We start from the raw sequence: 57269 nt of genomic DNA, 5'->3' as shown, positions 1-57269 counted from the left end.
TGTCAATGCCTCCCCCCCGGCGGCTCGGGCACTGACTGTGACAGTGAAAACGGCATGGCCTTCGCAGGATAGAGAGCCTGCTGCGGCGGTTGAGGGCAGCGATGACGGCAGAACACGGTATCAATCAAAGACAGTGGTTATCCCGGCTTCAGCGGCATGGCGGCAAGGCCATGGTGGTTGCCTGTGCCCTGCCGATGTTATCCGGGATGCTGCTGGTGGGGCAGGCCCTGCTGCTTTCCGAGATCCTCGGTCGGGTCATCGTGTCGCGGCAGTCTGTCACGGAGGTGCTTCCGGCTGTCGGCTTGTTCATCGGCATCTTCATCGCGCGGATCGGGCTGGGGCTCGGCGCCGAGAGCGCCGGTATCGTCGCCGCCGAACGTATCAAGCTGTATCTGCGCCGACTGCTGCATCGCCACATCTTCGATCAGCGGCCGGACTGGATGGCGCTGCGCTCCTCGGGTGCACTCAGTTCCGCAGTCATCGACCAGACGGATGCGCTGGATGGCTATTTCGCCCGATTTGTCCCGGCGATGATCCAGGCGGCTGTGCTGCCCATCGTCTTTGCCATGGCCGTCATGCCGGTCGACTGGATCGTGGCACTGTTGTTCCTGCTGACTGCGCCGCTCATTCCCATCTTCATGGCACTGGTCGGATGGGGCGCGCAGGCAGCCACCGATGCCCAGGCGCAGGCGATGTCCCGCCTGTCCGGCTTCTTCGCCGACCGTTTGCGCGGTATCGTGACGCTCAAACTGTTCGGCCGGGCCGAGAGTGAGACGACGAAGGTGCTGGATGCTAGCCATGACCTGCGGCTGCGGACCTTGCGCGTGCTGCGCATCGCGTTCCTTTCGTCGGCTGTGCTGGAATTCTTTGCGGCGCTCGGCGTCGCAGGCGTCGCCCTCTATGTCGGCCTCAGCTATCTCGGCTTCGTCCATATCAGGGTGTCGCCTTTTACGCTGCAGGCAGGTTTGTTCTGTCTGCTGATGGCGCCCGAGGTCTATCAGCCGCTGCGGCTGCTCGCTGCCCACTATCACGACCGGCAATCCGCCAAGGCGGCCATCGTCGAGATCGCCGCGCTGTTTGGCGATCTCCCGGAAAACGGCGTCGAAACATCCAGCCGGCCGGCCTCGATGCCGCTGACGGGAGGGGCGATCGCTGTTGCCGCTTCCCATCTCGGGCTTGCCACCCCGGACGGCGGGCGGCGGCTGCTTGAAAATGCCACCCTGTCCCTTGCTGCCGGCAGCCATGCGGCGCTCCTCGGCGAGAGCGGCATCGGAAAGTCGACGTTACTGGAAGCCATTGTCGGGCTCAGGGCCTTCGAGGGACGCATCTGTCTTGAAGGACATGAGCTACAGTCTATTGACCCCGCCGGGCTGCGCAATGCGGTGGCCTTCCTTGGCCAGCGGCCTATGCTGTTTGCGGGGACAATCGCCGATAACATTCGTTTCGGCGCGCGACTGGCAAGCGAAAGCGATCTTTCCCGCGCGGCAGAACTCGCGGGCGTCCTTGGATTCACCAACGCCCTGCCCGACGGGCTCAATACGGCAATCGGCGCGGGCGGGCGGGGCGTGTCCGGCGGCGAGGCGCAGCGGATCGCTCTGGCAAGGATTTTCCTGCGCGACCCCGGCCTGATTGTTCTCGACGAGCCGACGGCGCATCTCGACCGCGAAACCGAGAGCCGCGTTCTCGATGCGCTGCAGGTCTTTGCACGCGGTCGAACCCTGCTGGTCGCCACCCATTCGCTCGCCGTGGCCGAGCGCTTCTTCCATGTATTCCGCGTCGCCGGCGGCGATATCGTGCCGGTCGTAAAGCCAAGGCCGAAGGTATTGCTCGCGTTCGAGGAGAATGCCGCATGATAGCCCTCATGTCCTTCCTGCCGCTGTTTCGCACCCGGGCACTGCGGTTCGGCCTCGCCTTCGGCCTTGGTGCGCTGACGCTCGTTGCCGGCATGGCACTGCTTGGCGTTTCCGGATGGTTCCTGACTGCGGCTGCCCTGACGACCGCAGCTGCGAGTTTCAACCTGTTCGGGCCGTCGTCGCTGATCCGCGGCTTTTCATTGATCCGCATCGGCGCCCGCTATGGAGAAAAGCTCGTCGGTCACGATGCAACGCTGTGGCTGCTTGCCGATCTCCGGGGTTGGCTGTTTTCGCGGCTGATACCCCGTATGCCGCTCAAGGACACCGGTATCAGCCACGGCGACCTCGTCAGCCGGCTGACGGCCGACATCGATACGCTCGACACGGCGTTTCTGGTGGCCATTGGCCCGATGCTGACGGCGCTGGTGCTCGGGGCGACGATGAGTGCGATCCTCGGCTGGTACATACCCGCGGGGGCAGTGGTCTATGCGGTGACGCTTGCAACTGCGACCCTGGCGGTGCCCGCCGTCCTCGTTGGAGCGACGCTGGCGCAGGGGCGGTCCGTGATCGCGGCATCGGCTGCAGTCCGCAGCGCCGCCCTGCAAAGCATGGACGGGCTGGCGGACTTCATCGTCTTCGACCAGATCGCCATGGCAGAGAAGCAGTTCGACGATGCCGCGAACGCCGTGGGATCGGCGCGGCGGCGTCTCGCGTTACGGGGAAGCATTGCCAGCGCCATGGTCCAGCTTCTGGCCGGCACGGCGCTGGTCGGCGTGCTGTGGTTCGGCATCCAGAGCTTTCAGCGTGGCGATATCGGCGGCCCGCTGCTGGTCGGTCTGCTGCTGGCGACGCTTGCAAGCTTCGAGGCGACCGGTGCAATCGTTCGCAGCGTCTCGCGCCTGAGCTCCTCTATTGCTGCGGCCGAACAGATACGGGCAGTCGCCGACAGCCCGCCTGCGGTGGTTGATCCCGGGCGACCGGTGGCAATGCCGGAAGGCAACGACATCGCCTTCCACCGCGTGCGTTTCGGGCATCATGCCGACAGGACGATCCTGGTGGATGTCAGTTTTAAGGTCGCCACAGGGTCCCGCGTCGTGATCCTCGGTGCCAGCGGCTCCGGCAAGTCGACGTTGATGGCGCTGCTGCTTCGCCTCTTCGATCCGCAGGCTGGCACGATCACACTCGGCGATGTCGATCTTCGTTGGCTGAGGCAGGACGAACTGCATCGGCGCATCGCGCTTCTGACCCAGGATACGCAAGTCTTCATGGGAAGCCTGCGAGACAATCTGCTGATGGGCGATCCCGGCGCAAGCAGCGAGCGTCTCTGGCACATGCTCGACGCGGTCCGCCTCGGCGACGTCGTCCGGCGGCTGCCAGACCAGCTGGATGGCTATGTCGGCGAAAAGGGCTGGACACTGTCCGCCGGACAGGCGCGTCGCCTGTGTCTTGCGCGCGCGCTTCTCTCGAAAGCTCAAATCCTCGTTTTGGACGAACCGACGTCCAATCTCGATCCGGAGACAGAGCGCGCGTTTTTCGAGGATCTCTGCAATCTGGCGACAGGAAAAACGGTCATCCTTGCCACGCACGCAAAGCCGCCGTCGGGCGTCTTCGACCAGTGCTACGTTATGACGGCCGGAAAGCTGGCGGTATCTGGGGCAACCGCCACAGAGGAGCCGCGAGGGCCAAGTGTTGAGAACGTCCCACTCTGGAGCGTTCCGAAGGACTGTTAATGCTGAGTTCACCATGATCGACTGAAGCGCTCTCAGGTCCATAAGAGAGTGAAACATTAGTAATGCATAACACGTTTACATTGTGACGGATCGATAGCACCCGCTATCAGTCCGTTTCAACAGGAAGCGCGCGCTCCTCGACCTAGTCCCGCCAGTGACATCAGTCACGGGCTAAACCAACGAGGATGATAATCATGCAGAATCTCAGAAAGAGCATTTCGCTTGCCGTTCTTCTATCTGCGGCAACTGTGGTATCCGTACAGGCCCAACAGGGCGGCTCCAACCGCGGAGGCCTTGGCCTCGGCGGCGGGGTATCACTCGGCGGAGGTCGTGGACTGGGCGTCGGCGTGGGCGCTTCCGTCGGCGGCATTAATGCCGGCGTCGGTGCGAACGTCGGCGGCTCCACCGGTGTGAATGCCGGTGTCGGCGCAAATGTAGGCGGTTCCAATGGTGTTAATGCCGGAGCCGGAGCATCGATCGGTGGTGCGCAAGGCGTGAACGCGGGAGCAACTGCCTCGATTGGTGGGTCAAGCGGTGTCAATGCTGGTGTCGGTGCGTCGGTTGGAGGCGGCAATGGCGTCAGCGCGGGTGTCGGAGCGTCAATTGGTGGATCCGGCGGCGGCGGCAATGGATCCACTGGCGGCGGCGGCAACGGATCCACCGGCGGTGGCAGCACCGGATCCATCGGCGGCGGCAACACCAGCGGGACTGGTCTTGGATCTGGCAACAATGCAGGTGTAGGCTCGGGTCTGGGCGGTCGGGCGGCAACCCGACGCGCTGCTATCGCGTACCAGGGGATGTCGCCCACTCAGCAGAAGCTCGTCCTCACCCGCTGCAAGACCTTCGGAGCCGGAAATGCCGATCCCGGTCTGGCTGCTCTCTGCAAGCTCCTGAAGCAAATCGCCGCGCGCTAGGTCTCCCGAGATTACCAACCTAAAACACGATGGCGCCCTGTGTGAAAACATGGCGCCATCTTTTTTGCTGGCAGTCGTATCCCGTCACCATCGACCCAGGTGCGGAGGGTTCCGAGCCTTATCCCCGCCCTATGAACGGCATGCTCGAGGCCATGATGGTGATGAACTGGACGTTGGCGTCGAGGCTCATTTTCGCCATATTGAGGACGGTGGCACCCACGGTTGCGACGTCCATGGTGGGTTCGACAGCAATCGTGCCATCCGCCTGTGGCACGCCCTTGGCCATGCGCGTCGTCATATCCGTGGCGGCGTTGCCGATATCGATCTGCGAGGCAACGATGTTGTGGATGCGCCCGTCGAGGCTGATCGATTTGGTGAGGCCGGTCACAGCGTGCTTGGAGGCCGTATAGGGTGCTGAGCCTGGCCGCGGCGTGTGGGCCGAGATCGAGCCGTTGTTGATGATGCGTCCGCCCCGTGGCGTCTGGTCGCGCATCATGCGGTAGGCCCGGTTGGCACAGAGAAACATTCCGTTGATGTTGACGGAAATGACGGCTTGCCATTGCTCGAACGTCACGTCGCCGAAATTCGTCGTGGGCGCACCCACGCCGGCATTGTTGAACAGCACGTCCAGCCGCCCTGCCTTAGCCTCCAGTTCGGCAAAGAGCGCGTCGACCGACGCCGGGTCGGTGACATCTGTCGGAACGATCAACGGTATGCCCGCCATGGCCAGAGAGGCTGTTTCTTCCAGCGGCTCCGCACGGCGACCGGCGAGCGCAACGACGTAGCCATCCCCCAGGAGCGCCAGCGCTACCGCTCTTCCGATCCCTGAACCTGCGCCCGTGACAACTGCAACCCGGCCATCCATCATGCTTTCATCCTGTAAACGATGCGGTATGTGTCATGTTAGCTCAAAGGCCCGCTGGCGCATAATCGTTTGCGGTAAACAGGTGGTGGTGTACCCGGCCTGTGAACATCTTCAGAAGTTCGCCACTGACCTCGCGGCTTTGGTAGCGGACATCCGAGCGAAGTGCGGCATCAACGGCATCCATGTCGGGGTAGCGAACTGCAAGGGCCATTGCATAGACCGGCGCCCCTTCATCGCGATCGAAGCCATCGAGGACGCGAACTTCCTTGGCGCCCGGGAACTGCGTCCAGAGCGGCACCAGTTTTTCTTTCACGAACGCACGGAATTCGGCCTCCTTGCCGGCATGGATTTCGCCTTCGAACAAAGCATATCGAACGATCATCGACTTTTCCAAATTGGTTGATGTGAGGGCGCGGCTCCGTCTGTGCCCGGAGCGCGGGGCGCAGGCATCGGCCGCGCCCCGCATGGCGACGTTATTTGCCCCAGATTGCCTTGTAGTGATCCCGATAGCCGTTGTCGGGATCGAAGCTGTTCTTCGGGCCTCCGTCGAATTCGACATTGGCTGTCGTGACCACATGCAGCGGCGAAACATAGCCGGACCATGCGACCCCGGCGAAGGCGCGGTTTAGTTCGTCGACCAGTTGCCATCCCTGCAGGGTGAGCGGCTCGGCCACCGTGACTGCCTGGTATTGCTTGGCGCGAATGCGCTGGTAGGCGCTTTCCGAGCCGTCGCCGGCGGCGACATTCACCGGCTTGCCGTCTCCCTCGATGCCGGCCGATGCCAGCGAGGGACCCATGAAGTCGAAATAAAGGTCATTGATCGCCAGCGAATGCGTCCACTTCTCCCCGTATTTCTGCAGCAGCGATGTCGTCAGCTGCGGCATGCGTTGCGAGGTTTCGGCGATCGGCGTATCGACATATTCGAGCACGGTGCCGCCGAGGCTCTCGATTTCCTTCTTCATCCGGTCGGCCTTGGCGATGGCAATCGCATAGGTGCTGTCCGTGAAGATGACGACGCCGGGCTTGCCGCCTGCATCGACGAATGCCCAGTCGGCCGCAGCCTTGGAGACCTCCATGGCGTCGGTGGTGACATTGGCGAACACGCCGACTTCCGGGACGGGACCGACATTCGATGCCGCATGCCAGGAAACCATCGGAATGCCGGCAGCCTTTGCCTGCTCCATCGCCGGCTTCTGCTCGATAGCGTCGAAACCGTCGATGATGATGCCATCCGGCTTCAGCGCCATCGCCTGGCCGAAGGCTGCCGTCCGGCCGCCGATCGAGCCGGCGCCGTCGAGCGCGGTCACTTTCCAGCCGAGCGATCCTGCCGCCTCCTGGACGCCGTTGACGACGCCGAGAATGCCGCCGTTCTTCATGTCGCCGGCAAGGATGACGATCGACTTGCCGGCTGCGCCCTTGGGCCCGGTGGTCGGGCCATCCCATGCACTCGCCTTGGATGCATATTTGTCGACGACCGCTTTCGCATCGGACATAGGGTCGGCAAGCGCCGGCAGGCTGGTCATCAGGGCAAGCGCTGCGACCGTCGCCTGCAACATCGTTCTACGCTTCATGTTCACTCCTCCATTTTGGTTTTGATGTACCGGTGTTGATCCCGGCGTAGTCTACTTGGGCGCGGGCGTGATCCTCCTCACGGCGCCGCGCTTGCGCTGGGCGTAACCGGCTATGCCGATGGCAATAAGCAGGGTGACCCCGTTGAAGAGCGGCTCGATGAAGAAGGAGCCGCCGAATTGCTGGATGCCGGAAATCCCGACCGCCAGGATGATGACGCCGATGAGCGTCCCCCAGACGTTGACGCGTCCGGGCTTGATCGTCGTCGAGCCGAGGAAGGCGCCGACGAGGGCCGGCAGCAGATATTCGAGCCCGACGCTCGCCTGGCCGATGCGCAGCTTCGAGGCCAGAAGTACGCCGGTGAGCGCCGCCAACAGTCCCGACGTCACGAAGGCACCGATCACGAACTTGCGCACCGGAATGCCATTGAGGGCTGCGGCCTTCGGGTTGGCACCGATTGCGTAGAGATATCGCCCGACCGGCAGGTATTCGAGCACGACCCACATGCAGATGGCGATGCCGAGGACGTAAAAGCCAGTGATCGGCAGGCCGAACAGCATCGTTCCGTTCAGTGCATAAAAGCCGTGCGGCAGGACGCCGACAACCTGGCGGCCGCCGGTGTGCCAAAGCGCCAGCGCGTAGAGGACGGTGCCTGTTCCGAGCGTCGCGATAAAGCTGTCGATCTTGGCGACCTCCACCAGCAGTCCGTTCAGGAAGCCCGTGATGGTGCCGAGCGCCAGCACGATGAGGACGGCCACTGGCCAGGGAAGGCCGTAGGCGGTCTGCAGACTGATGGCAAGGATGTGCCAGAGCACGATGCCGTAACCGACGGTCAGGTCTATGCGGCCCGACGCCATCGGGATCATCGCGGCCAGCGACAGCAGCGCGATGATCGCCTTGTCCGACACGATGGAGCGAACGTTGAGAAGTGTCGGGAAAGTCGCCGGCAGCAGCAGCGAGAACAGCAGGATCAGCACGACGGTCAGGATTACCAGTCCGTAGACGGGGATAAGCCGGCCGATCTTCTGGCTGGTCGACAATCCCGCCATTTCGCCCTTAGTCGGCTCCAGCGCGGTTGATTCAATGGATTGCATGGCTTTCCTCCTGAATGTTCATGCGGCTTCGGACGCGGACGCAGCTGTGATGACCGCTTCCGTCGTCAGCGCATTGCCGGCCAGTTCGCTGACGATCCTGCCGCGCGAAAAGACAAGGGCTCTGTGGCAGATGTGGGCGATTTCCTCGAAATCGGTGGAAACGACGACGACGGCAAGCCCGGCATCCAGCGCCTGGGTGATAAGGCGGTAGATATCGGCACGGGCGCCGACATCGACACCCGCGGTCGGATCCTCGGCAACCAGCAACTTACGCCCGGTCGCCAGCCAGCGGGCGACGACGACCTTCTGCTGATTGCCGCCGGATAGAGCTTCGACAGGCAAGTCGGGATCGTTGGGTCGCAGGCCGACGGAACGACCGATGGCCGAGGCAAGATCGGCTTCGCGTCGGGGGGAGAGAAAGGACCGCAATCCCCGGCCGGATGCACCGGGATTGAGGTAGGTGTTTTCGCGCACCGATAACGGCATGGCGACCGATTCCTCCGTCCGGTCGCGGGCGATCAGGCCGATTCCGGATGCCATGGCGCTTCGGGGGCTCGACAGGTCGGGTGTCTGGTCATGCAGCAGCACGCTGCCGGCAAAACCCTCGCAGCCAAACAGCGCGCGGCCGATCAACTCCTGTCCGGCGCCCCGCAATCCCACCAGCCCGAGCAATTCGCCCTCACGGATATCGAAAGAGACCGGGCTGGTGCCGGCGCAGGCGAGGTCGCGGACCTTGACGATCGCCTTGCCGGCGACGGCCGGCTTTTTGGCAAACAGGTCGTGATTGGCGCGGCCGATGATCATCGTTACGAGCTCGTCGGGCGTCGTGTCGGCGACAGCCTTCTGGCCGACCATCTTGCCATCTCGAAGGACGGCGACGCGGTCGGCAATGCGGAAAATCTCGTCCAGCCGGTGCGAGACGTAGATCATCCCGACGCCGCGCTCCTTGAGGGGCCTGATGGCGTCGAACAGCCGCTCGACCTCGTCTGCCGGCAGGCTTGCCGTGGGTTCGTCGAGCACAAGGACGTCGGCTTCGACGGCAAGGGCGCGGGCAATCGCCACGAGGGACTTCTCCGTCCTGCTGAGGGACGAGACCCGGGTCGTCGGATCGAAGTGGCAGCCCACCAGTTTCAGCGCATCCTCGGCGCGCGCCTGCGTCCGCTTCCAGTCGATCACGCCGCGACGCATGGAGAACCCTTGCGCCAGGCCCATGTTCTCGCCGACCGTCATCCACTCGATCAAGCCGAGATCCTGGTGGATGAAGGCGACCGGCTGGCGTTGGTTGGGCCGCGACGGACGGTGATGATAGCTTTCGCCACGAAAGAGGATGTCGCCGGTATCGGGCTTGTAGATGCCGGCGAGCGTCTTGATCAGCGTCGACTTGCCGGCGCCGTTTTCGCCCAGCAGGGCCAGGATCTCGCCTTCGCGCAAATCGAAGGAGACGTCACAGAGCGCTTGGGTTCCGCCAAACGTCTTGGTGATCGTCTGGAACTCCAGTAGTTTTTTCGCTTCCACCGATGCTCCTCCCAAAGCCACGCGTATGCAGAGTTTTATGTTATCGATAACATCGATAGCCGGTCAAGCGAAAATCCGTTCTCGACGGAAAACGTCCTGCGGCGTGGAAATTTACGGTGCGGCGGAGAAGCCGTCGAGCAGGCGGATCATCTCTGCGGAGTCGCGGCTGCCGAGACCGGCGGCACACAGCAGCCGGTGAATCTCCACCACAGCGCCCGTCATCGGAAGGGGTATTTTCGTCTTCAGTGCGAAGGCCTGCAGCGAATCCAGGTCTTTCAACATATTGTCGATCCGCCCGGTCGGCGAGAAATCCCGCTGGGCAAACTTGCCCATGAATTCCTGCAGAATGCGGCTGTCCGCCCTGCCGCCTGCCAACGCCGCAGGGATTGCCGCCGGATCGACTCCGCCGGCTTCGGCGAGCTTCACAGCCTCCGCGACGGCCTGGAAAAGCACTGCGCAGAAGAGCTGGTTAATGAGCTTCGTTGTCTGGCCGGCTCCTGATCCGCCCATCAGCGTATAGTTGGCAGCCAGATGCTGCATGACGACGCGGGCCCGCTCGAAATCGGTCTCGCTGCCGCCCGCCATGATCGTCAGCCGTCCCGATAGCGCGCCCGGCACCCCCCCGGACAGCGGGCAGTCCACCCAGCCCATGCCTGTCTCATCTCGCAGTCGGGTTGCTATCGAGGTCGTCTCGGCGGGGTCGATGGACGACATGTCGATCACCAGTTTGTCGGCACTGGCGGCAGCAGCCACGCCGTCCTCGCCGAACACGACGGACCGCACGATGTCGGCGTGGTTGAGGCTGAGAATGCAGAATGCGCTCGTCTCGACGGCGGCCCGGACAGACTTTGCGGGAGTTGCGCCCTTGTCTGCGAGGGCCGCGACTTTATCAGGATTGAGATCGAAAGCAGATGTCGCATGGCCCGTCTCGAGCAGGCGGGTGGCGATCGCCGTTCCCATGATGCCGGCGCCGATCACTGCAACGCTTGCCCTGTCACTATCCATCATGTCCTCCTTTGCAATCCAACGTCGTTGCCTCTACAGGCGATACCTCACCTCAAAGGCAAGTGGTGATGCCGCCATCGACATAGAGCGTGTGGCCGTTGACGAAGGAAGAGCTTTTGCCGGACAGGAACACGGCAGCGCCGATCAGTTCCTCGACATCGCCCCAGCGTCCGGCCGGCGTGCGCTTTTCGAGCCACGATGTGAACTCCGGATTGTCGACCAGCGCCTGGTTCAGCGGTGTCTTGAAGTAGCCGGGGGCAATGGCGTTGATCTGCAGGCCGTGCTTTGCCCAGTCGGCGCACATCCCTCTCGTCAGGTTGCGCACGGCGCCCTTGGTTGCGGTGTAGGGCGCGATATCGGGCCTTGCCAGCTCGCTCTGGACCGAAGCGATGTTGATGATCTTGCCCTCTTTGCGCGCGATCATGCCCTTGGCGACCGCCTGGCCCACGTAGAAGACGCTGGAAATGTTTGTTGCCAGCAAAAGCTCCCACTTGTCGGCCGGAAACTCTTCCAGTGGCGAGCGAAACTGCATCCCGGCGTTGTTGATGAGGATGTCGATGGCGCCGATGCCCGCCTCGATTTCCGCAACGCCCTGATCCGTCGCATCCTTTTTGGTGACGTCGAAGACGGATGCATGGGCAACAAAGCCCTTTGCCCTCAGAGTTTCGACGGCGGCAGCCACTGCCGATGAAGTCCGGCCGTTGATCACCACCTCCGCGCCATAGCTCGCGAGGCCCTCGGCCAGGGCGTATCCGATGCCTTGGCTGGACCCGGTAATCAGCGCGCGCCGGCCGGTCAGATCGAACAGGTTCCTCATCTCGTCTCCTTCAATTCTTGCGGTCATCTGGAAATGTTTAGCATCGACAGGGCAGAAATCATCCCTTGACATGACCAACCGAACTATATGTTATCGATAACATAATCAATCGACAATTCACGGGAGACAAGACATGCCGAAGGCAGATATCCTGATGACCGGCGTGTATCCGGATTGGGACATGACGGCGCTGGAGGAAAATTATGTCGTCCATCGGCTGTGGGAGGCCGAAGACAGGCAGGCCCTGCTGAAGGCTGTCGGCAAGGACATTCGTGCCATCGCCACCAAGGGCGAGCTTGGCGCCTCCGCCGAACTCATGGCGGCGTTGCCGAACCTCGAGATCGTGTCGTGCTACGGCGTCGGCACCGACGCCATCGATCTTTCCTATGCCCGCGACCGCGGCATTCGCGTCACCAATACGCCCGATGTTCTCACCGATGACGTCGCCGATATTGCCATTGGATTGCTGCTGGCCGCAGCCAGGCGCATCGCGCAAGCAGATGTGTTCGTGCGCGCCGGAGACTGGCGCAACGGCGCGATGCCTTTGGTGACGCGGGTGTCGGGCAAGAAGCTCGGTCTCGTCGGCATGGGGCGCATCGGCCAGGCCATCGCCCGGCGCGGCGCGGCCTTCGGCTGCGATATCGCATACTTTTCCCGCAACCAGCGCCCGGACGTTGCCTTCGCGTTCGAACCGGACCTGATCGCGCTGGCGAAATGGGCCGATTTCCTGGTGGTCATCGTTCCCGGTGGGGAGGCTACCCGAAATCTGGTCGATGGCGCGGTGCTGGCAGCCCTCGGAGCTCAAGGGATACTTGTTAATGTCTCAAGGGGTTCCACCGTCGATGAGGCGGCCTTGATTGCTGCCTTGCAGGAAAAAACCATCCAGGCCGCGGGCCTCGATGTGTTCTGGAACGAGCCCAACATCGACGCGCGTTTCATGACGCTCGACAATATCGTCCTGCATCCGCATCATGGGTCCGGGACGGTGGAAACGCGGCAGGCGATGGGCCAACTCGTTCGCGACAATCTCGCGGCGCATTTCTCCGGCGCAACACTGCTCACCCCGGTTGTTTGAGGCCTACTCCATTGTTTGAGGTAAGACGATGAAAGCACTTGTCATTCACGCCGCCAAGGATCTTCGGATCGAGGAAGTACAGGCGGGATTGCCGGGGCCGGGACAGGTGGGCATTGCCATTCAGGCCGGCGGCATCTGTGGTTCCGACCTGCACTATTACAATCACGGTGGCTTCGGCACCGTGCGGCTGCGCGAACCGATGATCCTCGGGCATGAGATTGCCGGCACCATCAACGCCATCGGCGAAGGAGTGACTGGCCTCTCTGTCGGCGACCGCGTCGCCGTTTCGCCCAGCAGACCTTGCAATCATTGCCGGTATTGCCTCAAGGGGCAGCAGAACCAATGCCTCAACATGCAGTTCTACGGCAGCGCGATGCCGATGCCGCATATCCAGGGCGGCTTTCGCCAGCAACTGGTGGCGGAAGGCTGGCAGTGCCACAAGGTCAAGGACGACGTTTCCATCGAGGAAGCGGCCTTCGCCGAACCGTTCGCGGTCGTCCTGCATGCGGTCAACCGCGCAGGCTCGCTGCTCGGCAAGCGGGTGCTGGTGACCGGCTGCGGACCGATCGGCGCGCTCGCAATCATTGCGGCACGGGCACACGGCGCCCGCGAAATCGTCGTCACCGATGTCGTCGACAATGTTCTCAATCTGGCGCGGACCATCGGTGCTGACCGGACGATCAATGTCGCTTCCAACCCGCAAGATCTGTCCGCCTATGGTGCCGACAAGGGTTATTTCGATGTGATGTTCGAAGCGTCCGGCAATGAACGGGCGGTCAGGGCGGGGCTGGAGGCGTTGGCGCCGCGCGCCGTGCTGGTTCAGCTCGGCCTCGGCGGCGACATCTCGCTGCCACAGAACATGATCGTCGCCAAGGAAATCGAGATACGCGGGACCTTCCGGTTCCACGAGGAGTTCGCTCTGGCGGTCGATCTGATCAACAGCGGGCGCGTCGATCTGAAGCCGCTGCTGACGGCGGTTTTCCCGATCGAGGATGCGGTGGCAGCCTTCGAGGCGGCGAACGATCGAAGCAAGGCCATGAAGGTGCAGATCGCCTTCTAGATTTGCCTCAGGCGCTTTCGCGCAACACGACGCGGCAGCTGGTGAGAGTGATCTCGTCGCCCTTCGGCTCTCCGCCCTGGATGGCTTCGAGCAGCTTTGCCGCCGCCTGGCTGCCGATGCCATAGCAATCGGCATTGATCGTTGTGATGCGCGGGTGGCAGATCGACGAGATCTCGTAGTCACCGAAGCCGGCGATGGCAATGTCTTCCGGTACGCGCATGCCGCGGCGCTGGCATTCCATCATCGCACCGAAGGCCGACAGGTCGGAAACGCACAGTACGACTTCCGTGTCGGGCCAGCTTTCGAGCATGCTGACGATGGCCTGCGCGCCCTGCTGCATGGTGATCGGCGGGACGCCGAAGGAGATGACGCGGCCAGGTCCTAGCCCGAGTTCCTCGACCGTCTTCAGGAATCCGCTGCGCCGCTGGCTGCCGCGCGTGTCGCGCGCCGTGGTGCCGCCGATATAGCCGAACTTGCGGTAACCCTTGTCGGCGAGCGCGCGCACAAGCATCGACATGGCCTCGCCATTCGAGAAACCGACGACATGGCCGAGCGGCTTCTCCGGGATTTCCCAGGTCTCGACAACCGGGATATTGGCATTTTCCAGCATGCGCCTCGCGCGCATCGTGTGCGATCCACCGGTCAGGATGATGCCTTCCGGGCGCCGGCGCAGCATCGCCTCGATAAGCTTTTCTTCCTTGTCCGCCGCGTAGTCGGTGTAGCCGAGAAGCAGCTGCAGGCCGGTATTTTCGAGCGCGTCGGTGATGCCCCGCGCGGTGTCGGAAAAGTTGGAATTGTTGATCGATGGCACCAGCGCCGCAATGAAGCCGGTGCGCCGGGACGACAGGCTGCCGGCCGACTGGTCAAGCACGTAGCCGAGTGCATCGACGGCATCCATGATCCGCTTGCGCGTTTCCTCCGAGACGCTGGCATCCTGCCGAAAAGCCCGCGAGACTGTCATCGCGGATACGCCGACATATTTGGCGACCTCGGCCATCGTCAGCTTCTGGATGTCTCGCGGCGCGCCGTTCGGCCTGCCCCCGGCTGGTTTTTTCACTGTGTCCCCATACGTATCGGTTGCCCCAAACACCGCGCGGCTTCGAGCAAGGTTCACCAATAAAGTTATCGCTACCATCGCACAATCGCAAAGTTGCGCACTCTCGCGCTGCGCGCATTGCCAAAAGGGCTATCTCTGAGGGTCGTGTGTTATCTGTCTCAAACTAATTTGACGCCAACAACGTCAGGGTCTTGGCTGAACGGGAGAAAATGATATCGATAACCGAAATGCAGATGGAGGTGACGATGTTTGGTGAAATCGAAGGCAGCGGCTTTGAAGTTATCGATCCTCGTTTCGAGGCCTGCTTTGTCGGCCATGCGCGGGTTGAGCGGCTCTGGACAGGAGGCCGCTGGTTGGAGGGGCCTGCCTGGTTTGCCCCCGGACGTTACCTGGTGTTCTCCGACATTCCGAACAATCGGATGATGCGCTACGATGAAGCCAGCGGTCAGACCTCCGTATTTCGGTCGCCATCGAACAATTCCAACGGCAATACCGTCGACAACGAAGGTCGGCTCGTGACCTGCGAGCATCTGACGCGACGGGTCACCCGGACGGATTTCGACGGCAAGATTACTGTCATCGCCGATCAGGTCGACGGCAAGCGTCTGAATTCTCCGAACGATGTGACCGTGAAGTCGGATGGCACGATCTGGTTCACCGATCCGACCTACGGCATCCTGACCGATTACGAAGGTGATTATGGCGAGGAGGAGATCGGCGGTTGCCACGTCTATTGCCATGATCCGCAGACCGGAACGCGTCGTGTCGCCGCCGATTTCGTCAAGCCGAACGGGCTGGCATTCTCGCCGGACGAATCCATTCTCTACGTTTCCGACACCGGCGTTTCGCATCTCAGCGGCGGACCGCGTCATATCCGTAAACTTGCCGTATCCGCCGATGGCAAGCTCGAAAATATCGGCGTCTTTGCAGAGTGCACGTCAGGTCTGTTCGACGGCTTCAGGGTCGATCGCAGGGGCCGTATCTGGGCCAGTGCGAGTGACGGCGTTCACGTCTACGATTCCGACGGCAACCTGATCGGCAAGGTCCGGATCCCCGAAGGCGTGTCCAACCTCACCTTCGGCGGTCCGAAAGGCAATCGGCTGTTCATCACCGGAACAACATCGCTATACGCGGTCTACGTGACGGCGAACGGAGTGAAACTGGGCTGACGCAAGGCCTGCCATCGTCAGGCGCCGAGATGGTGGTAGGCACGCTTGTAGTAGACCAGCGCCTTTTCCGCAGCGCTTTCGCGGATAGCCTTTACCGAGCAGAACAGCACCCGGTGGGTGCCGACATCGACCATGTCGGTGAGCACGCATTCGAACGATACCATGGCATCCTCCAGCACCGGAGCGCCCGTAACCCCATAGTGCCAGTTGGCTGCGGCAAAGCGCTGTTCGACGGGGGTCTTGCCGCCAAACAGGCCTGAAAGCCCTTCGTGCCCGGCGGTCAGGACATTGACGCAGAGCGCCTTGTTGCCCATGACCGCATTGAATACCGACGCCGTCCGGTTGAGACAGATGAGCAAGGTGGCGGGGCTGTCGGTGACGCTGCAGACAGCGGTCGCTGCAAAGCCTGCCTTGCCGGCCGGACCATCCGTCGTGATGATGTTCACGGCCGCGCCCATCTTCGCCATTGCGTCGCGAAAGACCTGCGGGCTTACGTCTTCAATGGTTTCGATCTGGGTCGTGGCGTCCATCGGTATGATCCTTCATGGGGTGTCCGCCCGTTCCGGCGGGTTGCATGTTTTGCTCAGGCGGCCGGCCGCGCAAGCGATGGGTCGGTGAAGGCCGTCAGGCCAACTGCTCGTTCGAGCCTCAGGGCGACGCTGGCGGCCAGATCCTCGCGCCATGGACGCGCGACGATCTGCAGCGCAATGGGTAGCCCGCCAGCGGACATCGAAACCGGCACGGTGACCACCGGCAGGCCGAGATAGCTGAACGGTCTCGTGAACGCGGTCATCGCGCTGACGACAGCGTTCATCGTCGGGCTCGTCCCGACGTCGACCTCGCTGGACAGCGGTGGAATGAACGGCATTGTCGGCGCAATCAGGACATCGATGCCGGCAAAGGTTGTCTCGAGAAACTCTCTCAGCATCACCGACCTCATCTGCAGGGCACGCAGATAGATCGGCGCCGGGATCGCCAGCGACTGCGAAAGTCGCATGCGGATCTGCGGGCCGTAATCTTCCGGACGCTCGCGCATCCAGTCGAAATGCACCGTACCCGCTTCTGCCATGGCCACTGCATTGGCGAGTTTAGCGATGGCGGAGAGATCGGGCAGGGGTGCAGCAGCGATGCCGGCTACATCTGGCGACAAAGCCCTGATTGCCGTCTCCATCCCGCCTGCAACGTCGCTTTCCAGTCCGTCGGCAAACGGACCGCCGGCAATTCCGATCCGCAGCGATGACAGGTCGGAAAGCAGCGCACCGGGCTTGTCTGCATCCATGCAGGTCGTGTCGTGTCCGTCCGGGCCGGCGATCAGCTGCAACAGCAGGTAGGCGTCTGCGACGGAGCGCGCCAGAGGGCCGACGCAATCCTGCGAGAATGACAGCGGCATCGCCCCATGACGGCTGACGCGTCCCTGTGTCGGCTTGATCCCGACCGTGCCACAACAGGCGGCCGGCAGACGGATGGAGCCGCCCGTGTCTGAGCCGAGAGCCGCCAGCACCACCCCGCCGCCAACGGCAGATCCGGACCCGGAGGAAGAGCCGCCGGTGATCCGCGCAGCATCGATCGGGTTCAGCGCCCTGCCGTGGTGAAAATTGTGCCCCGTCGGTCCCATGGCGAATTCGCTCATGTTGAGCCGGCCGATGGAGAGCGCACCCGCTGCTTGCAGACGCTGCATGACTGTGGACGTCGAGGTCGCCACATGACCCTTGCGGATCTTCGAGCCGCAACCGGTCACGAAGCCGGCGCGGTCATACATATCCTTGTGGGCGAGTGGCACACCATGCAGCGGCCCTACCGTCCGGCCGGCGGCAAGCGCAACATCGGCGGCACGGGCTGCCTCGAGCACGGGGCCTTCCTCGATCTTGATAAAGGCGTTCAGCCGCTCGTGGCTGGACTTTGCGCGGGCGAGTGCGGCGGTTGTCATCTCGACGGAAGTAATCCGGCCGGCGAGGATCGCCTCCGCAGCCTCCTTGAGCGTGGTCGGGTTATCGAGGCTCATCGTCCGGCCTCAACGCGCAAGACAGCTTCGAAATGGGCTGGTTCGGTGTTGAACAACGCGCCTGCCTTATCGGTAAGTGGCTTGGCGATGCTGGTCTTGTCGCGCATGGCTTCACCGGCCATGGCCACAAGCTCCGCCTCGTCGGCCGGGCGATCCCAATAGGTCTCGGCAAGGGCAGCCATGATCTTCATCAGGTCCATCAGCTGAAATCCTGTGGCTGGCGATTGCGCACGAGCTGGCTGAGCGACACGGCGATGACCAGGGCGCCTCCGTAGAACAGGTTCTGCACATAGGCATCCGCCCCGAGCATGGTCAGGCCGGTGATGCCGGTCACGAGGAAATAAACGCTGATCACCGCGCCGAAGGCATTGAAGCGGCCGGGCGAGATTGTCGTTGCGCCGAGGAATGCTGCGGCGAACGCCGGAAGCAGAAGGTTGAGGCCGGACAGCGGATCGGCTGATCCTGTCATGCCGGCATAGAGCATGCCGGCAAAGGCGGAGATCAGCCCGGAGAGCACGAAGGAGGTGGCGCGCACCCTGTCGACATTGATGCCGTTCAGCCGGGACACTTCGCGCCCGCGGCCGACGAACAGCAGCTTGCGGCCGGCAATGGTGAATTCCAGCGCATACCAAAGAATGACGGCGATGATTAGGGCATAGAAGAAGGCGAGGGGAATGCCGAACAGCCGGTTGATGATGACCCATTTAACCAGGCCCATGGAGACGCCTGATATCGTCTGCGAATTGCTGACCCAGAGGATCAGCCCGTTCACGAACGTACCGACACCGAGCGTGACGATCAGCGAATGGATGCGGAAATAGAGGACGAAGAATGCATTGACCGCGCCGATGACGATACCGCTCATTAGCGCGATGACGATCACGGGGACGATCGGCCAGCCGAATTTGACGTTGAGCACGGCGATCAGCATGGTGCTCATCGTCAGGGTCGAGGCCCCAGACAGGTCGAAATCGCCCGATGTCAGCGGAATGATGATGGCAAGCGTCAGCACCACGAGCACGGCCTGTGAGCCGAACAGGGTGGAGAAGCTTCGCCAGCTCAGGAACGAATCCGGCATCAGCGTTCCGAAAATCACGATGAGCAGCAACCATGCGCCCACAAGGGCGAAGCGCTCGCCCTCGGTTTTTATCGTGAAGCGGCTCCTTGCCGGCATCGAGGTCTTGGTCGTCGGCATATCCAGCGTCGTCATTCTGCGGCCTCCGCATCATGGCTGTGGAAACAGGCTTCGGTGATTGCCTTGCGGCTGATCTCGGCGCCCTTGAGTTCGATCACCGGGCGACCGCGCGAAAAGACGATGATGCGGTCGCAGATCTGTTCGAGTTGTTCATTGTCGGTCGAGGCGCAAAGTATCGCCGTGCCATCCGCCGCCGCCCGGTCCAGCGCCCTGAAAATCTGCTGGCGAGCGCCGAAATCGACGCCCTGCGTCGGTTCGTCGAGCATCAGAAGCTTCGGCTTAGTCTGCAGCCATTTGGCCAGCAGCACCTTTTGCTGATTACCTCCGGACAGCGAGCCGAGCGGGAGATGCGGATTGGCTGGCCTGACGTCGTAACTCTGGACGAGCGCTGCCGCTGCACGCGTCATTCCGGGACGATCGAGTCCGTAAGGCCTGGTGAGGCCATCCAGCATGGGGAGCGTGATATTGTCTGTCACCGACAGTGTGCCGATGCCGGCAGCACCCAGGCGATCTCCGGGCAGGAAGGCGATGCCCAGCTTCTGCGCAGCAAGCGGCGTCACCGCGCTGACCTTCGCCGATTTGCCCCCGATGGTGATTTCACCGCTGCCCCGTCTCGCACCATAGAGCAGGTAGGGGAGGGCTGCAAAGCCGGAGCCGATCAGGCCAGTCACACCCAGCGTCTCGCCCTCCCTGATCTCGAAATCGAAAGGTGCGGTGGTGCCATTGGAAATAGCGCGCACGCTGACCGCCGCCGGCACGCCTGTCCTGGCCATGCGCTTCTTTTCGAACGCGTCGATCCGCGAGCCGACGATGGTGTCGAGGATAGACTGCCGCTGTGATGTACGGGTATCGAGGATATCGACCAGCTCTCCGTCGCGCAGCACCGCGACACGGTCGGTGATATCTCGGACCTCGTCGATATCATGCGTGACGATGACGACGGAGGCGCCGGTCTTGACGATGGAACGGATCAGCGCAAAAAGTCGCAGCACGTCGTCGGCCGGCAGGAATGGCGTCGGTTCGTCGAGGACCAGGATGCCTTCGCCGCCGTAGCCGGCATCGGACGCCCTGAGGTCCTCGAACGCACGGATGATGGCGACAAAGGCCCGCTCCACCGGCGCAAGGTTCGCCACCGTCTGGAACGGATCGATCGACAGGTCGAATTCGGAAAACAGCCTGGAGATGGCGGCTGCTTCCTTCTTCCAGTTGACGAACCAAGGCGTCTTCTGGCCAAGCGCTGTGACCCGCATATTCTCGAGCACCGTCAGGGATGGCACGAGACCGAGGTGCTGGTGGACGAAAGCTACTCCTCGCTTCTTGATCTCCATCGGATCGAGCGGCAGAGACATTTTCTGCCCCCAGAGGATGACCTCGCTGCCCTCTTCCGGCTGGTGAAAGCCGGCCAGCACCTTGATCATGGTGGATTTGCCGGAGCCGTTCTGGCCGAGAAGGCCGAATACCTCGCCCCGCCGTATCGACAGCGAAACACCCTTGAGCGCATAGTAGCTGCCGAAGCGCATACGGATGTTGTTCATGGTGAGGACGGCATTTTCGACCATGAGGCGCTCCTACTGCGTTCGCGTTGACCTACTTCATCATCCAGAGTTTGCGGAAGCCGTCGAGGTGGGCGTCGCCATAGCCGTCGTTGAAATTGGCAGGTGTGCCGGCGGTCTGGATATTGGTGTCGTCGAAGACCAGCAGCGGCACGTTGAGCTTGGCGACTTCAGGCTTGCCGCACAGCATCCGCATGATGTTGTCGATCGCCGCATAGCCGGCCCAGCCGAGGCTTTCGCCAACATCCATCTGCACCTGGCCTCCGCGCACCATGTCGAGAACGAATGGCGTGCCATTGAAACTGGCAAGCTTGACGCTGCCTTCCGAGCCGGTGATGCGGAGCGCCGGGATGACGAACTGCGACATGGAGTCGTAGATCGGCAGGATGTAGTTGATCGAGGGATCGGCCAGCAGAGCGGATTGCGTGCCCGACTGGATCTTCGTTGCCCATTCGGAAACGGGCACGTCCAGATGCTTCATCTTGCAGCTCGGGCAAAGCGTTTTGAGTTCATCCTGGATCGACTTGACGAAGGGGATCGAGGGGAGGACGTCGGAGGAGCCGATGATCAGTACATTTGGTTTACCTTCGGTCTGGACATAGGCCCAGGCTGCCAGCAGCTTGCCGGCGCCGCTAAAGTCGATCTTGCCGGAATAGTCGACGGTGTCGATTGCCGGCTGGGTCACGTCGTAGAAATGCGTCGTCGATATCTTCAGGCCGGCGGCGCGCGCTTCGCCCAGTTGCGGACCGAGAACTTGTGGGTTCAGGCCGCCCGCCAGGTCGAGAGCGTCATATTTCTGGCTGATCGCCTGCGAGATACCCTGCACCCACTGGTCGATCTTCAACTGGTTGTCCCAGGTGGTGTAGGTGAAGCCCACTTCGGCTGCAGCCGATGCCATTGCCTTCTGCAATTCGACATTGAACGGGATGGTCATCGAGATCGGGATCGACAAAACCTTCTTGCCGGCCATGCACTGCTTGGCGTTGAACGGTTCGCCCGGGGGCGTGAATACCGGCATGGCGCGGTGCTGCGTGATGATCGCCTTGGCATCCTCCATGGGGTCGGCCATCGCGGTTGTGGACAGGCTGGCGAAGGCGGAGACCGCCAGCATTGTACTCACGAAAAGCAGGCGCATGATCAACATTCCCCTCTGTGATCCCGGTTTGACCGGGGTCTTACAACGTAGCTTTCGATCAACTATCTGAACTTAAAGTACGTACATACACAAGGAAACGTCAACCGGATTTTGCCTATTTTTTTGCACTGCACATTTATGCGGCGATTGCTAAAAACCATGCCAGATAGGCGCTTGAATCGTGTTCAATTGCACATTAAAGCCAATCACCGGCCTATAGCAGAGCGTCTGCAGCAGAGTTGCGCCGCATGCGTTTGCCTTCAGTATGTCAGTACATATCGACAGATTTTCAGGTCAGTGGCTTGAGCGATGGGCTCGCCATGCGATGATCATGCCGCCGAAACCGAACAGGGAAAAGACCATGAAGCTCGCACCATAGTGGCCGGTCAAAGCATAAAGACTGGCAAAGGACGACGGACCGACGATGACCCCGATGAAGGTGTAGACCAGAACGCCCCCGGTGATCGCGCCGACTCTGCCTTCCGGAGCATTGTGGGCCACCTCTGCGAGCAGCACGCCGTTCCATCCAATCGTCACGCCGCCCATGCAGACGAAAAGAGCGACCTGCGCGACCGGTGGCAGGCCGGGCAGCCAGTAGAGCAAGGCATAGCCGGCGCCGCCGAGCAGGCCAAGCAGTGACAGGGTGATGAAGCCGCCGCCGATGCGATCGGCGACCACGCCCCAGAAGATGCGACCGAAGGCGCCAGCGAACTGCATGGCCGCGGCAACGGACCCTGCGGCCAGCAAGGACCATCCGGCGTCGTGCACAAGCGTAACCACAGCGAAGGCGGAAACCGACAGTTGCATGGCGGAATAGGCAAAGCCCAGGCCGCTCAGCGCCAGCAGACGCGGGTCGCGCCAGATCGTCGATTGTTCCTCGATCAACCCGCGCAACAGGGATCGGCGCTTGCTGACTACGACGGGTTCAGCCGCGTGCGTCATCGCCAGCAACCCCATCGTCAACAGCGGTGCGGCCGCCCCGATCAGCAGTGCGATATTCCAGTCGACATAGCGGGAGAGATAGGGGAAGGCGAAGCTTGCGAGGATGCCGCCCAGCGGGACGCCGGATTGCTTCAGCGAAAATACGATGTTCCGCTTGTTCTGCGGGGTGACTCGGCTCAGCATTTCGGAAGATGCCGGATTGTTCAGGCCGTAGCCGATGCCGATAAAAAGCGACGCAATGACGATCAGTGGAATACTGGCGGTGGCAATGCCGGCAAAACCGATCACGCAGCAGACAAGAGCAGCCTGTTCAATTCGGATCGGCCCGAAGCGCTGGACCAGCGTGCCGGCGATTGCAGAGGAGAACATGCCAGAGGCATAGATCAGGCTGATCTGATAGCCGATCCAGTAGGCGCCGATATCGAGATCTGCTGCCACCGTCGGCGCAATGGCCGTGAGTGCAAGGACGCTCGCGGTCGCCACGATCTGGATCAGCGTTGCCGCCACAAGGGTTTGCATCAGCGAAGAAGCTCGGCGCGTTTGCGTGGCCTCTCCGGCAATCAGGTCCGACATGCGTCTCAATATCCTGGGAAATTATAGCTGGGATATGTACGTACTAATAGATTTGCTTTGCTGGCACAAGCGGGTCAGGATGCGTTTGCGGACATGCTGAAATTCGATTGCCTTTCGCCGGGAAAGACGATTGAAACCTTTACAACGGAGATGTGCCGGTGATTTTAGCTGGCAAGGGGTGGGGTGCTTGGATCAGAAAAGCAATCATTGGAAGCCGGAGCTGGATACGGCGCCGCTCTATCTGCAGGTCGCCCATCACCTGGAGTCTCGCATCAGCAATGGCGACTACCCGGTCGGCACCCTTTTGCCGACAGAGAACGAGATTGCCGCAGCGCTGGGCGTCAGTCGCCAGACCGTACGTCAGGCAATCGGGACCCTGCGCAACAAGGGGCGTCTTTCGGCGCGCAAGGGCGTAGGCACGCGTGTTGAGGCCGGCTTCGACCCGGAACGCAAACGCTTCATCGCCCACTCGCGCTCCGAACTTTTTGAAATCGCCGCCGAGACCGAATTTGTGATCGACACGAAGGAGGAGGTCTCGGCGCAGGGGAAACTTGCGATCGAGCTGGGTTGCCGGCCTGGCCGAAAGTTCTTCCACATGGCCGGTATCCGTTATCCCGGAAATCGCAGCAGGCCGTTTTCGTGGAACGAGGTCTACGTCGATTCCAGGCTTGCCGGCGCCGTGAAGGACATCACGGTCGCCAGAAGTGCTATTTTTCACTACATCGAACAGTTTACCGGCGAAAAAATCCAGGAAATCCAGCAGGAAATCAAGCCTATCGCGCTCGATGGGGTGATCGCCGGCAAGCTTGGCGTCAGCACGGGCGATCTCGCGCTCGTCGTCACGCGCCGCTACTACGGCTCCGGTCGCCGCCTGCTGGAATATGCTTTCCAGGTTCTGCCGGCAGAGCGCTTTACCTTCACCACGACACTGCGCGCCGAGAGCTGAGGCTGACAGCCGCGTGAATGGTTCCCGCCTTTGCCGGCGCCATGATTCGTCTGCCCATTCCGCCTGTAATTGCCTTTCTGATTGGCTTTTTGCCTCGTCATTCGCCGTTTGAATAATTTCCCGGCGCCAAACTTCTGCGTGCAAATCAGCCGTTTGATTAATAAATAGGCGCGCCTAAAGATGCGTCATTTTTGGCTTTACAGGCCCGAAAAATTTTGCATTAGTTCGTACATACTGCCTTGCATGTCCATCAGATAAAAGGGGAACCACATGGATATCGGTGTTTTCATTCCCATCGGAAACAATGGCTGGCTGATCTCCACTACCTCGCCGCATTACATGCCGAGCTTCGAGCTCAACAAGCAGATCGTCCAGAAAGCAGAGGGATACGGGCTCGAGTTTGCTCTCTCGATGATCAAGCTGAGAGGCTTCGGCGGCAAGGCCGAGTTCTGGGATTACAATCTTGAGAGCTTCACGCTTATGGCCAGCCTGGCGGCTGTCACCAAGCGCATCAAGCTGTTTGCCTCGACTGCCGTGCTGACTCTGCCGCCGGCCATTGTCGCGCGCATGGCGACGACGATCGACAGCGTGGCGCCCGGCCGTTTCGGTGTCAATATCGTGTCGGGCTGGCAGATGGCGGAATATGACCAGATGGGCATGTGGCCGGGAAATGACTATTTCGGCTACCGCTACGATTATTCGACCGAATACGTCCACATCATGAAAGAGCTCTGGGCCAAGGGCGAATGCTCCTTCGAAGGCAAGCACTTCACCATGAAGGATTGCATGATGAAGCCGATGCCGGCGAACAAGATCGAGATCGTTGCAGCAGGTCAGAGTCCGCGCGGGATGGAATTCGCAGCGGAATACGCCGACTACAACTTCGTCATGGGCTCGGGCATCAACACGCCGACCGCCTATGCGCCGAACAATGCAAAGCTGGTTGAAGCCGCTGCCAAGACCGGCCGCGATGTCGGCGCCTACGTGCTGTTCATGGTGATCGCCGAAGAGACCGACGAGCTGGCGAAGGCAAAGTGGGAGAGCTACCGCGAAGGGGCGGATGTCGACGCCCTCGCATGGATGGCGGACCAGGGCAGCAAGGATGCGACTGCCGACAGCAACTCGACCGCCAAGCACATCAACCTGCCGGAAGGCGCAGTCAATTTCAACATGGGGACCCTGGTAGGCTCTTATGCCAGCGTCGCCCGGATGCTGGAGGAAGCTGGCAGCGTTCCCGGGACAAAGGGCATCATGCTGACCTTCGACGACTTCCTGGTCGGTCTCGACAAGTTTGGCGAGCGCATCCAGCCGCTGATGGCGTCGCGCATGCCGAGCCAGATTGCGGCCGAATAAGGTGCATCTCCTTCTGCCAGATGCCGGGGCCGCAGCACCGCTTGTCGGCCCCCGCGACCTCCTGGATCCACTGACGCTGGTCGACCCCGGCCTTGCAGATCGCCCCTACGCCCGCTTTGCACCCCCAGGCAAGCCGTTGCCAAGCCTGGATGTCGAGCCCGCGATCGAAGATTTGCAAATAAGGACCGCCGGCGTAGACGCGCTTCTTTCAGCGTATGCCGGAGGGAGACTGTTGCCTTCGCACGCCCTGCGCTCGCTTATCAGTGCGTCGCGATCCTGCACCGCAGGTGGCGAGGCTATCCTTCGCTTCGTACCGCAGGCTGAAAAGGCCGCCTGTGAAAGCGACGAGCGTTGGCGCAATGGAACGGCGCGGCCGCTGGAAGGCATTCCGTTCAGCGTCAAGGACATCATCGATGTCGCGGATACCATCACCACATCCGGCTCCCATTTTACCGGCGATCGCGTCGCACCGGCCGATGCCGATGTCGTGGCCGCCTTGCGTGGCGCCGGCGCCATTCCCTTTGCCATGACGGCGACCACCGAGTTCGCCACCGGTTCACCGCACAACCCGCGCTTCGGTACGGTGCGCAATCCGTGGGATCAAAGCCGCTGGACGGGTGGATCGTCGACGGGATCCGCTGCAGCACTGGCCGCGCGTCTGATGCCGCTGGCGCTCGGCACGGACACCGGTGGATCAATCCGGGTCCCATCCTGCTGGTGTGGCACGACGGGCCTGAAGCCGAGCCGGGACCGCGTGTCCCGAAAAGGTGTCGCGCCCCTGTCCTGGACACTCGACCATGTCGGTCCGATGGCCCGCTCCGCAAGGGACATCGCCCGCGTATTGCCTTTCATCACCGCCCAGCCGGAGCCAGCCCTGGCTGCGCAATGTGCTGCCATTCTGGCGGAAGAGACTTTCGAGGGCCTTCGCATCGGCGTGCCCGTCAACTGGTTCACGGATGTTGTCGACGACGCCGTTCTTGCCAATTGGGAGGCTGCGCTGGCGACGATGGAGAGGCTCGGATGCATTTGCATTCCGCTGCCTGCCATCGATATCGCCCCCTGGAATGAGGCCGGCTGGGTCATCCTCCAGAGCGAACTGGCAACGCTGCATTTTCCCCGTCTCGATCGGGCGGAGATGTTCGATGCCGGCCTCGTCCACAGGCTGAAGAACGGCCTTGCCTATTCTGCGGTCGATTACGGGCGGGCGCTCCAGACGCGCGCCGAGGCACAAAGCGGCTTCCTCGACGCCATGGCCGACGTCGATCTGGTCGTTACGCCCGGCATCGGTGGCGAGGCTGGCGTGCTCGATGGGCTGACCGTCGATGTGAACGGGATCTCCCATACCTTCCAGTCGATGATTTCGCGAAACACGATGATTTTCGACGTCACCGGCCTGCCGGCCCTGATGCTGCCATCCGGCCTCGGTCGCACCGGTCTGCCGAGCGGTATACAGATCGTCGGCAGGCCCCAGGCCGATGCGATGTGCCTTTCCCTTGGGGCCGCTTTTCAGCGCGCGACCGAGTTCCACGACATGATGCCGCCGGGACTGGCGATATGAGCGCTGAAACGCCGTCTGTGCCCCTGCCGAACCAGCTGACTGCCACGGATTTGCTGGCGATGCTGGCCGATGACAAGTTGAGCGCTAGCGATGTGGTGGAAGCGTGCCTTGAGCGCATCCGCCTGCGGGATGGCGATGTGCAGGCCTGGCTCGCCGTCAATCCGCAGGCACTGGCCGAGGCCGCCCGTCTGGATGCCTTGCCGAGGGAAAAGCGTGGCCGGCTGCATGGCCTGCCGATTGCTGTCAAGGATGTGTTCGACACCCACGACCTGCCGACGACCTACAACTCGCCGCTTTATGGTGGTTTCCAGCCTGCGGCGGATGCTGCGGCCGTCGATCTGCTGCGCGCGGAAGGTGCAATCGTGCTCGGCAAGACCGACACGACGGAATTTGCCGCCGCCGGGCAGGATGCCAAAACCGGCAATCCGTACGATCTCGCACGCACCTCCGGCGGTTCGTCTGCCGGTTCTGCGGCAGCCGTCGCCGACTTCCACGTGCCGTTGGCGCTTGCCACGCAGACCGGCGGCTCGACCATTCGCCCGGCTTCCTTCTGCGGCGTCTACGCCTTCAAGCCGAGCTACGGTCGTGTCAGCCGGGAGGGTGTGAGGCTCTATTCCATCAGCTTTGACACTGTGGGCTGGTATGGCCGTTCGGTTGCGGACCTCGCATTGCTGGCGAATGTCTTCGGTCTGGACGAACCTCTCGGGCCGGAAAGTCGCCCGGATGCGTTGAGGATGGCCGTGACCACCGGCCCCTACCATGACCGCCTGCAGGACAAAAGCCTGCGGGCAATGACATCGGCCGCCGACAGCCTGCGACAGGCCGGTCATCAGGTCCATGAGCTCGAACTTCCGCCGGCCTTCGAAGCGCTCGATCGCTATCACCGGGTCATTCTGCATCGCGAAGGCCAGGCGGCGTTTCGCAATCTTGCCCGTCGACATGGCGCCGCCCTGCATGACGATTTCCACCACCGGGTGGAAAATCGCGATGGAACGACGCTTGCCGAACTGAGAGACGCCTATGACGGCATGGGGCTGGCGCGGATCGCGTTCGACGAGATCGCAGCCAACTACGATGTGGTGATCGCGCCGAGCGCTGCCGGGTTTGCACCCGTCGGCCGCAAACCCGGCGATCCCGTGTTCAATGCCTCGTGGACGCTGCTCGGCGTGCCCTGCGTGAATATTCCAGTGCCGCCGCCGGCATCTCCCGGCGGGCTGTCGCTGCCGATCGGGGTGACAGTGATCGCGCCGCGTTTTGCCGACAGCCATCTTCTCGCCCATGCCGACCGGATTGCCGCAGTCCTGAGTCCGAAAGCCCCTGTCGTCGAGACCGTCCATGAATTTCGAGGGAGCCGTCCGTGAGCGAAGCCGACCTGCGTGCGAACTATGCCAAAGCCTATGACAACCGCATCGGCTTCGGCAGGAAGCCTGCCCTGGTGCTGGTCGATTTCGTCCAGGCCTATTTCGAGCCTGACAGCCCGCTATTCGCAGGTGTCGATGCGGCGCTGGAAAGTGCCCTGCGCATCCGTGCCGCAGCGCATGAGAAGAACCTTCCCGTCATCCTGACCGGCGTCGTCCTGCATTCGAGCGGTCTGGATGGCGGCCGGTTTTTCCAGAAGGCCAAGCCGCTGGCGAGCTTTACCGCAGGCAACCCTCTCGGCGCCTGGCCGAAGGGGCTTGAGCCACGGGCTGACGAGTTTGTTGTGACGAAGCAGTATCCGAGCGCGTTCTTCGGCACGTCTCTGGCGCCGATGCTGACCGCGATGGGGGTCGACAACGTCATCCTCACCGGGCTGACCACCAGCGGCTGCGTGCGCGCTTCCTGCGTGGATGCCATGTCGCATGGCTTCATCACGACGGTGGTGCGCGACGCCTGTGGCGACCGTCATCCGGCTCCGCACGAGGCCAATCTTTTCGATATGAACGCAAAATATGCCGACGTCGTCTCCGAGGCGGAGATCCTGGCGTTTATCGATGGCCTCGACTAACCCCGTCGTCGCCAGCAAGTGCCCGGCGACCACACGGCCGCCGAAGCATTGTCATTTCAGGCTTAGCTGGCGCCGTTTGCCTTGGCTATGAAGTCGGTGAGGTGCGGAACGTAGTCTTCTGCTCCGGCACCGCCATTCGCCATCGCCACGGCGAATGAGTTCTTCACCGCGCTCGACATTGTGGTGGTGACTGTCGCCGCATTTGCCATCGATTCCACGTAGCGCATGTCTTTGTAGGCATTGCTGAGGGTGAACTTGTGGGCTTCGCGGTTGCCTTCCAGAGCATAGCCCATGAAAGTCTGATAGAAGCCGCAATCCATGCGTCCGCCGCGGATCACCTGGTCGAATGTTTCTATGGAGATGCCAACTTTTTTCGACAGCGCCAGGGCCTCGGAATAGAGCGCGGCATAGCCGAGCGAGATGAAATTGTTCAGGAGCTTCATCCGATGGCCGTCGGCGACGCCGCCGATGTGGACGATCTTGCCCGCCCATGTCGAGATCACCGGCTTGATGCGCTCAAAAACCGCCGCATCGGCGCCGACCATGCAATCGAGAGTACCCGCCCACGCTTCTTTCGGCGTGCGGCTCAAGGGGGCGTCGGCGTAGAGAACGCCGATCTCGGCCATCTCTGCGGCCAGCGTCTGTGTCACCGTGGGCTCGCCGGTCGAGCAATCGACGATAACGGTCCCTGCGGCAAGGCCCGGTTTCATGGCCGCGACGGCAGCGGCAACTTCCGGCGAGCCGGTCAGGCAAAGAAAGACGATGGTGGAGTGACGGGCCAGTTCATCGAGAGACTTTGCCTCGGTGGCTCCCCTTGAAACCAGATCGTCGACCGGCACCCGGTTTCGATGGGCGACGACCTGCAGCGCGTAGCCCTTTTCAACGATATTCTTTGCCATGCCATGGCCCATCAGCCCGGTGCCGACAAACCCGATGGTCTCAGTGGTATTGCTCATTTTACTCTCTCCCTGAACGTAAATGGTCGGCGATCATGACAAATTGAATTTGCTGCGCAGCTCGTCTATCTGCTGCGGCGTCAGCGCGCGCAACACGTGGTTTTGCAGCATCAGGAACAGCTTGGCTGTTTCCTCAAGCTCCTCGGTGGCATACTGGGCGTTGGCAAGCGAAGTTCCGGCGACGACAGGACCGTGATTTGCCAGAAGCACCGCGTGATGCTTGCCGGCCAGCGCCTTTACGGCGTGCGCCAATTCCGGATCTCCCGGCGCGAAATAGGGCACCAGCGGCAAGCGGCCGATGCGCATCACATAATATGCCGTCAGCGCTGGAAGCACATCGTTGGGATCGACGTCGGCAAGGATGCTGACGGCTGTGGCATGGCTCGAATGCAGGTGGACGACGGCTGCCGCTTCTGACCGTTCATCATACATTGAAAAATGCAAGAAGGCCTCCTTGGTCGGCTTGTCTCCCGACAAGAGCTGGCCGGATGCGTCGAAATGTGAAAGCCGATCTGGCTCGAGGTTTCCCAGCGAGGCGTTCGTCGGCGTCATCAACCATCCGCCATCGGCAAGGCGCACCGAGATGTTTCCGCTTGAGCCGGCTGTCAGGCCGCGATTGAACAGCGAGGCGCCGACGCGGCAGATTTCGTCGCGCGCTTTGTTGATCTCACGCATTCCCGTGCTCCGCTCGTAACAGATGCCAAGCCTTCAGAAAGAAATCCTCGGCACCGAAGTTTCCCGATTTCAGCGCCAATGCCAAGTCCGGGCCGTTGATGCTGCGGGTCCAGGGGACGCCGGGATCGATCTCCGGCCCGATCTCGAGCATCGCCACCTGCAGCCCAGCAACGATAGCACCGGATGTTTCGCCACCGGCAACCAGAAACTTCGTAAATCCTCTGTTCTTCAAATGGTTTGCGACTTCGGCCAGCGTCGTTTCGACCAATGCGCCGGACTGGTGCCTGCCCATCGATGCCTGAATGTCTGCAAGGGCGGCCGGATCTGCGCTCGAATAGATAAGCACCGGCGCAGAGCTGTCCTGCGCAAGAGCCCAGTCTGCTATCTCCGAAGCCGTCTGCCTCCCGTCCGAAATTGCGTTTACATCGAGCGCTAGCGTCGGCATGCCGCTGTGTCGCGCCGCCTCGATCTGGCCGCGGGTTGCGACCGAGCAGGATCCTGCCAGAATGGCTGCCCGACCCGCTGGCGCCGCCATTTGCACTTGTTCCTGCCGGCGTGCGACGCGGCCCTTGGTAACGAGATCTTCCGCAAGGCCCAAGCCGATGCCTGAGCCGCCTGTTACAAGCCGCATCTCCGCACACGCTTGTCCGATGGCATGCAGATCGGTGTCTGCAAGGGTGTCCACGATCACGATCCGGCGCCCGGCTGCTTTTTCTGCTGCGAAGGCCCCTGATATCGCGTCCTGTCCGGACCTTACGATATTGATATCGACCAGTCCTACGGCCAGCGACGTCTGACGGCCCAACACCCGCACGATATTTGCATCGGTCATCGGGTTCAGCGGATGATCTTTCAGGGGGCTGTCCGACAGCAGCTGATCTCCGACGAACAGGTGGCCTTTGTAAACGGTCCGGCCCGCTGCCGGAAAAGATGGACAGGCGATTGTGAAATCGACATCGAGGAGCGTCATCAGCGCTTCGGTGACCGGCCCGATATTACCCTCGTCCGTGCTGTCGAAGGTCGAGCAGTATTTGAATAGAAACTTTTCCGCCCCCGCAGCAAGCAGGGCCCGGGCTGCGGCGCAAGACATATCAACCGCCTCATCGGCTGGAATCGATCGTGACTTCAGGGCAACAACGACAGCATCGGCATCGGCGAACTTTTCACCCGGCGCGGGTACGCCGATGCGCTGCACCGTTCGCAGACCCGCGCGCGAAAGCATCAGGCAGAGATCGGTAGCGCCGGTAATGTCGTCCGCAATTGCGCCTATCAGCACGTTCGTTCCTCATTTTTCCAGCCGGTATGCTGCCCCCAGGGTGTAAGCGAGGATACATCCGACGGTAGCATCGAATTTCCTCCGCGCCGTCCCTTTCGCGCTCGACCCTGTTGTTGCTTCAGCGCAAAAAGCCCTTGCATTGCTTTTCCGACGCGCGCTAACTGTGTTTATGGCAACGCTATCATTTGAATTTGACGAGCACAAGCGCGTGTTTAATCCTGCGGTATCGGCCGCACTCCATTCGGCAAGGAAGCTCAGATGACGACAAAACCTCAACAGACTGCCTGCGTGATCGGGTTGGGATCCATGGGGTTCGGGATAGCGGCCTCTCTTCTTCGCGGCGGCTTCGATGTCGTCGGCTGCGATGTCAGTGTGGACGCGATGGCGCGGTTCGAGGCGCTCGGCGGCAGGGTTGCAGGACTGCCGATCGATGCCGGGCGGGACGCGCAGATCGTGATTTCGGTCGTGGTCAACGCGGCGCAGACCGATGCCGTCCTATTCGGTGAGAATGGCGCGGTGACCGAAATGGGCAAGCGCGGCACCGTTTTGTCTTGTGCCACCATGTCGCCGGAGGCTGCGCGGGATTTTGAGCGTCGCGCCCAAGCTCTTGATTTACTTTACATCGATGCCCCGATCAGCGGCGGCGCCATGCGTGCTGCCGCTGGTGAGCTGACGATCATGGCATCCGGTGCGCCAGAGGCCTTCGCCTCGGCACGTGCTGCCCTCGATTGCATTGCCACCAAGGTCTACGAACTCGGCGAGGCCGCAGGGGTCGGTGCAGCATTCAAGATCGTCAACCAGTTGCTGGCCGGCGTGCATATCGCCGCTGCCTGCGAGGCCGTGACCTTCGCGAAGGCCATGGACCTGGATATTGCCAAGGTTTACGAGGTGATCTCGGCCTCCGCCGGCAATTCCTGGATGTTCGAGAACAGGGTTCCGCATATCCTGGAGGGCGATTACCGTCCGCGCAGTGCTGTCGATATCTTCACCAAGGATCTCGGCATCGTCTCGGATATCGCCCGCAATCTCAAATTTCCCACGCCCATAGCATCGACTGCCCTGCAGATGTTCGTCATGACGGCTGCCGCCGGCATGGGGCGCGACGACGATGCATCGATCGCGCGTATGATCGCGAACCTAACGGGGCTCGATCTTCCAGGGCTGGAGGCCTGATATGCCACGTTTTGCGGCCAATTTGACCATGATGTTCACAGAAGTCGGCTTCCTCGACAGGTTCGCTGCTGCTGCTGCGGCCGGATTCGATGCGGTGGAGTATCTGTTCCCATACGATTTCGACCCAGCCGATGTCGCCGAGCGATTGCATCGACTCAAGCTCTCGCAAGCGCTTTTCAATTTGCCGCCGGGCGATTGGGCATCGGGCGAGAGAGGTCTCGCAGCGCTGCCAGAGCGGAAAGATGAATTCCGCGCGTCTGTCGAGACAGCGCTCAGATATGCTGCGGCAACAGGCGTGAAGCGGTTGCACGTGATGAGCGGTCTGGCCGAGCGGTCGGACCCGGCCGCCGTCGCCGCGTATCGCCAGTCAATCGCCTACGCATGCGACAAGGCGGGCGAGACCGGGCTGGATATTGTTCTGGAGCCGATCAATGGGCGCGACATGCCCGGATATTTCCTCAATAATTTCAATTTCGCAGCGGATTTGATCGCAGATCTTGGCTATCCAAACCTGAAATTACAGTTCGATATCTACCATCGCCAGATCATCCATGGCGATGTGCTCTCTGGGCTGCGAACGATGATGCCCATCATAGGCCACGTTCAGATCGCATCGGTACCCCTCCGCCACGAGCCTGGAACGGGAGAGCTCGATGACTTTACCGTCCTGCGTGAACTCGATCGGCTGGGATATGACGGTTTTGTCGGCTGCGAGTACCGTCCGGCACGCGGCACGATCGAAGGCCTCGGATGGCTGGCGACCTTTCGCCAGTAGGGATGCAGTCAGTTAATAGCCGACATGCTGATTAACAGCGCTGCCATTCAACAGAGAAATTCTGTGCGTTTAATGCACTTGCAGACGCGGGGAATGACTGAGCACACTTCCATCTTGACCGCATAACACTGATAAATTCGTTCCATCTTACATAAAATCGAAAACGAGCTTGACAGATGGCGGAATTGGCAGAAGTTATGGCAGCGCTGCCATAACATTTCAAGGTAGTCTTTGAATAGCTGGCCTTGCGTACCCCATCACCGCCGAAAGCATCTGGAGGTTGCGATCTGTGGTGACGATAGACAACGGATATGCTGACAGCTCACGCGAGCAGCGGCGATAGGGAGGAGATTTCATGTCCGGACTCGTCAATGACGAACCGTCGCCCCGTAACTCGTCATCGGGCTTTCTTGCCCAGTTGGCAAAATTGCGTCATGTGCGAGAGGTCAACGTGCTCGTCGCCCTCGTGGTCGTCGGCGCGCTCATCAGCCTGTACACGCCGTATTTCCTGACGACCAATAATCTGATGGGCGTATTTCGCGCATTCTCGCTGACGGCGATCATGAGCATCGGCATGGTTATGGTCATCATCACCGGCGGCATCGATCTATCGGTCGGCTCGGCAATGGGTCTCGCCTCGCTGGTGACCGCCCTGTGCTTCGAAGCCGGTTTTTCGACCGGCGGCAGTGTCGCTGCCGGCCTTTCGGTCGGCGTGGCGTTCGGGTTTATCAATGGCGCACTGATCACCATGATCGGGCTGCCGCCATTCATCGCGACGCTTGGAACCCTCAGCATCGGGCGTGGCCTTATGTACATGATCACCCACGGGGTTCCTGTCACGCCGACGCCGCCCGATGCTTTCTCCATTCTCGGCCAGGGCTATCTCGGCCCGGTGCCGGTGCCCGTCGTGATCATGCTGGTCCTCATGGCAATATTCGCGCTGATCATGCGCCGCACGCGCTTCGGTCGGCATATCTACGCGACAGGTGGAAACGAAAATGCGGCGCGCCTGAGCGGTGTGAAGGTAGATCGGGTGAAACTGGCCGTCTACGTGCTGTCTTCAACCATCGCGGCGGCAGCCGGCGTCATTGCATTTTCCAGATACCTGTCCGCCGAACCTGCGTCCGGCTTTGGATCGGAGCTCGATGTGATCGCTGCTGCCGCAATCGGCGGAGCCAGCCTTGCCGGTGGGGTTGGCAGCGTCTCCGGGGCCGTCATCGGCGCAGCGCTTGTCGGCGTCATCGCCAATGGCGTTGTGCTGCTCAACATCAATACCTATGCCCAGCAGGCCATCACGGGCGGGGTGATCCTCATTGCCGTGAGCCTGGACGTTTTGAGAAATCGGCTCTCGGGAGGTCGCGGATAACGCGGAGGCTGCAAGTTTCAATGGAGATCCCCGGCGGAGGACGTACGGGTGAGGAGGAGAAGGAAAGATGAACGAGTTCAAAAAAGCAGTGTTTGCAGCATTGTTATCGATGACGGCGGTCGGCGGCGCGGTGGCTCAGGACATTACCATCGCTGTGGTGCCAAAAGTGGCGGTGCCGTTTTTCGACGACTGTAACAAGGGCGCGCAGGAAGCGGCCAAGGCTGCAGGAGTCGATTATCAGTGGGTTGTTCCGCAGAACACCCAAGGGTCGACACAGGTCAAAATCATAGAGGATCTCATTGCTCGCCACGTCAGCGGTATCGCCGTCTCGGTCAACGAACCGAAGTCGGTGGAGGGGATCATCAAGCAGGCCATGGCGGCCGGCATCAAGGTCCTGACCTTCGATAGCGACAGCGCCAAGAGCGGCCGCAGCATGTATATCGGCACGATCAACAAGCAGGCGGGCGTCACCATGGGCAAATCCATGGGCGAAGCGCTCGGCGGCAAGGGCGAGGTTGCCATCGTCACCGGCCAGCTCGGCGCCTCCAATCTCAACGAGCGGATCGACGGCGTCAAGGAAGCGCTGAAGGCGTTTCCCGAGATCAAGGTTGTCGCTACCGAGGGCACCGAAGACGACCTCGCAAAGGCCGTCTCGGTGACGGAGGCGTTGCTGCGCGGAAACCCCAAGCTGGCCGGCATTATCGGCGTCAGCCAAGTCGGCGGCCCCGCCGCTGCCAAGGTCCTGGCAGAGCAGGAATTCTCCGATCGCAAGGCGGGCGTTAAGGTCTACGCCTTCGACGACCTGCCCGACACGATCAAGGGTGTCAAAAACGGCTACATTGCCGGCATCATGGTCCAGCGTCCTGTCACCATGGGCAAGCTTGCCGTCGAGCACCTGGTCGCCCAGATCAAGGGTACGGAGACTGAAAGCAAGGATATCGACACCGGCGTGACTGTTGTCAACGCCTCCAATCTCGGCAGCTACACGAAGTAGGCGTCAAGGCCGACGGCGCCGGAACCGGCGCCGTCGGCAGCATCCTGATGTGGAGATTATCATGACGCCTTTTCTCGAAATGCGCGGCATCTCGAAGACTTTTCCCGGTGTCCACGCACTCAAAAACGTCGATCTCTCGCTGAGCAGCGGCGAGGTCCATGTGCTCGCCGGAGAAAACGGCGCGGGAAAAAGTACCCTGATGAAGATCATGACGGGTGTCTACCGCGCCGATCCGGGCGGCTCGATCCGCGTCGAGGGGCATGAGGTGACGATCAGCGATCCGGTCCACGCACGGTCGCTGGGCATCAGCATCATCTATCAGGAGCTTGCGGTGGTGAATAATCTCACCGTGGCCGAAAACATTTTTCTGGCCCGCGAGCCTCTCGGCCCCGGCGGTCTCATCGATACGCGCAGGATGAATGCCGAAACACGGGCCGTCCTCGCCGAACTGGAGATGACCATCGAGCCGACGACGCGTGTCGGCAATCTCAGCATCGGCCAGAAACAGATGGTCGAGATCGCGCGGGCGATCTCGTATCGCTCGAAATTGATCATCATGGACGAGCCGACCGCATCGCTCAGCCATCACGAAGCGTCCACCCTGATGCGGATCGTCCGCAAGCTCGTCGCGCAGCAGATCGGTATCGTCTACATCTCGCATCGCATGGACGAGATTTTCGAGATTGCCGACCGGGTCACGGTCTTGCGCGACGGCCAGACGGTCGATACGCGGCCGATTGCCGAAATGACCCGTGAGTTGCTGGTGCGCAAGATGGTCGATCGCGACCTGTCGCAACTGTTCGGCGAGCATCAGTCCTACGCCACATCCGACATCCTGCTTTCCGTCCGCGGACTGGGCCTGAAGAGCAGGACCGCGCATGGTGCCAAGGTGGAGGATATTTCTTTCGACCTGCACAAAGGCGAGATTTTGGGCTTCTTCGGGCTCGTCGGGTCCGGTCGTACGGAAATCATGGAGATGATCTTTGGCTGGCGTCCGCGCGTCGGCGATGTGATAATAGAAGGCGCGACAGTGACGATACGAGATCCCGCTGATGCCATCGATCTCGGTATCGGCTTCGTTTCTGAAGACCGAAAGGAACTTGGGCTCGTGCTCGGCATGTCGGTACGTGAAAATTTCAGTCTCACGCATCTGTCCGACTATTGTACGCTGGATGTCGTCAACCAGAAGCGGGAGACCAGTGCCTGCGCTGCGTTCATCCGCTCTCTCGGTATCAAGACGCCGTCGACGGAGCAGAAGGTGCTGAATCTTTCCGGGGGAAACCAGCAGAAGGTGGTCATCGCCAAATGGGTGGCGCGACATCCTCGTATCCTGATTGTCGACGAGCCAACGCGCGGCATCGACATCGGTGCGAAATCCGAGGTTCACACGCTTCTCAACAGCCTTGCAAAGCAGGGGATTGCAATCATCGTCGTCTCCTCCGACTTGCCAGAGATCCTGGCCATCAGCGACCGAATCGTCGTGCTGAAGGAGGGCCGCATCACCGGCAAGATCGAGCGCAGCGAGGCGACGCAGGAGCGCATCATGCTCGCCGCGACAGCTTGACGAATTGGTTTCGGCGCACATTTTTCAACGAAAAGGAGATCTACAAAATGACCAAACGCATTGTGTTTACAGGCGGTACGGGGAAGGCCGGTCGTCACGCCGTTCCCCATCTGCTGGAAAAGGGATATTCCATTCTCAATGTCGACCTGAAGCCTCTCGACCTGCCGGGCGTTAATACGCTGATTACCGACATCACCGATAGCGGCCAGGTCTTCAACGCGTTGACCACGCACTTCGGGTTTGACGGCTACGACGATGGCGCCCCACCGTCTGCCCCCGATGCTGTCGTTCATTTTGCCGCCATTCCCCGCGTCATGATCGAGCCGGACAACAAGACGTTTTCGGCCAATGTCGTTGGAACCTACAACGTCATCGAGGCGGCCATGAAGCTGGGTGTCCGCAAGGTCATCATCGCATCGAGCGAGACCACTTACGGCGTCTGCTTTGCCGAAGGCGACAAGGATTTTCACAGTTTCCCGCTGGAAGAAGACTACGACAGCGACCCGATGGACAGCTACGGCCTGTCGAAGGTCGTCAACGAAAAGACGGCACGGGCATTTTCGATGCGCTACAACGCCGACATTTACGCCCTGCGCATCGGCAACGTCATCGAGCCGCATGAGTATTCCAATTTCCCGGCCTACCTCGACAACCCAATGTCGCGCAAACGTAACGCCTGGAGCTACATCGATGCCCGCGATCTCGGCGAGATTGTCCATCTTTGCATCGAGAAGGACGGCCTCGGCTATCAGGTCTTCAATGCGGTCAACGACACCATTACCGCAGACCTGCCGACTTCGGAGTTCCTTGCCAAATACTGCCCGCAAACTCCTGTAAAGCGTGAGATGGGAAGAGACGAAGCGCCGATTTCCAACCGCAAGGCTCGCGATGTCCTCGGTTTCCGGGAAGCGCACCCGTGGAAGAATTATGTGAAGCGCTGAATTAATCCGGCCGGGGCTGATTTGCATTTTTAGCCTCGGCCAAATACCGTGCGAACAAGGAGCTTGATGGTCGCTCGATTGGCCAATCCTGACCATGGCCGAAACGGGAATCCGCATAATGACAACACGGCGCCGCCTTCCCGACAGGAAGTCCAAGATCACCCTGCGTGAAGTTGCGCTGCGGGCCGATGTGAGCGAATCGACCGTATCCCGCATCATGCGCAACCAGTCGCTGGTCGCCGACGCGACACGCGAAAAGGTCATGGAAACCGTACGGGCGCTTGGATATGTGCCGAACCGGATCGCAGGTTCGCTTGCGTCGCTTAACTCCCATCTGATTGGCGTGGTCATTCCCTCGCTGTCGAATATCGTCTTTCCGGAAGTCATCCAGGGCGTGCACGAGGCTCTGAAATCCTCGGATTTCCAGGCCGTCATCAGCACCACGGAATATGACATCGACCGGGAAGAGGTGATGGTGCGTGGCCTTCTGGCCTGGAAGCCTGCTGCGATCCTTATTGCAGGATTCGATCACACCATGGCGACGCGACGGATGCTGGATCAGAGCGGCGTGCGCGTTGTCGAATTGATGGATATCGACAGTGCGCCGATCGACATCGCAGTTGGCATGTCGCACCGCCGGGCGGGTTACGCGATAGGGCAGCATCTGATCGCGCGAGGCTACCGTCATTTCGGCTATGTGGGCCATGACTGGGCGGCGGACCGCCGCGCGCGGCTTCGCTACGATGGGCTAAGGGAAGCCTTGGCTGAGGCTGGCCTGTCGATCGAGGCGCATGCGATTGCGGATGGTCCGAGCTCGGTCGGCACCGGTCGCGAGCAGACCAGGCATCTTTGTGCGGCGTCTGCCGAAATCGACGTGACGGTTTATTCCAATGACGACATGGCCGTGGGGGGCGTTTTTCATTGCCTGAGCGCCGGCATTTCCCTGCCCGACGACATGGCGATCTTCGGCTTCAACGGTCTCGAAATCGGCCGCGAACTGCCGCAGCCACTCTCGACGCTGCGCTCGAACCGTTTCATGATCGGCAAGAAGGCGATCGAGGCTATCCTGGAATCGCCGGAGCGATGCACCCGTCCGGTTGTCATCGACACAGGCTTTGAGATCTTCCCTGGCGCCACGGCCTGAAGCGTGTAATCGCCTCGCGTTGGCCGGCGGTCTCATCACACGCGACATTCGTGGCGCACTCAACCTCAAAATCAAGTTAACTCGATGTAAATCATGATATTTTACCGCTTTTTGGCGGTCCGGTGAGCCATGATGCCCTGCTTCTAGTGTTTCAGTTTGCTCAAATGCATGAGGGACTGCCGTGTGAGTCTGTCCATGTCCCTCCTCGCCATGGATCGGTGCGGCAAACGCTTTTCAGCGGCGACTTCCAGGGCTTGCACGGAGCTGCAGGTCTATCTGTCTTGCAGCGTCATCGAGTGCCACCCTGTCGGGTTTGACCCCCGACAGGGCGTTGTGGATCTCTTCGCCGAGGATCCGCTCTATCGCCGTATACTGAGGGATATTTGGTCGCTGCCAGGTGTGCAGAAGGTTCTTTTTTGCCAGCTGGTCGACGAACCTGACGATTGGCGAGCTCGCCGCCGCCTCGGGGTCGGCGCTGACGGAAAAACGCGGCGCGATGGGAAAGCCGTTCTTGACGTGAGCCTTCATCGCCTCGCGCGATGCCATCCAGGCGATGGCGTCGGCGGCAAGCTCAACCCGCTCTTCCGGCAGGTTGGTTGGAATGCAGAATAGAAACCCGCCGATGGGCGAGGCGCGCGTGCCGCCGGGACCAGCGGGCTGGGGCAGATATTCGACCCGTCTCTTGACCACGGAATGGACATCGTATTCGAAACGCGCGGTGCGCATCGTCCAGAAATAACCGAGACTGGCCTTGCCGGTCATGAACACGTCGAGCGTCCGATCCCAAGCCATGTTGAGGATATCCGGCGGTGAAATCTCGATCAGCCGGCGCATGAAATCCAGGGCCGCCAAACCGGAATCGGAGGAAATCGTGCAGTGCAACTGTTCGAGATCGACACCTTCCAGGGTAAAGCCGGCACGGGTCTTTCTAAGCGAGATTGTCGGCTGGCCGCAGGCGCCGAGGAAAAACATGAAGCTTGAAGCGATCGGCATGCCGCGCGCACCGTCCCACACTGCACCGTACATGCCGTGGTTCGGCGCGTGAAAATGGCGCCCGGCCGCGATGACGTCCTCGAAATTGCGCGGGAAATCTAGGCCTGCATCGGCAAACAGGTCCTTGCGCGCCGCCAGAATCTCGACCGTGCAGTAGCCGGGAACGCCATAATCCTGCCCGTCCCATCTCGCCGTCGACCAGATGGACGGGTGAAAATCGAGGGGATTGATGCCGGTCTTCTGGACCAGTGCGTCGATTGGGCGAATGATATCCTTTTCGACGAACTCGCCGAGCCATGGCATGTTGATGGCGATCACATCGTATTCGGAGACTCTCTTCTTCCGGTTTTCCAGGGCCCTGTTGTACAGATCCGGAAGCGACAGGAGATCGAAGCTCTTCCGGGAGGCAAGGTTATTGCGGAAATCGGCCCACATGTTGCGCATCGCAGAGAAATAATTGTCATTGTTGAGCAGGAAACGCAGTTCGATTTGGGATTCGGCACGTTTCTGCATGAGCCGCATCGGTGGAATGATGTGTGAGCCGAGAGGGGTGCCGCCAAAATAGTAGTCGTCCTCCTGCTCGCCGCTTCTGAGGCCGAGCGTCTGCGCAAGCAGGGACTTGGTCTTGCCGGCATAGACCTGGAACGCTTTCAGCAAGCTGTCGCTCGGCTGCAGCGCAAAGCTCTTGCCCGTCGTTCCCTTGGCGACCTTGAGAATATATCCGCTGTCGACGAGCCGGTTTATCAGACGCATGGACGTGGCATAGGGCAGTCCGGATTCCTGGCCCAGCGTCGAGATCGACACCGTCTGGCTGTGGATGTGGGACTTGATGAGATACATGACGATCCTCCAGACAGGATCTTCGTCAAAACCGACGACGACGTCCTGGAAAGGCCTGCGGGTCCTTTCCAGAAATTCGATCACGCGCAGCATTTCGTATTCGTTCACGTCGGCCCTCCCGCCCGTCGCGTCATGACATATGGTCGTAGCTCTACCTGATCCTTTTGGCTAGGATCGGTGCAGTTCGGAACCAATGCCGGATGGCTATTTTTCGGAAGGGGGAGCAAGTCCGGCGAGGCGTTCCGATTGCTCGAACAGCACGAAGAAGTCCTTGTCGGCCTGGCCGCCGGCGTAGGCCGCCTCGTATTGCTGGCGGATCATCGATGCCAGATACATCGGAGTGTGATCGGCTCTTGCCGCATCCAGGATGAGGTCGAAATCCTTCATCATCTGGGATACGGAAAACGCCGGGTCGAAATTGCGGTTGACCAGCAAGTCCCGCTTGTAGGCGATCAGCGGTGAGGCGACGGCGCTCTCGCAAATCACCGAAAGCATTGTCTCGACCGTGAGATTTCCCTTCAACCCGAGGGTGAGGGCCTCCCCGAGCAGCGCTGACGTTGCGCCGACGAGAGCATTGAGCACGAGTTTGAGGTAGCGTGCCTCCTCGGCCTCGCCGACATAAAAGCGGCGGGACGCAAAGCACTCGAACATCGGCTCCACGCGTTTGTAGGCCTCCTCAGGCCCCGAGGCCATGACTGACAGAGTTCCGGACGATGCGGTCGCGGTGCTGCCGGAAACGGGTGCGCGCAGGTAGGAAACGCCAAGCGCCGACATTGCCTCGTTGACTTCCGTAGAAATTGCCGGCGACACCGTGCTCATTTCGACCAGGATCTGTCCGGTCTTCATCGTGGTGGCCAGGCCACCCGGCGAGAAAACGAGCTCCCGCAGAACGGCATCGTTCGGGATTGTCAGGACGATGACGTCGGAAGCGGCTGCCAGATCTTCAAGCGAATGCGCCACATTGGCGCCCTCGGCAACGATGGTGGCGCGGTTTTCGGGCAAGGGCTCGTAGACGTGCAAGGCATAGCCGGCATCGAGAACGCGGCGGCTCATCGGGGCACCCATTTTACCTATGCCTGCCCAGCCTACTGTAAATCTCTCGCTCATCGACCTCTCCCTTATTCCCGACGACCAGCAGCGCCGGTTTGCCGATCCCTTGCCTGCGGGGGGAACGTGCGTGTCGACCGATGCTCGGCATTCGACCGCATAAACTGTCTCCGTCCTCCCGGAGAAATTAATAGGACGAAGTCGGGATGGAATGCTTGGCAGAAAATATCCAATCCGGACAAATATAGGTTTGTCGGACATCGTGTTTATCCACTAGCTTCGTGACAGGATGGTCAGCCGTTCCCGGGAGGAACACGAACCGACAATTTTGCAAATTGGCGCGCTTTACTTCGGTAATGCGGCACCGTTGCCTGTCGTCGATATTCGGGACTGGAGGAGGAGGATTGGATGACTGAATCGCTAGAGGGCAGGGTCGTTATCGTCACGGGTTCCGGCAGGGGCATCGGCGCCGGTATTGCCGGCGACCTGGCATCCAAGGGCGCGAAAGTCGTCATTGCAGACCTTGTGGCAGCCACCGCTGATGCCGTTGCTGCCACTATCAGGTCCGAAGGCGGCGATGCGCTCGGTGTTGCCGTGGACGTTTCGGACCGCTCGAGTGTCAAGGAATTGATTGCCCGGACCGTATCGCATTTCGGCCGGCTGGACGTGATGTTCAACAATGCCGGCATCAGCCAGACATGCCCCTTCCTCGATGTCACCGAAGACGATTTCAACCGCATCATGAAGGTCAATGGTCTCGGTGTTCTGATCGGCACGCAAGAGGCTGCCAAGACGATGATAGCCCAAGGTACAGGCGGTAAAATCATCAACACAGCCTCTATCGCAGGTAAGCAGGGCTATCCCTTGTTTGCGCATTATTGCGCATCGAAGTTCGCGGTGGTGGCCATCACGCAGGCCGCAGCAAGGGCACTTGCAGAGCACAAAATCACGGTCAACTGTTTTGGTCCGGGCGTTGTTGCGACGGAACTCTGGCAGCAGCTGGACCGGGAGTTCATGGAGCATGGCCTGACATCCCAGCCGGATCAGGCCATCAACGAATTCTCGCAGTCGATCTTGCTTGGGCGTGTGTCCGTGCCGAAGGATATCGCCGGCGTTACCACATTCCTGGCTTCGGCCGGATCCGACTACATCACCGGGCAGACGGTGATGGTGGACGGAGGAATGGTTCTGATCTGATGATATCGGGAGGTGCGGCCGCCACCCGCTGCTCCCACCTGAATGCTGGCAGCGAGAGCTCCTCGAGAGATTACCTCAACGCCGCCCCCACTGGAAAGGATTTCCGTATGAAAGCCGTTCGATACTATTCGAAGAAAGACATTCGCGTCGAAGACGTACCCGCTCCGTCCGGGCCGCTGGGCGATGACATGGTTCTCATCGAGCCGCTGGTTTGCGGCATCTGTGGAACCGATCTGCATGAATATATTGCCGGACCGATCGTCACGCCGAGCACGCCGCACGTCTATTCCGGCGCGGTCCTGCCGCAGATCCTCGGGCACGAACTGTCTGCCCGGGTCCTGGCTGTCGGCAAGAACGTGACGCACGTCGCGCCGGGATCGCGCGTCTCGATCCAGCCGCTGATCTCGCCCCGCGACGACTATTACGGTCGCCGGGGACTGTATCATCTCAGCGAGAAAATGGCCTGCTTCGGCCTGTCCTGGGAATGGGGCGGCATGGGGGAACAGGCGGTCGTCAACAGCTACAATGTCTTTCCGGTGCCGGACAGCGTCAGCGATGTGCAGGCAGCCATGATCGAGCCTGCAGCGGTTGCTCTCTACGGCGTCGATCGTGGCGGCGTGGAGGCAGGCAGCACTGTGCTGGTCTCCGGCGTCGGCCCGATTGGTGCGCTGGTGCTGCTTGCGACGCGGGCAGCCGGTGCGACGACCATTTTCGTTTCCGAACTAAACCCGAACCGCCGCGCCCTTGCCAAGAAGCTGGTGCCGGAAGCGATCGTCTTCGATCCGCGCGAAGTGGATGCCGAGGCGCTGTTCCGCGAGCACACCGAGGAAGGCGTCGGCGTCGACGTGGCGCTCGAATGTGTCGGGGCGGAGGCTTCGCTTAACCTCTGTGCCAGGGCCGTCAAGCGTCAGGGTACGGTCGTGCAGGTTGGTCTGCACGTCAAGCCGGCGGCTATCGATGCGATGCTTTGGGCCCTGAAGGACATCACCGTCGAGGCGACCTGGTGCTACCCAGTGACGATCTGGCCAAGGATCGCGCAGATGATTGGTTCCGGCATCTTTCCGGTCGAGCAGATCGTCACCGCGCAGATTTCTCCGGACGACGTCGTCGAAAAGGGCTTCGAGGCGCTGCTCGATCCCAATGCGTCCCACATGAAGATACTCGTCAACATGAAGGCTTGACCGGAGCACTGACCATTGGATTTCGGCGGCCGCATTTAGGAGGCGGTCGCATTGGTAACTGCCGAAGCCATCGGCCGCGTTATGGGTCAATTTCCGATGATAGACGGCGGCTATTCGATCGCCTGAACAACGAAGAGGTTTTGTCATGCACTATATCGTTCACTGCCTGGACCATCCGGGCGCCGTGGAAAAGCGGCTTGCCAACTATGAAGCGCACAAGGCCTATCTCGGGGCCGCAAAGACCAAGACAATCATTTCGGGGCCTCTCCTCGCCGATGACAACGAAACGATGATCGGTTCGCTGTTCCTGTTTGAGGCAGACACCATCGAAGAGATCGTGGCTTTCAACAAGGCCGATCCGTTCACGGCAGCCGGCGTCTGGAAGTCGGTGAATATCCATCCCTTCAGCAAGCGGGTGGACAACAGATGACAATGATCGAAAACAAGCCGGTGCTTGCGGCCATCGTCGGCCTCGGCTGGTGGGGCAAGAAGATGGCGACACTGGTCAATGCCGGGGGTGCGGAAATGCACTTCGTTCGTGCTGTCGATCCGAGCCCGGAGGCAGAAAGCTTCGCCGGCGAAATGGGCCTGCAATTCTCCCCGGATCTCGCCGATGCGCTGGCTGATCCCGACATCGAGGCTGTTGTCCTCGCAACGCCCCACTCCCTACACCAGAAGCAGATTGCCGAGGCAGTGGCTGCCGGCAAGCACGTGTTCTGCGAAAAGCCGCTGGCGATGACCAGGAAGGATGCCGAAACCTCTGTGGCGTTGTGCCGGGATGCCGGGCTGGTTCTCGGTATGGGCCACGAGCGTCGTTTCGAGCCGCCGATTGCCGAGATCCTCGAGGCGGCAAATAGCGGCAAGCTCGGTCGTCTGCTGCAGATCGAGTCCAATTTCAGCCACGACAAGTTCCTCACGCTCGATCCGTCGAACTGGCGGCTGAACGCGGAGCAGGCGCCTGCCGGTGGCATGACGGCAACCGGCATCCATCTGACCGACCTATCGGTGAAGCTGATGGGGCCCGCAAAAGATGTCCGTGTCATCTGCGAGAACCTCGCTTCGGAGATCCCGCAGGGGGATACGATGAGCGCCCATATCCGCTTCGAAAACGGCGGTTCAGCCTATGTGTCCGCGACGCTGGCCACACCCTTCATCTCGCGGTTCGCGGTGTTCGGGACGTTGGGTTGGATCGAGGTACGCGACAAGGCGCACGTCGAGTCGCCGGACGGCTGGATCGTTACCGAGGGTTGGAAGGGCAAGCCCATCACCGTGCGCGAAGTCGCACCGGCCGAGCCGGTTCGTGACAACCTGCGAGCTTTTGCCCGAGCCGTGCGCGGCACCGATCCATATCCGATCAGCGGCGAGGAGATGATCAACAACATCGCGCTTCTCGAAGCGATTATCCGCTCCGCACGCTCCGGCGTCGTCGAGCAACTTTGACAGGGAGAGTGTCATGAAAGCTTTGGTATTCGAGGCCCCTGACAGGCCGGCAATCGTCGATGTGGCGATGCCGGAGGTTTCTGCCAACGAAGTGCTCGTCCGCACGCGCGCTGTCGGCATTTGTCACTCGGACTACGAGTTGCTCGCAGGACGATACATCATCCCGATCTCCTATCCGGTGACGCCGGGTCACGAGTGGAGTGGCGAGATCGTCGAGGTCGGGCGCAACGTCACCGGCTTCAAGGTCGGCGACCGCGTCGTCGGCGAATGCGTGGTTCGCACGCCGGACCGCCTTCATCACTTTGGATTTTCGATGAGCGGCGCCGATCGCGAATTCTTCAACGTCAATCCGGAATGGCTGCACAAGCTGCCGGAAGCCGTCGATGACAAGAAGGCGGCGCTGATTGAGCCCTTTACATGCGGCTTTTACGCGGTGCTGCGCTCCGGCGGCACCAATGCCAGCGAGACCGTAGTCGTTTCTGGCGGCGGCACTATCGGCCTCGTGTCCGCAGCGGCTGCCATCGGCATGGGCGCACGCGTCATCGTGGTCGACCCGCTGGCTGCCCGCCGCGACGTGGCCCTGAGGCTCGGGGCAGACGCCGCGCTTGATCCGTCCGATGGGGGAGCTGCTGACCGTATCCGCGAAATGACCGGCGGTCACGGCGCCGACCTGGTTGTCGAGGCATCCGGTCACGATGCATCGCTGGCTGCGGCATTCGACTACGCACGGGAAGACGGCCGCATGTCGATGGTCGGGATCAATATCGGGCGCAAGGTGCCGGTCGTCATCGGCCAGATCCAGATGAAGAACCTGACCGTCAGGGGATGCATCGGTTCGCCGGGCGTGTGGCCTGCAGCAATCCGTTTTCTCGAACGCACGGGGATCGATCTTTCGCCGATCCAGACCCACGACTATGCGCTGACGGACGCCGTCGATGCTTTCAGCTTCGGCAAGGACGCAACCAAGAGCATCAAGATCACTCTCCTGAACAACTGACCGCCGCCTCGCGCGGCGGCGATCAGGGAACGGCCAAATCTTCACGGATGCGACCGGATCGTGCCGCGGGGCTCATGGGAAAGGACAACGGAAATGATTGACCAGCAGACGAAACACGACGCCGAGAGCGGATACTTCTCCGAGGAGAGCTCGGTCGAGGTGGTCCTGGCACGGATGGCCGGTAAAACCGATCCGCGTCTGCGCGAGGTCATGAGCGCAGCAATCCGCCACCTGCATGCATTCGTCAAGGAGGTGGAGCCCAATCAGCAGGAATGGGGCATGGCCATCGATTTCCTGACCGAAACCGGCCAGATCTGCAACGAATGGAGGCAGGAGTTTATCCTGCTTTCCGACATTCTTGGCGTTTCCATGCTGGTCGATGCGATCAACAACCGCAAGCCATCCGGGGCGACTGAGACTACAGTGCTCGGTCCGTTTCATGTCATGGACGCACCGCAATACGAGAATGGCGCCAATATCTGTCTGGATGGCAAGGGCGAACCGCTGCTGGTGCGGGGGCGCGTTACCGATACCGACGGAAAGCCGATCGCCGGCGCGATGCTCGATGTCTGGCAAGCCAACGACGAGGGCTTCTATGATGTCCAGCAGAAGGGCCTGCAGCCCGAGATGAATCTGCGCGGCATCTTCAAGACGGATGCCGACGGGTCATACTGGTTCAAGTCGGTGCGGCCAAAATTCTATCCGATCCCCGATGACGGCCCTGTTGGCAAGCTGCTCGGCCAGATGGGGCGCCATCCGTTCAGGCCAGCCCACATCCACTTCATCGTCGGGGCTGCCGGCTTCGAGCCCATCACAACGCATATCTTCACGCCGGATTGCCCCTACCTTCATTCTGATGCGGTTTTCGGGGTGAAGGAAGACCTGATTGCCGATTTCGGCAAGCTGGACGATCCGAAGCGCGCTGCCGAGCTCGGCTTCGACAATCCGTTCGAGGCCGTGACTTGTGACTTCGTGCTGGTCACGCCGCAGCAGAAGCTGGAGGCATAGCGATGCAGGCCTTCACCTATAACGCCAATCCCGGGCGCGTGATCTTCGGGCACGGCACGATCGCAAGGCTTGGAGAAGAGGCGGACCGTCTGTCAGCCGACAAGGTACTCGTTCTGTCGACGCCGGAGCAGGCCGAACAGGCGCGGGCCGTGGCCGATCATCTCGGACCGCGTTTTGCCGGCATCTACACGAAGGCGCAAATGCACACGCCAGTCGACGTGACCGTCGATGCGATGCGTGAAGTTGAGCGGCTGAAGGCCAACGCGGTGCTGGCAATCGGCGGCGGATCGACGACGGGGCTCGGAAAGGCCATCGCCTTTCGCACCGATATTCCGCAGATCGTGGTGCCGACCACCTATGCCGGCTCCGAGGCGACGCCGATCCTTGGCGAAACGGAGAATGGTCGAAAGGTCACCAAGTCAGACCCGCGCATTCTGCCTGAGGTGATCGTCTACGACATCGACCTTACCCTAACACTGCCGGTCTCAATGTCCGTCACTTCAGGCCTCAATGCCGTGGCCCATGCGGTCGAGGCACTGTACGCGCGCGAAACCAATCCGATCATTTCGCTGTTGGCCGAGCAGGGGATCGCGGCATTCTCGCGCGCCCTGCCGGTTATCGCCAAAAACCCGGAAGATGCCGACTCAAGAGCCGATGCGCTATACGGAGCGTGGCTTTGCGGCGTCTGCCTGGGTTCCGTCGGCATGGCGCTCCACCACAAGCTTTGCCACACCCTCGGCGGCATGTTCAACCTACCGCATGCGCCAATGCACACCGCTGTCCTGCCGCACGCCGTCGCCTACAACGCGCCAGCGGTACCGGAAGCGATGGCGCGGATTGCCAGAGCGCTCGGCGCTGACGATGCGGCGACGGGCTTGTTCGATCTCGCCTCTGGTCTCGGTGCGGATATGGCCCTCAAGTCACTGGGCATGCCCGGCGACGGGATCGATGCGGCGCTCGAGCAGGCTATGTCCAATGCCTACTGGAACCCGCGCACATTGGAAAAGGATGGTCTCCATCAGTTGCTGTCTCGCGCCTATGAGGGCGCAAGGCCAGCAGGCGCGTCTGCGTCGTCAAGCTGACCCGGGAAACAGAAACGATGATCAAACATATCGTCATGTGGAACGTCCGCGGTGTCACTGCCGCGGAAAAGCAAGAGGCGGCTTGGAAGGTCAAGCGCAAGTTCGAGGGTCTGGTCGGGAAGGTCCCGGGCTTGCGGACGCTGGAGATCGGCATCGATATCAGCCGGATTTCCTACGCCTGCGACGTGGTGCTGTATTCCGAATTCGAAAGCGAGGCCGATCTGAAGGGATACGCGGAGCATCCGGCCCACCTGCAGGTCAGAAACGAGCTCGAGGGGGTCCGCACGGACCGTTATCAGGTCGACTACATCCCCTGACCCCTGAGACGAGGCTAATGAACTCTCTCACATGCGCTGACGACCGGGCGCGATCATACCCGAAGGAGATACCGCATGAGCTGGGATAAAAAGGGCGGTCCGAGGATCGCGTTTCTGGGTACGGGCGCGCAAGGCGCTTCCATCGGCGCAGATTTCGCGCTTGCGGGCCTGGACGTTACCTTCATCGAACAGTGGCCGGATCACGTGACCGCAATCCGCGAGCATGGCATCACCGTCAACCTGCCGACGCGAACGATCAATGCCAAAGTTCCGGCATTGCATCTTTGCCAGGTAGCGGAAATCAAGGAACCCTTCGATGTCGTCTTCCTGGTGGTCAAGGCCTACGATACGAAGTGGGCCTGCCAGCTCATTGAGCCGGTCCTTGCGCCAGACGGTCTGGTTGTCGGCCTGCAGAATGGCATGACCCATGAGGATATTGCTGCGATCGTCGGCCGGGAGCGGACCATCGGCGCGGTGATCGAGATCGCCTCGAACATGTGGGTGCCCGGTGTCACCAACCGTCAGAACGACCACGACACCTCTTGGTTCGCTCTCGGCGCGCTCGATCCGCAGACGCAGCCAAGGGTCGAGGCCGTTGCCGATCTGCTGCGCAATGCAGGCACGGTCGAGGTCACGGACGATATCCGTTCGGCGAAATGGATGAAGCTCATCGTCAACGCGGCCGAACTTATTCCTTCGGCGATCATCAATCTGCCGCTCGGAGACGCAGCACGAACTCCCGGCATGCTGGAGACGATGCGTGCCGCCGGCTACGAGGCCATGCATGCGGCGCTCGCCGATGGCGCCAGGATCGTGCCCATCATAGGCATGCCGCCGGTCACGACCAACGACCCGGAGCGCTATGTCGACAAAATCTTCGAAGAAGTGCTGACGGTCTTCTCGCAGGCCGACACGTTGACGACGTCGTTGCAGGACTGGCGAAAAGGGCGTCGTGCCGAGATCCAGGAGGTCAACGGCTGGGTCGTGGACATCCTGAAAGCGCACGGCCTGCCGGCTCCGGTGAACCAGCGTGTCATGGAAATCGCCTACGAGATCGAAAACGGCACGCTCGAAGCTAGGCCGGAGAATTCGAAGCTGCTGATCGAGGCTTATGAGGCTGCCGGCAAGAGATGACAGCTGCCGACCAGGGCAAGTCTATTGATGAAACAGTCCAGATGGTCGGGTTTGTGCCGCCTCGATACGCAGGCGGAGATGCACCCAAGTTTTTGATTTCTTTCCATGAAATTCCAGCGATCAAGCTTTGAAAATGCGCCTTATCCAATCCGGACATCTTCGATGTTTTCTCGCGCTTCAAAATGCATAAAGGTGGAGGCGAGGAGTTGGGAGGAGTGCCCTTACCTCAACAAATAGATCGAAGCCGTAGCTTTCTCGAAAGGGAAGGTCTCTTGTTCTGTGACTTTATTTTGCAGTTGCTTGGAGGAGCATGGATATGGACGACCAAATCTACAATTCGCCTGCCTGCAATTGCGCCGGACAATTGAAACTGCAGGTAATGACCGTGCTTTCGAGCGATAGGCACATTTCCGCTCAGGCGCGTGAAGTACAAAATTCAGGATTGGCAGTAAATGCCCACGAGTAACCGCGGGTAGTGTCAGGCGCGTGGGCTCATGCGTGGTCGTTCCGGCATGGCGCATCCGCGTATCCCGGGTGCCCGAGTTTTTCAGCATACGACCAGAGGCCGCCCGGGCAGCAGAGGTGTTTTTCGTGAGCGATTCCAAGAAAGGTGAGCTGAGATGAACTCAAGCTCGATGACATCGACCAGCTTGCAGAAGCAAAGCCTGTTTCGGATCCCGATGGCGCGGAGCTTCATGACGGTCGTCTTTTCGACTGTCCTGCTGCTGGTCGTGTGCAAGGTATTCGCGCCCTCGAGTGTCTCCTGGGGAGCGCTGTCGGGAAGCCTGCCGTTCGCAGCGATTATCGCGGTCGTCGGTCTCGGGCAGCTGCTCGTAGTGCAGCAGGGCGGATTCGACCTTTCACTTCCCGGCTCCGTCTCGCTTGCCGTCGTGGTTGCCACCCACTATCCTCAGCAGAACGATGCGCTGCTCTATCAGGCAGTTCTGATCGCGCTCGGGATGGCCCTCATTGCAGGTTTCGCGAACGGAATCCTCGTCAGCTTCTTCCGGTTGAACTCGATCATTGCGACGATCGGTGTCAATGCGCTGCTTTACGGCGCAGTCTTTGCCACGTCGGGCGGGGTTCCCTCGATCACGACGAACCTCCTTGCGGAGATTGCCGGTGGTGAGACCTTCCGGGTTCCGAATGCGGTGTATTTCGCGCTTGCCGCCACCGTGGTTGTTTCGTTCGTGCTCAAGAAAACACTGGTCGGGCGCCGCTTCGAGGCCATCGGGGCCAGCCCGCCGGCCGGTCGTGCCGCCGGACTTCGCGTTCGTGTCCACCAGATGATGGCCTATGTCTTCGCGCAGCTGCTCTATTGCACGGCCGGCATCCTGATCGCCGGCATCACCCGCGAGCCAACCGCGTTTCAGGGAGACACGCTTCTGCTGCCGTCTGTCGCGGTCGTCGTGCTGGGAGGCACTTCGCTGCTGGGTGGCCGGGGCTTCCCGATCTCGACTGTCATCGCGGCCTTCTTTCTCAATCAATTGAGCCAATTCGCCCTGTCAGTGGGGGTTCCGTATTCGGCTCAGACCATCATCCAGGCGCTGGCCCTGGGTTTTGGCATCGGTGTTTACTCGCTGCGTTGGCGAAGAAACGTAAGAAAAGCGACCTGAACGAAAAACTGTGGAGGAGAAAAACATGAAACATTCGACATTCAAGAAGGGCTTTGCGCTCTCCGTTGCCGCCGCCGTCATGGCGCTTGGCAGCGCGGGTCTTGCCAAGGCCGAGACGCCCTCGTGGTGCGGCCCGAAAAAGGCCTCGTTGGCACTGCTCGACGGCTACGGAGGCAATAGCTGGCGTCAGGTGACGACGGCATCGGGCAAGCAGGTCGTCGATCTCTGCCCGAGCATTACCAAATATGAATATGCAGATGGCCAAGGTGATACGCAAAAGTCGATTTCCGACATCAAGGGCATGGCGGCCAAGGGTATCGACGCACTGGTCGTGTTCGGCGACGCCGGCCCTGCCGTGCTTCCGGCCATCACCAGCGTTTACAAGTCCGGCAAGGTCATCGTGCCGTACCGGGTCGCCGTTGGCGGCAAGGAGGGCGTCAACTATTCGAAGTTCATAGGCTCGTCGTTCGAGAACGATGGCGTGACCTGGGGCAACTGGATCAAGGGTATCCTCCCCAAGGGCGGTAACCTGCTGTTCCTCAGCGGTCCGGCAGGCAACAGCCAGGGTCTCGATGAACTCAAGGGCCTGAAGAGCGTTCTCGGTCCGGAATATGTCTTCGTCAACCCGCAGCCTTTCGCGGTCACCAACTGGGATCCGGCTCTGACCCAGAAGGTTCTGACGGCGGAAATTGCCAAGAATGCCAAGATCGACGTTATCGTGTCGGACTTCGGCCCGTCGCTGGTAGGTGCGCTGCCGACATTCACCAAGCAGGGCAAGTCGATCCCGGCGCTGGCGACATCCGACGGCAATTCGCTGGGTTGCCTGTTCGATGAGAGCAAGGCCAAGAACCCTGATTTCAAGCTGTTCACGGTCGCGACCGGCAACGACAACGTGCGGCTTGCCGTAGAATGGGCCATTGCGCTTGCAACCGGCGGAGAGAAGCCGAAGGACGAAATCTTCAAGGCCCCCGCATTCGAAGACTCGGTCTCCGGCACGCCGAACCCCGTCAAGTGCCGCAAGGACCTGCCTGGCTCAATCTATCTGTCGTCCGCACTTTCGGCAGAAGACCAGGCCAAGGCGGTCACCAAGTAACCGACGAACAGGCATGGATTTCCCCGGAGAGAACACTCTCCGGGGCAAGTTTTCGAGGACGGATAACAGATGTTGCAAACAGGCGTTAAAGCGGTCGAGGCGGAGACAAGAGACGTGATTATCCGTCTCTCCGGTATCTCCAAGTATTTCTCTGCCATCCCCGCACTCAGCGATGTGAACGTCGAGTTCTGCAAGGGCGAAGTTCACGCCATTCTCGGAGAGAACGGCGCCGGCAAATCGACGCTGATGAATATCATCTCCGGCACGTTGCGTCCGACCGACGGCGAAATCAGCTTCGAGGGTCGGCCGCTCCAGCAATTGACACCCGAGATTGCGAAGTCGCTGGGGATCGGTATCTGCTTCCAGCATCCGGCCATTCTCGAAGATCTTTCAATCATGGAAAATCTGCGTGTGGCGCTTCCGTCTTCGGTTTTTGCCGGCCGGTCGCCGCAGGAGGTCGTCCAGGAGGTTCTCGATACGGTCGGGCTTCAAGTGCCGCTTGTCATGCGTGCCGATAGCCTGACGGTGGCGCAGAAGCATCTGCTTGAAATCGCCAAGGCCCTGGCGCTGAAGCCACGGGTTCTCATCCTCGACGAGCCGACGGCTTCCCTCGACCAGGATTCGACCGACATGTTGTTCGGACGTATCCGCGAAATTGCGGGCGCCGGCACAGCGGTCATCTATATCACCCATCGCCTGGCAGAACTTCGGCAGATCGCCCATCGTGTCACGGTATTGCGCGATGGCAAGGTGCGCGGTGCGGAAATGGTGCGGGACATCAGCGACGGTGATCTCGTCAACATGATCGTCGGGCGCACACTGAAATCGGCCTTTCCCCCAAAGTCGCAGCGGGCAGAGGACGAAACCAGCCTTTCCGTTAGCGGCATCAGCTCAAAGGAGCTGACAGACATCAGTTTCAACATGCAGCGCGGCCAGATCATCGGCGTCGCCGGCGTGGCTGGTAACGGCCAGCCGGAACTCATGCGCGTACTTGCAGGGTTGCATGTAGCGGAAGGGACTATCACGCTGCGTGGTCGGCAGCTGACGCAGAGCGAATTGCTGCGCGAAGCAGCCTTCATGCCATCCGACAGGCATGTGGAAGGGGTGGCAAGCAGCCTCACGGTGCGCGAGAACGCAACCTTCTCGGCTCTCGAAAAATTCTCTGTCGGCGGCGTCATGAGCCGCAAAAAGGAACTCGAGCAGGTCAACGCGATTTTCAGCGAGCTTGCGGTGAAGACACCCGGCTTGGAGGCGCCCATCCTGTCGCTTTCCGGTGGCAATCAGCAGAAGGTTGTGATGTCTCGGGCAATGCTATCCGATCCCGGCCTCATCATTGCCGACGAGCCAACGCAAGGCGTGGATGTCGGTGCCCGCTTCGAAATCTACCGTATCCTGCGCGAAGTCTCCGACCGCGGCACACCGGTCATCGTCAACTCCTCGGATGCCGTCGAACTCGAGGGGCTGTGTGACAAGGTCATCGTCATGTCGCGTGGCCATCTCGTTGCGACGTTGACCGGCGACGACGTCACCGAAGGACGCATCGTTGCTGCTGCCGTCAATGCCAGTACCCATGGAGGCGCCAGCGTTTCCAAGGCTGTTGAAAAGACCAGTGCATTCCGTCATTTCCTGCAGTCTGACAACGCACCTGCTGTGCCACTTGCGCTCGTCACAATCCTGCTCGGGCTCTATGTCTACAGCCAGAACGACAACTTCTTTTCGATCTACAACATCTACAATATCTTTCTTCTCGCAACGGCGCTTGGGTTCATCGCCCTCGGGCAGACCGTCGCGCTGCTGATGGGTGGCATCGATCTTTCCGTCGGCCCGCTCGCCGGCTTCCTCGTCGTCGTCGCCTCCTTCTTCATCAATGACGATAAATCCTCCGTCATGATGCTGGCGGGCTTCGTGCTGATGTTTGCCGGTGCTTTCATCACCGGTACAATCAACGGGCTGTTGATCCGCTTTGCCAATTTTACGCCGATCGCAGCCACGTTGGCCATGTATATTGCCATACAGGGGCTGAGCTTCCTGCTGCGCGACAATCCCGATGGCTACATCAGCGCGACCGTCACCGATTGGGTCAATTGGCAGTGGGGGCCTTTCCCGGTCGCCTTCCTCGCATTGGTTGCAATCGCGGTCGGCGGCGAATATGTGCTGCGCCAGACAAAGGCAGGCTGGCGGCTGCGTGCCGTGGGTTCTGACGAGCATTCGGCGCGCAGGGCCGGCATCCGTGTCGACCTGACGTTCATTGCTGGCTATATCGCCTGTTCGCTGCTCACCGGCCTCGGCGCAATCATGCTGATGACGCAAATTGGCGTCGGAGATCCACGCCAGGGGATCAACTATACGCTCTCAAGCATCACGGCTGTGGTCCTTGGCGGCACCAGCCTCACCGGCGGCCGGGGAACGTTTATCGGAACCTTGCTGGGTGCGGTCCTGCTCACCGAGGTTCTGAACGCTGTCACCTTCCTCGGGCTTAGCCAAACGTTCCAGTATTTCTTCCAGGGTCTGCTGGTCGTCGCGGCTGCGCTCATCTATTCCGGTGTTCGCCGACGCGCCGCCAACTGAGATAGCGGATACGCTTTTCGCCGATGGCTACGGCTAGGATCCGGTTTTTGACCCTGCCGGGGGCAACGGCTTCGGTCGGGGCTAGTTGAGGGTGCTCGGCACTAGCGAAGTTTGGCCAGCAGCGCGTCCGCACCTTTTTCAACGCCCACCATCGAAGCTTGCATCGATCCCATGCTAGCGCCGATATTCATTGCTCCCGGAAATTGTTTGCTGACATAGGCAAGCAGCAGGCGGCTCGTTGTTGCATCGTAGACCTCGACCGCATAGTTGACCGATCCCGTCATCGATCCTTCGCCCCCTCGGACTGCCTGAACGCCGTTGTAGACGCCGCCCGCGACGTCGAAATGGGAAAGCGTGCCGAGCACGGGGGTATTTGCTTTCGCGCCCGTGAGCGTTAGGTGCAGCCTGAGTGTGTTCGGCTGCGGAGCCGTCACGATCGAGAACCGCGTTTTCAGCTTGTCGGTGAATTCCGATTGCATGTAGCGCGCGAGAGCCTGCTTGTCCTCGGCGGAAACCTTGCCAAACTGAGCGTCGGCGCCGGCATAGACAGTCACGGGGTCAACGATCATTCTAGTGTATTGTCGAAAGCTGATGTCGCCCCGGAAAACAAAGGGTTCGCGACCATTCTGGTCATTGGGATTGGGTTTCAGCACCGACGCTGAGGCGAGCCCGTCGTAGACGACAGGACCGGTCGTCGTACATCCGGCAGTCACTGCACACGCAAATGCAATCGCGAAAAAGGTTTTGATTGTTGGCATAGAAAGATAGTCTCCGAGCTAAGATTCAGGAATGACCATCCGACATTTGTGTATTGTCGTGTCTTCTTTGATGTTCTGAAATATTCGCAGCCACGAATGAACAAACGGGGCGCTGCAAGCCTGTCAGGTTGCGGGCGGCAGCCGGATATCGGCCATCAGTCCTTTCG

At 60.9% G+C, this 57269-nt stretch carries 52 protein-coding genes; 31 read left to right on the top strand and 21 right to left on the bottom strand.

What is annotated here, in order from left to right:
- Window positions 1-101 precede the first annotated feature (101 nt).
- The 3 genes from cydD (at window position 102) to EQW76_RS20275 (ending at window position 4497) form a co-directional block, all read left to right on the top strand.
- Entirely contained in the window at window positions 102-1853 is a 1752-nt protein-coding gene (gene cydD, locus EQW76_RS20285; RefSeq protein WP_142830957.1) for a thiol reductant ABC exporter subunit CydD, read from the top strand.
- Window positions 1850-3583, top strand: a complete 1734-nt coding sequence (cydC, locus tag EQW76_RS20280) for a thiol reductant ABC exporter subunit CydC (RefSeq protein WP_143123116.1) — start codon at window positions 1850-1852, stop codon at window positions 3581-3583. Before cydD ends, cydC begins: the two co-directional genes overlap by 4 nt.
- Window positions 3584-3777: 194 nt before the next feature.
- On the top strand, window positions 3778-4497 hold the full coding sequence (locus EQW76_RS20275) for a hypothetical protein (RefSeq protein WP_244616991.1): 720 nt from the start codon (window positions 3778-3780) through the stop codon (window positions 4495-4497).
- A 118-nt stretch (window positions 4498-4615) separates the two neighbouring features.
- Here EQW76_RS20275 and EQW76_RS20270 read toward each other — a convergent pair whose 3' ends face one another.
- The 7 genes from EQW76_RS20270 to EQW76_RS20240 all read right to left on the bottom strand — a co-directional run bounded on the left by EQW76_RS20270 (window position 4616) and on the right by EQW76_RS20240 (window position 11362).
- Window positions 4616-5365 carry an SDR family oxidoreductase gene (locus EQW76_RS20270; protein ID WP_202617187.1) on the bottom strand — a complete coding sequence of 250 codons (750 nt, stop codon included), beginning with the start codon at window positions 5363-5365 and terminating at the stop codon, window positions 4616-4618.
- A 40-nt stretch (window positions 5366-5405) separates the two neighbouring features.
- Entirely contained in the window at window positions 5406-5744 is a 339-nt protein-coding gene (locus EQW76_RS20265; protein WP_143123115.1) for a hypothetical protein, read from the bottom strand.
- A gap of 91 nt (window positions 5745-5835) precedes the next feature.
- Window positions 5836-6933 carry a substrate-binding domain-containing protein gene (locus tag EQW76_RS20260; protein ID WP_142830960.1) on the bottom strand — a complete coding sequence of 366 codons (1098 nt, stop codon included), beginning with the start codon at window positions 6931-6933 and terminating at the stop codon, window positions 5836-5838.
- 51 nt (window positions 6934-6984) lie between these two features.
- Window positions 6985-8025, bottom strand: coding sequence for an ABC transporter permease (locus tag EQW76_RS20255; RefSeq protein ID WP_142830961.1), 1041 nt, complete (start codon window positions 8023-8025; stop codon window positions 6985-6987).
- Window positions 8026-8043: 18 nt separating this feature from the next.
- Entirely contained in the window at window positions 8044-9540 is a 1497-nt protein-coding gene (locus EQW76_RS20250) for a sugar ABC transporter ATP-binding protein (protein ID WP_142830962.1), read from the bottom strand.
- A 111-nt stretch (window positions 9541-9651) separates the two neighbouring features.
- Window positions 9652-10548, bottom strand: coding sequence for an NAD(P)-dependent oxidoreductase (locus EQW76_RS20245; protein ID WP_143123114.1), 897 nt, complete (start codon window positions 10546-10548; stop codon window positions 9652-9654).
- Window positions 10549-10597: 49 nt separating this feature from the next.
- Entirely contained in the window at window positions 10598-11362 is a 765-nt protein-coding gene (locus tag EQW76_RS20240) for an SDR family oxidoreductase (RefSeq protein ID WP_143123113.1), read from the bottom strand.
- Window positions 11363-11495: 133 nt separating this feature from the next.
- On the opposite strand from EQW76_RS20240, the gene EQW76_RS20235 reads away from it, so the two are divergent.
- Window positions 11496-12437, top strand: coding sequence for a 2-hydroxyacid dehydrogenase (locus tag EQW76_RS20235; protein ID WP_142830965.1), 942 nt, complete (start codon window positions 11496-11498; stop codon window positions 12435-12437).
- Window positions 12438-12465: 28 nt separating this feature from the next.
- The gene (locus EQW76_RS20230; RefSeq protein WP_143123112.1) at window positions 12466-13497 is read left to right on the top strand and encodes an L-idonate 5-dehydrogenase; all 1032 of its coding nucleotides are present in this window, start codon (window positions 12466-12468) and stop codon (window positions 13495-13497) included.
- Window positions 13498-13504: 7 nt separating this feature from the next.
- Here EQW76_RS20230 and EQW76_RS20225 read toward each other — a convergent pair whose 3' ends face one another.
- Window positions 13505-14494, bottom strand: a complete 990-nt coding sequence (locus EQW76_RS20225) for a LacI family DNA-binding transcriptional regulator (protein ID WP_142831010.1) — start codon at window positions 14492-14494, stop codon at window positions 13505-13507.
- Between the two features lie 305 nt (window positions 14495-14799).
- Here EQW76_RS20225 and EQW76_RS20220 point away from each other — a divergent pair, with 305 nt between their 5' ends.
- Complete coding sequence (locus EQW76_RS20220) at window positions 14800-15723, top strand: SMP-30/gluconolactonase/LRE family protein (RefSeq protein WP_143123180.1); 924 nt, start codon at window positions 14800-14802, stop codon at window positions 15721-15723.
- 17 nt (window positions 15724-15740) lie between these two features.
- Here the strand turns inward: EQW76_RS20220 and EQW76_RS20215 are convergent, their stop codons facing one another.
- The 7 genes from EQW76_RS20215 to EQW76_RS20185 all read right to left on the bottom strand — a co-directional run bounded on the left by EQW76_RS20215 (window position 15741) and on the right by EQW76_RS20185 (window position 23123).
- Window positions 15741-16253 carry a flavin reductase gene (locus EQW76_RS20215; protein WP_142830967.1) on the bottom strand — a complete coding sequence of 171 codons (513 nt, stop codon included), beginning with the start codon at window positions 16251-16253 and terminating at the stop codon, window positions 15741-15743.
- Between the two features lie 53 nt (window positions 16254-16306).
- Complete coding sequence (locus tag EQW76_RS20210; RefSeq protein ID WP_143123111.1) at window positions 16307-17725, bottom strand: amidase; 1419 nt, start codon at window positions 17723-17725, stop codon at window positions 16307-16309.
- Window positions 17722-17925 carry a hypothetical protein gene (locus tag EQW76_RS20205; RefSeq protein ID WP_143123110.1) on the bottom strand — a complete coding sequence of 68 codons (204 nt, stop codon included), beginning with the start codon at window positions 17923-17925 and terminating at the stop codon, window positions 17722-17724. Before EQW76_RS20205 ends, EQW76_RS20210 begins: the two co-directional genes overlap by 4 nt.
- On the bottom strand, window positions 17925-18935 hold the full coding sequence (locus tag EQW76_RS20200) for an ABC transporter permease (protein WP_143123109.1): 1011 nt from the start codon (window positions 18933-18935) through the stop codon (window positions 17925-17927). Before EQW76_RS20200 ends, EQW76_RS20205 begins: the two co-directional genes overlap by 1 nt.
- Window positions 18932-20479 carry a sugar ABC transporter ATP-binding protein gene (locus tag EQW76_RS20195; protein WP_143123108.1) on the bottom strand — a complete coding sequence of 516 codons (1548 nt, stop codon included), beginning with the start codon at window positions 20477-20479 and terminating at the stop codon, window positions 18932-18934. Before EQW76_RS20195 ends, EQW76_RS20200 begins: the two co-directional genes overlap by 4 nt.
- A gap of 28 nt (window positions 20480-20507) precedes the next feature.
- On the bottom strand, window positions 20508-21608 hold the full coding sequence (locus EQW76_RS20190; RefSeq protein ID WP_161991070.1) for a sugar ABC transporter substrate-binding protein: 1101 nt from the start codon (window positions 21606-21608) through the stop codon (window positions 20508-20510).
- A 294-nt stretch (window positions 21609-21902) separates the two neighbouring features.
- On the bottom strand, window positions 21903-23123 hold the full coding sequence (locus EQW76_RS20185) for an MFS transporter (RefSeq protein ID WP_143123106.1): 1221 nt from the start codon (window positions 23121-23123) through the stop codon (window positions 21903-21905).
- 187 nt (window positions 23124-23310) lie between these two features.
- Here EQW76_RS20185 and EQW76_RS20180 point away from each other — a divergent pair, with 187 nt between their 5' ends.
- The 5 genes from EQW76_RS20180 to EQW76_RS20160 all read left to right on the top strand — a co-directional run bounded on the left by EQW76_RS20180 (window position 23311) and on the right by EQW76_RS20160 (window position 28967).
- Complete coding sequence (locus tag EQW76_RS20180) at window positions 23311-24069, top strand: GntR family transcriptional regulator (protein WP_143123105.1); 759 nt, start codon at window positions 23311-23313, stop codon at window positions 24067-24069.
- Window positions 24070-24339: 270 nt separating this feature from the next.
- On the top strand, window positions 24340-25422 hold the full coding sequence (gene rutA / locus EQW76_RS20175) for a pyrimidine utilization protein A (RefSeq protein WP_143123104.1): 1083 nt from the start codon (window positions 24340-24342) through the stop codon (window positions 25420-25422).
- On the top strand, window positions 25409-26980 hold the full coding sequence (locus tag EQW76_RS20170) for an amidase (protein ID WP_143123103.1): 1572 nt from the start codon (window positions 25409-25411) through the stop codon (window positions 26978-26980). Before rutA ends, EQW76_RS20170 begins: the two co-directional genes overlap by 14 nt.
- Window positions 26977-28341 carry an amidase gene (locus EQW76_RS20165; RefSeq protein WP_142830977.1) on the top strand — a complete coding sequence of 455 codons (1365 nt, stop codon included), beginning with the start codon at window positions 26977-26979 and terminating at the stop codon, window positions 28339-28341. Before EQW76_RS20170 ends, EQW76_RS20165 begins: the two co-directional genes overlap by 4 nt.
- Window positions 28338-28967, top strand: a complete 630-nt coding sequence (locus EQW76_RS20160) for an isochorismatase family protein (RefSeq protein ID WP_142830978.1) — start codon at window positions 28338-28340, stop codon at window positions 28965-28967. Before EQW76_RS20165 ends, EQW76_RS20160 begins: the two co-directional genes overlap by 4 nt.
- A 62-nt stretch (window positions 28968-29029) precedes the next feature.
- Here the strand turns inward: EQW76_RS20160 and EQW76_RS20155 are convergent, their stop codons facing one another.
- From EQW76_RS20155 to otnK, 3 genes are read right to left on the bottom strand one after another with little or no spacing between them, the layout of a single operon-like run.
- Complete coding sequence (locus EQW76_RS20155; protein WP_142830979.1) at window positions 29030-29923, bottom strand: NAD(P)-dependent oxidoreductase; 894 nt, start codon at window positions 29921-29923, stop codon at window positions 29030-29032.
- A 33-nt stretch (window positions 29924-29956) separates the two neighbouring features.
- Window positions 29957-30598 (bottom strand): 3-oxo-tetronate 4-phosphate decarboxylase, encoded by a 642-nt coding sequence (otnC, locus tag EQW76_RS20150; RefSeq protein ID WP_142830980.1) that lies wholly within the window; start codon window positions 30596-30598, stop codon window positions 29957-29959.
- Window positions 30591-31874 carry a 3-oxo-tetronate kinase gene (gene otnK / locus EQW76_RS20145; RefSeq protein ID WP_142830981.1) on the bottom strand — a complete coding sequence of 428 codons (1284 nt, stop codon included), beginning with the start codon at window positions 31872-31874 and terminating at the stop codon, window positions 30591-30593. Before otnK ends, otnC begins: the two co-directional genes overlap by 8 nt.
- 258 nt (window positions 31875-32132) lie before the next feature.
- Between otnK and ltnD the strand changes: the two genes are divergently transcribed.
- From ltnD to EQW76_RS20110, 7 genes are all read left to right on the top strand, one after another.
- Window positions 32133-33047 (top strand): L-threonate dehydrogenase, encoded by a 915-nt coding sequence (ltnD, locus tag EQW76_RS20140; protein ID WP_142830982.1) that lies wholly within the window; start codon window positions 32133-32135, stop codon window positions 33045-33047.
- Between the two features lies 1 nt (window position 33048).
- Window positions 33049-33822: a 2-oxo-tetronate isomerase gene (gene otnI, locus EQW76_RS20135; RefSeq protein WP_142830983.1), complete on the top strand. Its 774-nt coding sequence runs from the start codon at window positions 33049-33051 to the stop codon at window positions 33820-33822.
- Between the two features lie 355 nt (window positions 33823-34177).
- The gene (locus tag EQW76_RS20130) at window positions 34178-35188 is read left to right on the top strand and encodes an ABC transporter permease (protein ID WP_142830984.1); all 1011 of its coding nucleotides are present in this window, start codon (window positions 34178-34180) and stop codon (window positions 35186-35188) included.
- A gap of 67 nt (window positions 35189-35255) precedes the next feature.
- The gene (locus EQW76_RS20125; protein ID WP_142830985.1) at window positions 35256-36182 is read left to right on the top strand and encodes a sugar-binding protein; all 927 of its coding nucleotides are present in this window, start codon (window positions 35256-35258) and stop codon (window positions 36180-36182) included.
- 61 nt (window positions 36183-36243) lie between these two features.
- Complete coding sequence (locus EQW76_RS20120) at window positions 36244-37746, top strand: sugar ABC transporter ATP-binding protein (RefSeq protein ID WP_142830986.1); 1503 nt, start codon at window positions 36244-36246, stop codon at window positions 37744-37746.
- 47 nt (window positions 37747-37793) lie between these two features.
- Entirely contained in the window at window positions 37794-38687 is an 894-nt protein-coding gene (locus EQW76_RS20115) for an NAD(P)-dependent oxidoreductase (protein ID WP_142830987.1), read from the top strand.
- Window positions 38688-38805: 118 nt separating this feature from the next.
- A complete protein-coding gene (locus tag EQW76_RS20110; protein WP_142830988.1) occupies window positions 38806-39831 on the top strand; it encodes a LacI family DNA-binding transcriptional regulator in 1026 nt (341 codons plus the stop codon).
- Window positions 39832-40065: 234 nt separating this feature from the next.
- Here the strand turns inward: EQW76_RS20110 and EQW76_RS20105 are convergent, their stop codons facing one another.
- Together EQW76_RS20105 and EQW76_RS20100 are read right to left on the bottom strand one after the other, a co-directional pair.
- A complete protein-coding gene (locus EQW76_RS20105) occupies window positions 40066-41772 on the bottom strand; it encodes an extracellular solute-binding protein (protein WP_142830989.1) in 1707 nt (568 codons plus the stop codon).
- 96 nt (window positions 41773-41868) lie between these two features.
- Window positions 41869-42771 (bottom strand): NAD(P)-dependent oxidoreductase, encoded by a 903-nt coding sequence (locus EQW76_RS20100; RefSeq protein ID WP_161990975.1) that lies wholly within the window; start codon window positions 42769-42771, stop codon window positions 41869-41871.
- 348 nt (window positions 42772-43119) lie between these two features.
- On the opposite strand from EQW76_RS20100, the gene EQW76_RS20095 reads away from it, so the two are divergent.
- The 13 genes from EQW76_RS20095 (at window position 43120) to EQW76_RS20040 (ending at window position 56344) form a co-directional block, all read left to right on the top strand.
- Window positions 43120-43908, top strand: a complete 789-nt coding sequence (locus EQW76_RS20095; protein ID WP_143123102.1) for a glucose 1-dehydrogenase — start codon at window positions 43120-43122, stop codon at window positions 43906-43908.
- A gap of 107 nt (window positions 43909-44015) precedes the next feature.
- Window positions 44016-45089, top strand: coding sequence for a 2,3-butanediol dehydrogenase (locus tag EQW76_RS20090; protein WP_142830992.1), 1074 nt, complete (start codon window positions 44016-44018; stop codon window positions 45087-45089).
- A 145-nt stretch (window positions 45090-45234) separates the two neighbouring features.
- Window positions 45235-45519 (top strand): YciI family protein, encoded by a 285-nt coding sequence (locus EQW76_RS20085; protein ID WP_111221658.1) that lies wholly within the window; start codon window positions 45235-45237, stop codon window positions 45517-45519.
- Complete coding sequence (locus EQW76_RS20080) at window positions 45516-46529, top strand: Gfo/Idh/MocA family oxidoreductase (protein WP_142830993.1); 1014 nt, start codon at window positions 45516-45518, stop codon at window positions 46527-46529. The genes EQW76_RS20085 and EQW76_RS20080 overlap by 4 nt, the downstream gene beginning before the upstream one ends.
- 13 nt (window positions 46530-46542) lie before the next feature.
- A complete protein-coding gene (locus tag EQW76_RS20075) occupies window positions 46543-47526 on the top strand; it encodes a zinc-binding dehydrogenase (protein ID WP_142830994.1) in 984 nt (327 codons plus the stop codon).
- A 93-nt stretch (window positions 47527-47619) separates the two neighbouring features.
- Entirely contained in the window at window positions 47620-48534 is a 915-nt protein-coding gene (locus EQW76_RS20070; protein WP_142830995.1) for an intradiol ring-cleavage dioxygenase, read from the top strand.
- Between the two features lie 2 nt (window positions 48535-48536).
- Window positions 48537-49616: a maleylacetate reductase gene (locus tag EQW76_RS20065; protein ID WP_143123101.1), complete on the top strand. Its 1080-nt coding sequence runs from the start codon at window positions 48537-48539 to the stop codon at window positions 49614-49616.
- A 17-nt stretch (window positions 49617-49633) separates the two neighbouring features.
- Window positions 49634-49933 carry a Dabb family protein gene (locus EQW76_RS20060; protein ID WP_142830997.1) on the top strand — a complete coding sequence of 100 codons (300 nt, stop codon included), beginning with the start codon at window positions 49634-49636 and terminating at the stop codon, window positions 49931-49933.
- A 75-nt stretch (window positions 49934-50008) separates the two neighbouring features.
- Window positions 50009-51067: a ketopantoate reductase family protein gene (locus tag EQW76_RS20055; protein ID WP_142830998.1), complete on the top strand. Its 1059-nt coding sequence runs from the start codon at window positions 50009-50011 to the stop codon at window positions 51065-51067.
- 316 nt (window positions 51068-51383) lie between these two features.
- Window positions 51384-51533 carry a hypothetical protein gene (locus EQW76_RS29065; protein ID WP_153816488.1) on the top strand — a complete coding sequence of 50 codons (150 nt, stop codon included), beginning with the start codon at window positions 51384-51386 and terminating at the stop codon, window positions 51531-51533.
- 154 nt (window positions 51534-51687) lie between these two features.
- The gene (locus EQW76_RS20050; protein ID WP_202617186.1) at window positions 51688-52683 is read left to right on the top strand and encodes an ABC transporter permease; all 996 of its coding nucleotides are present in this window, start codon (window positions 51688-51690) and stop codon (window positions 52681-52683) included.
- Window positions 52684-52708: 25 nt separating this feature from the next.
- Complete coding sequence (locus tag EQW76_RS20045; protein WP_142830999.1) at window positions 52709-53776, top strand: substrate-binding domain-containing protein; 1068 nt, start codon at window positions 52709-52711, stop codon at window positions 53774-53776.
- 114 nt (window positions 53777-53890) lie between these two features.
- Window positions 53891-56344 carry an ATP-binding cassette domain-containing protein gene (locus EQW76_RS20040; RefSeq protein WP_203452799.1) on the top strand — a complete coding sequence of 818 codons (2454 nt, stop codon included), beginning with the start codon at window positions 53891-53893 and terminating at the stop codon, window positions 56342-56344.
- A gap of 101 nt (window positions 56345-56445) precedes the next feature.
- Here EQW76_RS20040 and EQW76_RS20035 read toward each other — a convergent pair whose 3' ends face one another.
- Complete coding sequence (locus EQW76_RS20035) at window positions 56446-57102, bottom strand: DUF3313 domain-containing protein (RefSeq protein ID WP_142831001.1); 657 nt, start codon at window positions 57100-57102, stop codon at window positions 56446-56448.
- Window positions 57103-57269: the final 167 nt, after the last annotated feature.

The organism is Rhizobium sp. rho-13.1, assembly GCF_007000305.1.
GTDB classification, from domain to species: Bacteria; Pseudomonadota; Alphaproteobacteria; order Rhizobiales; family Rhizobiaceae; genus Rhizobium; species Rhizobium rhododendri.
The sequence above is the reverse complement of the archived record's forward strand: the minus strand, read 5'-3'. Positions and strand labels throughout refer to the sequence as shown.

Excerpts from the sequence above, each read along its gene's own strand:
- EQW76_RS20265 (WP_143123115.1), bottom strand. The coding sequence starts at position 5,744 with ATGATCGTTCGATATGCTTTGTTCGAAGGCGAAATCCATGCCGGCAAG.
- EQW76_RS20200 (WP_143123109.1), bottom strand. The coding sequence starts at position 18,935 with ATGACGACGCTGGATATGCCGACGACCAAGACCTCGATGCCGGCAAGG.
- EQW76_RS20115 (WP_142830987.1), top strand. The coding sequence starts at position 37,794 with ATGACCAAACGCATTGTGTTTACAGGCGGTACGGGGAAGGCCGGTCGT.
- otnC (WP_142830980.1), bottom strand. The coding sequence starts at position 30,598 with ATGCGTGAGATCAACAAAGCGCGCGACGAAATCTGCCGCGTCGGCGCC.
- EQW76_RS20210 (WP_143123111.1), bottom strand. The coding sequence starts at position 17,725 with ATGAGCCTCGATAACCCGACCACGCTCAAGGAGGCTGCGGAGGCGATC.
- EQW76_RS20190 (WP_161991070.1), bottom strand. The coding sequence starts at position 21,608 with ATGCGCCTGCTTTTCGTGAGTACAATGCTGGCGGTCTCCGCCTTCGCC.
- otnI (WP_142830983.1), top strand. The coding sequence starts at position 33,049 with ATGCCACGTTTTGCGGCCAATTTGACCATGATGTTCACAGAAGTCGGC.
- EQW76_RS20255 (WP_142830961.1), bottom strand. The coding sequence starts at position 8,025 with ATGCAATCCATTGAATCAACCGCGCTGGAGCCGACTAAGGGCGAAATG.
- cydD (WP_142830957.1), top strand. The coding sequence starts at position 102 with ATGACGGCAGAACACGGTATCAATCAAAGACAGTGGTTATCCCGGCTT.
- EQW76_RS20195 (WP_143123108.1), bottom strand. The coding sequence starts at position 20,479 with ATGGTCGAAAATGCCGTCCTCACCATGAACAACATCCGTATGCGCTTC.
- EQW76_RS20155 (WP_142830979.1), bottom strand. The coding sequence starts at position 29,923 with ATGAGCAATACCACTGAGACCATCGGGTTTGTCGGCACCGGGCTGATG.
- EQW76_RS20245 (WP_143123114.1), bottom strand. The coding sequence starts at position 10,548 with ATGATGGATAGTGACAGGGCAAGCGTTGCAGTGATCGGCGCCGGCATC.
- EQW76_RS20110 (WP_142830988.1), top strand. The coding sequence starts at position 38,806 with ATGACAACACGGCGCCGCCTTCCCGACAGGAAGTCCAAGATCACCCTG.
- cydC (WP_143123116.1), top strand. The coding sequence starts at position 1,850 with ATGATAGCCCTCATGTCCTTCCTGCCGCTGTTTCGCACCCGGGCACTG.
- EQW76_RS20235 (WP_142830965.1), top strand. The coding sequence starts at position 11,496 with ATGCCGAAGGCAGATATCCTGATGACCGGCGTGTATCCGGATTGGGAC.
- EQW76_RS29065 (WP_153816488.1), top strand. The coding sequence starts at position 51,384 with ATGGACGACCAAATCTACAATTCGCCTGCCTGCAATTGCGCCGGACAA.
- rutA (WP_143123104.1), top strand. The coding sequence starts at position 24,340 with ATGGATATCGGTGTTTTCATTCCCATCGGAAACAATGGCTGGCTGATC.
- EQW76_RS20060 (WP_142830997.1), top strand. The coding sequence starts at position 49,634 with ATGATCAAACATATCGTCATGTGGAACGTCCGCGGTGTCACTGCCGCG.
- EQW76_RS20035 (WP_142831001.1), bottom strand. The coding sequence starts at position 57,102 with ATGCCAACAATCAAAACCTTTTTCGCGATTGCATTTGCGTGTGCAGTG.
- EQW76_RS20050 (WP_202617186.1), top strand. The coding sequence starts at position 51,688 with ATGAACTCAAGCTCGATGACATCGACCAGCTTGCAGAAGCAAAGCCTG.
- EQW76_RS20080 (WP_142830993.1), top strand. The coding sequence starts at position 45,516 with ATGACAATGATCGAAAACAAGCCGGTGCTTGCGGCCATCGTCGGCCTC.
- EQW76_RS20090 (WP_142830992.1), top strand. The coding sequence starts at position 44,016 with ATGAAAGCCGTTCGATACTATTCGAAGAAAGACATTCGCGTCGAAGAC.
- EQW76_RS20100 (WP_161990975.1), bottom strand. The coding sequence starts at position 42,771 with ATGAGCGAGAGATTTACAGTAGGCTGGGCAGGCATAGGTAAAATGGGT.
- ltnD (WP_142830982.1), top strand. The coding sequence starts at position 32,133 with ATGACGACAAAACCTCAACAGACTGCCTGCGTGATCGGGTTGGGATCC.
- EQW76_RS20220 (WP_143123180.1), top strand. The coding sequence starts at position 14,800 with ATGTTTGGTGAAATCGAAGGCAGCGGCTTTGAAGTTATCGATCCTCGT.
- EQW76_RS20275 (WP_244616991.1), top strand. The coding sequence starts at position 3,778 with ATGCAGAATCTCAGAAAGAGCATTTCGCTTGCCGTTCTTCTATCTGCG.
- EQW76_RS20185 (WP_143123106.1), bottom strand. The coding sequence starts at position 23,123 with ATGTCGGACCTGATTGCCGGAGAGGCCACGCAAACGCGCCGAGCTTCT.
- EQW76_RS20120 (WP_142830986.1), top strand. The coding sequence starts at position 36,244 with ATGACGCCTTTTCTCGAAATGCGCGGCATCTCGAAGACTTTTCCCGGT.
- EQW76_RS20055 (WP_142830998.1), top strand. The coding sequence starts at position 50,009 with ATGAGCTGGGATAAAAAGGGCGGTCCGAGGATCGCGTTTCTGGGTACG.
- EQW76_RS20125 (WP_142830985.1), top strand. The coding sequence starts at position 35,256 with ATGAACGAGTTCAAAAAAGCAGTGTTTGCAGCATTGTTATCGATGACG.
- EQW76_RS20065 (WP_143123101.1), top strand. The coding sequence starts at position 48,537 with ATGCAGGCCTTCACCTATAACGCCAATCCCGGGCGCGTGATCTTCGGG.
- EQW76_RS20225 (WP_142831010.1), bottom strand. The coding sequence starts at position 14,494 with ATGGCCGAGGTCGCCAAATATGTCGGCGTATCCGCGATGACAGTCTCG.
- EQW76_RS20260 (WP_142830960.1), bottom strand. The coding sequence starts at position 6,933 with ATGAAGCGTAGAACGATGTTGCAGGCGACGGTCGCAGCGCTTGCCCTG.
- EQW76_RS20045 (WP_142830999.1), top strand. The coding sequence starts at position 52,709 with ATGAAACATTCGACATTCAAGAAGGGCTTTGCGCTCTCCGTTGCCGCC.
- EQW76_RS20085 (WP_111221658.1), top strand. The coding sequence starts at position 45,235 with ATGCACTATATCGTTCACTGCCTGGACCATCCGGGCGCCGTGGAAAAG.
- EQW76_RS20230 (WP_143123112.1), top strand. The coding sequence starts at position 12,466 with ATGAAAGCACTTGTCATTCACGCCGCCAAGGATCTTCGGATCGAGGAA.
- EQW76_RS20095 (WP_143123102.1), top strand. The coding sequence starts at position 43,120 with ATGACTGAATCGCTAGAGGGCAGGGTCGTTATCGTCACGGGTTCCGGC.
- EQW76_RS20165 (WP_142830977.1), top strand. The coding sequence starts at position 26,977 with ATGAGCGCTGAAACGCCGTCTGTGCCCCTGCCGAACCAGCTGACTGCC.
- EQW76_RS20240 (WP_143123113.1), bottom strand. The coding sequence starts at position 11,362 with ATGAGGAACCTGTTCGATCTGACCGGCCGGCGCGCGCTGATTACCGGG.
- EQW76_RS20215 (WP_142830967.1), bottom strand. The coding sequence starts at position 16,253 with ATGGACGCCACGACCCAGATCGAAACCATTGAAGACGTAAGCCCGCAG.
- EQW76_RS20205 (WP_143123110.1), bottom strand. The coding sequence starts at position 17,925 with ATGGACCTGATGAAGATCATGGCTGCCCTTGCCGAGACCTATTGGGAT.
- EQW76_RS20075 (WP_142830994.1), top strand. The coding sequence starts at position 46,543 with ATGAAAGCTTTGGTATTCGAGGCCCCTGACAGGCCGGCAATCGTCGAT.
- EQW76_RS20270 (WP_202617187.1), bottom strand. The coding sequence starts at position 5,365 with ATGATGGATGGCCGGGTTGCAGTTGTCACGGGCGCAGGTTCAGGGATC.
- EQW76_RS20130 (WP_142830984.1), top strand. The coding sequence starts at position 34,178 with ATGTCCGGACTCGTCAATGACGAACCGTCGCCCCGTAACTCGTCATCG.
- EQW76_RS20070 (WP_142830995.1), top strand. The coding sequence starts at position 47,620 with ATGATTGACCAGCAGACGAAACACGACGCCGAGAGCGGATACTTCTCC.